49 protein-coding genes, 1 tRNA gene and 5 pseudogenes (1 of these 55 only partly in view) are annotated in these 56,688 nt (G+C 66.4%); 28 read left to right on the forward strand and 27 right to left on the reverse strand.

What is annotated here, in order from left to right; all coding sequences use genetic code 11:
* Positions 1–33 precede the first annotated feature (33 nt).
* The 4 genes and pseudogenes from NKF06_RS03350 to NKF06_RS03365 form a co-directional block, all read right to left on the reverse strand.
* A pseudogene (locus NKF06_RS03350) lies at positions 34–668 on the reverse strand (HAD family hydrolase).
* A gap of 85 nt (positions 669–753) precedes the next feature.
* Positions 754–1,467 (reverse strand): hypothetical protein, encoded by a 714-nt coding sequence (locus NKF06_RS03355; protein ID WP_253244518.1) that lies wholly within the window; start codon positions 1,465–1,467, stop codon positions 754–756.
* 273 nt (positions 1,468–1,740) lie between these two features.
* Positions 1,741–2,723 (reverse strand): annotated as a pseudogene (locus NKF06_RS03360) (aldo/keto reductase).
* Positions 2,724–2,924: 201 nt separating this feature from the next.
* Positions 2,925–2,998 (reverse strand) — tRNA-Tyr (locus NKF06_RS03365).
* A 112-nt stretch (positions 2,999–3,110) separates the two neighbouring features.
* On the opposite strand from NKF06_RS03365, the gene NKF06_RS03370 reads away from it, so the two are divergent.
* From NKF06_RS03370 to ftsZ, 3 genes are all read left to right on the forward strand, one after another.
* Positions 3,111–3,707 carry a zinc ribbon domain-containing protein gene (locus NKF06_RS03370; protein ID WP_253244519.1) on the forward strand — a complete coding sequence of 199 codons (597 nt, stop codon included), beginning with the start codon at positions 3,111–3,113 and terminating at the stop codon, positions 3,705–3,707.
* Positions 3,708–3,919: 212 nt separating this feature from the next.
* A complete protein-coding gene (locus NKF06_RS03375) occupies positions 3,920–4,105 on the forward strand; it encodes a ribbon-helix-helix domain-containing protein (RefSeq protein ID WP_004973176.1) in 186 nt (61 codons plus the stop codon).
* 2 nt (positions 4,106–4,107) lie between these two features.
* A complete protein-coding gene (gene ftsZ, locus NKF06_RS03380; RefSeq protein WP_058826391.1) occupies positions 4,108–5,319 on the forward strand; it encodes a cell division protein FtsZ in 1,212 nt (403 codons plus the stop codon).
* Between the two features lie 169 nt (positions 5,320–5,488).
* Here ftsZ and NKF06_RS03385 read toward each other — a convergent pair whose 3' ends face one another.
* Positions 5,489–6,454, reverse strand: a complete 966-nt coding sequence (locus NKF06_RS03385; protein WP_004973180.1) for a TIGR00269 family protein — start codon at positions 6,452–6,454, stop codon at positions 5,489–5,491.
* A 125-nt stretch (positions 6,455–6,579) separates the two neighbouring features.
* Here NKF06_RS03385 and NKF06_RS03390 point away from each other — a divergent pair, with 125 nt between their 5' ends.
* On the forward strand, positions 6,580–7,227 hold the full coding sequence (locus NKF06_RS03390) for a hypothetical protein (protein ID WP_253244520.1): 648 nt from the start codon (positions 6,580–6,582) through the stop codon (positions 7,225–7,227).
* A 25-nt stretch (positions 7,228–7,252) separates the two neighbouring features.
* On the opposite strand, the gene NKF06_RS03395 is transcribed toward NKF06_RS03390, so the two are convergent.
* The gene (locus tag NKF06_RS03395; RefSeq protein WP_253244521.1) at positions 7,253–7,528 is read right to left on the reverse strand and encodes a hypothetical protein; all 276 of its coding nucleotides are present in this window, start codon (positions 7,526–7,528) and stop codon (positions 7,253–7,255) included.
* Positions 7,529–7,604: 76 nt separating this feature from the next.
* Between NKF06_RS03395 and NKF06_RS03400 the strand changes: the two genes are divergently transcribed.
* Positions 7,605–7,820, forward strand: a complete 216-nt coding sequence (locus NKF06_RS03400; RefSeq protein WP_115879526.1) for a zinc ribbon domain-containing protein — start codon at positions 7,605–7,607, stop codon at positions 7,818–7,820.
* Between the two features lie 18 nt (positions 7,821–7,838).
* On the opposite strand, the gene NKF06_RS03405 is transcribed toward NKF06_RS03400, so the two are convergent.
* Positions 7,839–8,186, reverse strand: a complete 348-nt coding sequence (locus NKF06_RS03405; protein WP_058826395.1) for a helix-turn-helix domain-containing protein — start codon at positions 8,184–8,186, stop codon at positions 7,839–7,841.
* Positions 8,187–8,329: 143 nt separating this feature from the next.
* Here NKF06_RS03405 and NKF06_RS03410 point away from each other — a divergent pair, with 143 nt between their 5' ends.
* The gene (locus tag NKF06_RS03410) at positions 8,330–8,968 is read left to right on the forward strand and encodes an NAD(P)H-binding protein (RefSeq protein ID WP_253244522.1); all 639 of its coding nucleotides are present in this window, start codon (positions 8,330–8,332) and stop codon (positions 8,966–8,968) included.
* Positions 8,969–9,028: 60 nt separating this feature from the next.
* On the opposite strand, the pseudogene NKF06_RS03415 reads toward NKF06_RS03410, so the two are convergent.
* The 3 genes and pseudogenes from NKF06_RS03415 to NKF06_RS03425 form a co-directional block, all read right to left on the reverse strand.
* Positions 9,029–9,827: pseudogene (locus NKF06_RS03415) on the reverse strand (class I SAM-dependent methyltransferase).
* Positions 9,828–9,926: 99 nt separating this feature from the next.
* Positions 9,927–10,808 carry a deoxyribonuclease IV gene (locus tag NKF06_RS03420; RefSeq protein WP_058826397.1) on the reverse strand — a complete coding sequence of 294 codons (882 nt, stop codon included), beginning with the start codon at positions 10,806–10,808 and terminating at the stop codon, positions 9,927–9,929.
* An 84-nt stretch (positions 10,809–10,892) separates the two neighbouring features.
* Positions 10,893–11,720 carry a biotin/lipoate A/B protein ligase family protein gene (locus NKF06_RS03425; protein WP_253244523.1) on the reverse strand — a complete coding sequence of 276 codons (828 nt, stop codon included), beginning with the start codon at positions 11,718–11,720 and terminating at the stop codon, positions 10,893–10,895.
* A 164-nt stretch (positions 11,721–11,884) separates the two neighbouring features.
* Here NKF06_RS03425 and NKF06_RS03430 point away from each other — a divergent pair, with 164 nt between their 5' ends.
* From NKF06_RS03430 to NKF06_RS03445, 4 genes are all read left to right on the forward strand, one after another.
* Positions 11,885–12,535 carry a VOC family protein gene (locus tag NKF06_RS03430; RefSeq protein WP_253244524.1) on the forward strand — a complete coding sequence of 217 codons (651 nt, stop codon included), beginning with the start codon at positions 11,885–11,887 and terminating at the stop codon, positions 12,533–12,535.
* Between the two features lie 48 nt (positions 12,536–12,583).
* The gene (locus NKF06_RS21120; protein ID WP_253244525.1) at positions 12,584–13,639 is read left to right on the forward strand and encodes a HAMP domain-containing sensor histidine kinase; all 1,056 of its coding nucleotides are present in this window, start codon (positions 12,584–12,586) and stop codon (positions 13,637–13,639) included.
* Between the two features lie 260 nt (positions 13,640–13,899).
* A complete protein-coding gene (locus NKF06_RS03440; protein WP_216635670.1) occupies positions 13,900–14,337 on the forward strand; it encodes a hypothetical protein in 438 nt (145 codons plus the stop codon).
* A 201-nt stretch (positions 14,338–14,538) separates the two neighbouring features.
* On the forward strand, positions 14,539–15,447 hold the full coding sequence (locus NKF06_RS03445) for a serine/threonine-protein kinase RIO2 (protein WP_058826402.1): 909 nt from the start codon (positions 14,539–14,541) through the stop codon (positions 15,445–15,447).
* A gap of 139 nt (positions 15,448–15,586) precedes the next feature.
* Here the strand turns inward: NKF06_RS03445 and NKF06_RS03450 are convergent, their stop codons facing one another.
* Complete coding sequence (locus NKF06_RS03450) at positions 15,587–16,255, reverse strand: helix-turn-helix domain-containing protein (RefSeq protein ID WP_058826403.1); 669 nt, start codon at positions 16,253–16,255, stop codon at positions 15,587–15,589.
* A gap of 525 nt (positions 16,256–16,780) precedes the next feature.
* Here NKF06_RS03450 and NKF06_RS03455 point away from each other — a divergent pair.
* Positions 16,781–16,984, forward strand: a complete 204-nt coding sequence (locus NKF06_RS03455; RefSeq protein WP_253244552.1) for a DUF1328 domain-containing protein — start codon at positions 16,781–16,783, stop codon at positions 16,982–16,984.
* A 44-nt stretch (positions 16,985–17,028) separates the two neighbouring features.
* On the opposite strand, the gene NKF06_RS03460 is transcribed toward NKF06_RS03455, so the two are convergent.
* On the reverse strand, positions 17,029–17,856 hold the full coding sequence (locus tag NKF06_RS03460; RefSeq protein WP_253244526.1) for a YihY/virulence factor BrkB family protein: 828 nt from the start codon (positions 17,854–17,856) through the stop codon (positions 17,029–17,031).
* A 171-nt stretch (positions 17,857–18,027) separates the two neighbouring features.
* Positions 18,028–19,296, reverse strand: a complete 1,269-nt coding sequence (locus tag NKF06_RS03465) for a transposase (protein WP_253244527.1) — start codon at positions 19,294–19,296, stop codon at positions 18,028–18,030.
* Positions 19,297–19,503: 207 nt separating this feature from the next.
* Between NKF06_RS03465 and NKF06_RS03470 the strand changes: the two genes are divergently transcribed.
* Complete coding sequence (locus NKF06_RS03470; RefSeq protein WP_253244528.1) at positions 19,504–20,760, forward strand: MFS transporter; 1,257 nt, start codon at positions 19,504–19,506, stop codon at positions 20,758–20,760.
* A gap of 45 nt (positions 20,761–20,805) precedes the next feature.
* Here the strand turns inward: NKF06_RS03470 and NKF06_RS03475 are convergent, their stop codons facing one another.
* The 3 genes from NKF06_RS03475 to NKF06_RS03485 form a co-directional block, all read right to left on the reverse strand.
* Positions 20,806–21,663 (reverse strand): methyltransferase domain-containing protein, encoded by an 858-nt coding sequence (locus NKF06_RS03475; RefSeq protein WP_253244529.1) that lies wholly within the window; start codon positions 21,661–21,663, stop codon positions 20,806–20,808.
* 150 nt (positions 21,664–21,813) lie between these two features.
* On the reverse strand, positions 21,814–22,884 hold the full coding sequence (locus NKF06_RS03480; RefSeq protein WP_253244530.1) for a TrmB family transcriptional regulator sugar-binding domain-containing protein: 1,071 nt from the start codon (positions 22,882–22,884) through the stop codon (positions 21,814–21,816).
* A gap of 5 nt (positions 22,885–22,889) precedes the next feature.
* Positions 22,890–25,094, reverse strand: a complete 2,205-nt coding sequence (locus NKF06_RS03485) for an alpha-amylase family glycosyl hydrolase (protein WP_253244531.1) — start codon at positions 25,092–25,094, stop codon at positions 22,890–22,892.
* A gap of 104 nt (positions 25,095–25,198) precedes the next feature.
* Between NKF06_RS03485 and NKF06_RS03490 the strand changes: the two are divergent.
* Positions 25,199–27,206: pseudogene (locus NKF06_RS03490) on the forward strand (glucan 1,4-alpha-glucosidase).
* 69 nt (positions 27,207–27,275) lie between these two features.
* Here NKF06_RS03490 and NKF06_RS03495 read toward each other — a convergent pair.
* Entirely contained in the window at positions 27,276–28,409 is a 1,134-nt protein-coding gene (locus NKF06_RS03495) for an ABC transporter ATP-binding protein (RefSeq protein WP_253244532.1), read from the reverse strand.
* A gap of 230 nt (positions 28,410–28,639) precedes the next feature.
* Here NKF06_RS03495 and NKF06_RS03500 point away from each other — a divergent pair, with 230 nt between their 5' ends.
* The 5 genes from NKF06_RS03500 (at position 28,640) to NKF06_RS03520 (ending at position 33,118) form a co-directional block, all read left to right on the forward strand.
* Positions 28,640–29,932, forward strand: a complete 1,293-nt coding sequence (locus NKF06_RS03500) for a substrate-binding domain-containing protein (RefSeq protein ID WP_253244533.1) — start codon at positions 28,640–28,642, stop codon at positions 29,930–29,932.
* A gap of 5 nt (positions 29,933–29,937) precedes the next feature.
* Positions 29,938–30,873 (forward strand): sugar ABC transporter permease, encoded by a 936-nt coding sequence (locus tag NKF06_RS03505; RefSeq protein ID WP_058826583.1) that lies wholly within the window; start codon positions 29,938–29,940, stop codon positions 30,871–30,873.
* The gene (locus NKF06_RS03510; protein WP_253244534.1) at positions 30,870–31,946 is read left to right on the forward strand and encodes an ABC transporter permease subunit; all 1,077 of its coding nucleotides are present in this window, start codon (positions 30,870–30,872) and stop codon (positions 31,944–31,946) included. Before NKF06_RS03505 ends, NKF06_RS03510 begins: the two co-directional genes overlap by 4 nt.
* A 228-nt stretch (positions 31,947–32,174) precedes the next feature.
* Positions 32,175–32,765, forward strand: a complete 591-nt coding sequence (locus NKF06_RS03515; protein WP_058826585.1) for a 50S ribosomal protein L15e — start codon at positions 32,175–32,177, stop codon at positions 32,763–32,765.
* A gap of 119 nt (positions 32,766–32,884) precedes the next feature.
* Positions 32,885–33,118, forward strand: a complete 234-nt coding sequence (locus tag NKF06_RS03520) for a hypothetical protein (RefSeq protein WP_058826586.1) — start codon at positions 32,885–32,887, stop codon at positions 33,116–33,118.
* Positions 33,119–33,172: 54 nt separating this feature from the next.
* On the opposite strand, the gene NKF06_RS03525 is transcribed toward NKF06_RS03520, so the two are convergent.
* Positions 33,173–33,526, reverse strand: coding sequence for a rhodanese-like domain-containing protein (locus tag NKF06_RS03525; RefSeq protein ID WP_253244535.1), 354 nt, complete (start codon positions 33,524–33,526; stop codon positions 33,173–33,175).
* 141 nt (positions 33,527–33,667) lie between these two features.
* On the opposite strand from NKF06_RS03525, the gene moeB reads away from it, so the two are divergent.
* Positions 33,668–34,480 carry a molybdopterin-synthase adenylyltransferase MoeB gene (moeB, locus tag NKF06_RS03530; RefSeq protein ID WP_253244536.1) on the forward strand — a complete coding sequence of 271 codons (813 nt, stop codon included), beginning with the start codon at positions 33,668–33,670 and terminating at the stop codon, positions 34,478–34,480.
* Positions 34,481–34,620: 140 nt separating this feature from the next.
* Here moeB and NKF06_RS03535 read toward each other — a convergent pair whose 3' ends face one another.
* The 4 genes from NKF06_RS03535 to NKF06_RS03550 form a co-directional block, all read right to left on the reverse strand.
* The gene (locus NKF06_RS03535; protein WP_253244537.1) at positions 34,621–34,992 is read right to left on the reverse strand and encodes a hypothetical protein; all 372 of its coding nucleotides are present in this window, start codon (positions 34,990–34,992) and stop codon (positions 34,621–34,623) included.
* A gap of 181 nt (positions 34,993–35,173) precedes the next feature.
* Positions 35,174–36,844 (reverse strand): methyl-accepting chemotaxis protein, encoded by a 1,671-nt coding sequence (locus tag NKF06_RS03540; RefSeq protein ID WP_253244538.1) that lies wholly within the window; start codon positions 36,842–36,844, stop codon positions 35,174–35,176.
* 256 nt (positions 36,845–37,100) lie between these two features.
* Complete coding sequence (locus tag NKF06_RS03545) at positions 37,101–39,569, reverse strand: methyl-accepting chemotaxis protein (protein WP_253244539.1); 2,469 nt, start codon at positions 39,567–39,569, stop codon at positions 37,101–37,103.
* Positions 39,566–40,732 carry an ABC transporter substrate-binding protein gene (locus NKF06_RS03550; protein ID WP_309142102.1) on the reverse strand — a complete coding sequence of 389 codons (1,167 nt, stop codon included), beginning with the start codon at positions 40,730–40,732 and terminating at the stop codon, positions 39,566–39,568. The genes NKF06_RS03545 and NKF06_RS03550 overlap by 4 nt, the downstream gene beginning before the upstream one ends.
* Positions 40,733–41,027: 295 nt before the next feature.
* Between NKF06_RS03550 and mutS the strand changes: the two genes are divergently transcribed.
* The 5 genes from mutS (at position 41,028) to NKF06_RS03575 (ending at position 48,135) form a co-directional block, all read left to right on the forward strand.
* Positions 41,028–43,751, forward strand: coding sequence for a DNA mismatch repair protein MutS (gene mutS, locus NKF06_RS03555; RefSeq protein ID WP_253244540.1), 2,724 nt, complete (start codon positions 41,028–41,030; stop codon positions 43,749–43,751).
* On the forward strand, positions 43,748–45,985 hold the full coding sequence (mutL, locus tag NKF06_RS03560; protein ID WP_253244541.1) for a DNA mismatch repair endonuclease MutL: 2,238 nt from the start codon (positions 43,748–43,750) through the stop codon (positions 45,983–45,985). The genes mutS and mutL overlap by 4 nt, the downstream gene beginning before the upstream one ends.
* Before the next feature lie 110 nt (positions 45,986–46,095).
* Positions 46,096–46,398 (forward strand): hypothetical protein, encoded by a 303-nt coding sequence (locus NKF06_RS03565; protein ID WP_058826595.1) that lies wholly within the window; start codon positions 46,096–46,098, stop codon positions 46,396–46,398.
* An 84-nt stretch (positions 46,399–46,482) separates the two neighbouring features.
* Positions 46,483–47,439 carry a bifunctional 2-dehydro-3-deoxygluconokinase/2-dehydro-3-deoxygalactonokinase gene (gene kdgK1 / locus NKF06_RS03570; protein WP_253244542.1) on the forward strand — a complete coding sequence of 319 codons (957 nt, stop codon included), beginning with the start codon at positions 46,483–46,485 and terminating at the stop codon, positions 47,437–47,439.
* Between the two features lie 51 nt (positions 47,440–47,490).
* The gene (locus NKF06_RS03575; RefSeq protein WP_253244543.1) at positions 47,491–48,135 is read left to right on the forward strand and encodes a DUF6663 family protein; all 645 of its coding nucleotides are present in this window, start codon (positions 47,491–47,493) and stop codon (positions 48,133–48,135) included.
* 49 nt (positions 48,136–48,184) lie between these two features.
* Here the strand turns inward: NKF06_RS03575 and NKF06_RS03580 are convergent, their stop codons facing one another.
* The 4 genes from NKF06_RS03580 to NKF06_RS03595 all read right to left on the reverse strand — a co-directional run bounded on the left by NKF06_RS03580 (position 48,185) and on the right by NKF06_RS03595 (position 51,040).
* Entirely contained in the window at positions 48,185–48,349 is a 165-nt protein-coding gene (locus tag NKF06_RS03580; RefSeq protein ID WP_253244544.1) for a hypothetical protein, read from the reverse strand.
* A gap of 112 nt (positions 48,350–48,461) precedes the next feature.
* Positions 48,462–48,959 carry a hypothetical protein gene (locus NKF06_RS03585; RefSeq protein ID WP_058826598.1) on the reverse strand — a complete coding sequence of 166 codons (498 nt, stop codon included), beginning with the start codon at positions 48,957–48,959 and terminating at the stop codon, positions 48,462–48,464.
* A 224-nt stretch (positions 48,960–49,183) separates the two neighbouring features.
* Positions 49,184–49,471, reverse strand: a complete 288-nt coding sequence (locus NKF06_RS03590; RefSeq protein ID WP_253244545.1) for a hypothetical protein — start codon at positions 49,469–49,471, stop codon at positions 49,184–49,186.
* 153 nt (positions 49,472–49,624) lie between these two features.
* Positions 49,625–51,040 carry a sugar porter family MFS transporter gene (locus NKF06_RS03595; protein WP_253244546.1) on the reverse strand — a complete coding sequence of 472 codons (1,416 nt, stop codon included), beginning with the start codon at positions 51,038–51,040 and terminating at the stop codon, positions 49,625–49,627.
* Between the two features lie 254 nt (positions 51,041–51,294).
* Here NKF06_RS03595 and NKF06_RS03600 point away from each other — a divergent pair, with 254 nt between their 5' ends.
* Positions 51,295–51,555, forward strand: coding sequence for a glutaredoxin family protein (locus NKF06_RS03600; RefSeq protein WP_253244547.1), 261 nt, complete (start codon positions 51,295–51,297; stop codon positions 51,553–51,555).
* A gap of 6 nt (positions 51,556–51,561) precedes the next feature.
* On the opposite strand, the gene NKF06_RS03605 is transcribed toward NKF06_RS03600, so the two are convergent.
* On the reverse strand, positions 51,562–53,655 hold the full coding sequence (locus NKF06_RS03605) for an ATP-binding protein (protein ID WP_253244548.1): 2,094 nt from the start codon (positions 53,653–53,655) through the stop codon (positions 51,562–51,564).
* A 155-nt stretch (positions 53,656–53,810) separates the two neighbouring features.
* Here NKF06_RS03605 and NKF06_RS03610 point away from each other — a divergent pair, with 155 nt between their 5' ends.
* The 3 genes and pseudogenes from NKF06_RS03610 to NKF06_RS03620 all read left to right on the forward strand — a co-directional run.
* Positions 53,811–54,230 carry a hypothetical protein gene (locus NKF06_RS03610; protein WP_058826601.1) on the forward strand — a complete coding sequence of 140 codons (420 nt, stop codon included), beginning with the start codon at positions 53,811–53,813 and terminating at the stop codon, positions 54,228–54,230.
* Between the two features lie 10 nt (positions 54,231–54,240).
* Entirely contained in the window at positions 54,241–54,423 is a 183-nt protein-coding gene (locus NKF06_RS03615; protein ID WP_058826602.1) for a hypothetical protein, read from the forward strand.
* 118 nt (positions 54,424–54,541) lie between these two features.
* Positions 54,542–56,688: pseudogene (locus NKF06_RS03620) on the forward strand (aconitate hydratase) (it continues 672 nt past the right edge of the window).

The raw sequence follows: 56,688 nt of genomic DNA on the forward strand, positions 1-56,688 counted from the left end.
AGCGCCGCGGCGGCGACGACGGCGCCGCGGCGGTCACGGGCACGGGTCCTCCCCGGCGCGCAGTCTCGCCGCGACCGATTCGAGCGTCGTCTCCCGGAGGTTCACGAATCGGCCGCCGACCGCCTCGATGCCGCCGTCGGAGTCCGGGTCGTCGCCGACGTGGACCAGTTCGGTCGCGTCGACGCCGAGGCCGCGGGCGGCCGCCTCGAACGCCTGTGCGTGGGGTTTCCGCCAGCCGCAGGCGACGCTCGTCGTGATGTCGTCGAAGCCGCGTCTGTCGAGGTCCGACCGGATGAGCGTCCGAGCGACGAGTTCGGGAACGGAACAGTTCGAGAGGAGGCCGACCGGGCCGGCCTCGCGGGCAGCAGCGACCGCTTCGACCGCGCCGGGACGGGTGGTCACCTCGGGGTCGAACGCCGTGATGACCGCGCGTCGGGCGGCGTTATCCGGCGAATCGACGCCCCGAGAGCGGAGCGCCGCGGCGACGTGGGCCGGAAGCGGGACTCCGCGCCTTCGGGCGCGTCGATGTGGACCTCGCGGTAGGCGTCGTCCCAGTCGTCGGGGACGGCGACGCCGTACTCGCGGAGCGCGTCTGCGACCGCCGCGCCGGGGTCTGACGGGTACTCGGCGTCGACGAGCGTGCCGAAGAGGTCGAACGTGACTGCCACTAGAATTTCATTGGCGAAACTGTACTTGAATATAGCGAAGCGGGGGGGGTCGGTTGTGGTGACGTAGCAAGCGTCTCGCTGGCCGTCAGCGACGAACCTCCGTGCCGTCGCCCCAGACGTACAGCCCCCAGCGTTCGAGGACGTACCATCCCCCCGCAAGGAGCGCAATTCCACTCCCGAGCAGGTACCCCGCATCGTGGAGGTCAGTGCCCACGCCCGCGTATCGGGTTGACAGCGGGGGTTGGGTCACGTGGTAGTACCGCCCGTCGTGTTCGATGAGAACGGCGGTCAGGCGTTCGTGGGTCGTGAGTTCCCCCGTTCGAACGAGTTCGCGTAATCGAGGGGTGGCGGCGGAAACCGCGAGTTCGTCGTAGAACGCGTGTAGCGTGACTCGCTCGGCGGTGACTCGTACTGTCCCGTCTTCCTTGTAGTCGTGGAGGCGGTAGACCTCACTCACGTCTGAGATGGTACCACCAGTCCCGACGACGGCATACCGGTGGTCGACGAGCGACCCGGGGAACGCCGCCTTCGTTCGGGACCCGTTTGCCGCCTCACGGAGTGCCGTCCGTTCCGGTCGGTCACCGGGTCCGTCGCTGGCGATGAACACCGCCGACGGCCCCGCCGGGTCGACCGTGGTGTCGTCCACGACTACCGCTGCGGCACCCTCCGGAGAGGCGGACAGTTCTCTCACCTCGTAGGTGTACATCCTGTCGGGAGTCGTCGCGTCGAGCGCAGCAGACCCGCCGATGAGCGCGACTCCAACAGCGACTGCGAGGAGGAGCATCTTGCGGGAGGGCACTACTGGGACCGAACGTGTTGGCGGATAAGTATCTTCTGCGGGAGGGCGTCAGAGACGCCCGCCGCTGTCGAACTGCAGATGCAGACGAACGATATCGCCGGGTGAGGAGTCCAACGACACCGCCGGCGACGACGTCGCTCTCTCCGAGACGCTGGAGACCGGGACGACCGGACCGACGGAAATTGGGCCCGGTACTTCATCCGCAACGACTGCGAGGACGTCTTCGAGAGCTAATCGGCTGTCACGCACCGATAGCCGCTACTGGGGAGCACCTCACCAGCGATGGTGAACGTGTTCGCGCGCGTACGCGTCGTACGCCTCTTCGACGCGCTCGAACTGCTCGGCCGACAGTGGCGGGAGCGACGCCGCGGCGACGTTGTCGCGGATGTGTTCCGGCGTCTTCGACCCGGGGATGATGGTGCTCACGGCGTCGAACGAGAGAATCCAGCGGAGCGTGAACTGCGCGAGCGACACTCCCTCGGGGACGACCTCCTGTATCGCGTCCGCGGCGGCGAGGCCGTCTTCGAACGGGATTCCCGCGAACGTCTCGCCCACGTCGAACGCCTCGCCGTTTCGGTTGTAGTTCCGGTGGTCGTCCTCGCCGAACTCGGCGTCCTCGGAGAGGGCACCGGTGAGCAGCCCCGACGCGAGCGGGACGCGGACGATAACGCCGACGTTCCGGCGCTGTGCCTCCCGGAAGAACAGCTCAGCGGGTCGCTGTCGAAGCGGGTTGAAGATTATCTGTACCGTCTCGACGCCGTCGTACTCGATGGCCTTGAGGCCGTCTTCGACCTTCTCGACGCTCACGCCGTAGTGGTCTATCTTCCCGGCGTCGCGGAGGTCCGAAAGCGCGTCGAACACCTCGGGCTGGTAGTACACGTCTCGCGGTGGGCAGTGGAGTTGAACGAGGTCGAGGGTGTCCATCCCGAGGTTGTCCCGGCTTCGGTCCACGAACCGTTCGAGGTTCTCGCGGTTGTAACCGTCCGCCTCGTGCGGGTCGAGTCGTCGCCCCGCCTTGGTGGCGACGGTGACGTCGTCGTCGCGGTCGCGAGCACGTCGCCGATTCGGCGTTCGCTGTCGCCGTCGCCGTACACGTCGGCGGTGTCGAGGAAGTCGATGCCCGCGTCGAGTGCCGTCTCGATGGCGTCGTACGCTTCCTCGTCGGTTACCGGGCCCCAGCTACCGCCGAGCTGCCACGTCCCCAGCGCGACCTCAGAGACATCGAATCCAGTCGTACCGAGCGGTCGAGAATCCATAGCGTCCGGTTTCGAACAGACGGGGGTAAATGACGGGGTCCCGGCGAGATATTCGCCGATTGTTCGTGAGGGTTCGGGGTGACGGAACAGGGACGCTACAGGTCAGAATCGATGACGGTCCGCGCTCCCCGATTTGAACTCACTCGCAACGCTTCGCGTTGCTCGCTGCTCAAACGGCTCGACCGGATTTTGCAAGCAAAATCCGCTCTCCCCGATTTGAACGGGGGACAAGCCGATCTACAGTCGGCTGCTCTGCCAGGCTGAGCTAAGAGCGGTCACCGATTGCTATCCGGTCGATGCGTTTAACCATTATCATTCTCGCCGCCGCGTGTGCTGTGTGTCAGACACGTGCGAACATTGATATGCCGCCGAGATAATCCCGGAGTAATGAGTAAGATCACGTTCCGCGCCGACGACGCCCTCGTCGAGCGTCTGGACCGCCTCGACACCTCGAAGAGCGAGGTGATGCGCGAGGCGCTCCGCCAGTATCTCGACGAACTGGAACGTGACGACGCCGCGGACGACGACATGTCCGACACCGACGGCCTCGACGGCGCGCTCTCGGCGCGGGTCGAGGAACTCGTCGACGAGCGACTCGACGAACGACTCCCGACGCTCGTCGAGGAAGCGGCGACGGCCCGCGAGTCCGAGCGTCCGACGCCCTCCGAGCTGAACGTCAACATCAACGTCGATGGTTCGAGCGACGAATCCAGCGTAAACGCGGGGATAGACCGGGAATCGAGTTCGAATCCGGTTCGTAAGACACGGGGCGAACTGGACGCTCCGGAGACAGACTCCCCCGAGATGAACTGTGGCCAATGTGGTGAATCCGTGGGCGAAGACCACGTGTACTGCCCGAACTGCGGAGAGAAAACCTCCCATCGCGTGTTCTGCGAATGCGGCGACGAACTGCGCTCCGACTGGGCGTTCTGTCCCGACTGCGGTCGTCGGACGCCTGCGGCTGACGTCCTGGAACAATCATAACCGGCGATTAAAGCCCCCTATACGGGATATTCAGCCCCTGTCTTACAATCGCCGTTACATTTATATTCTATCCCTCTGTGGTGATTATCGCGTAAGACGGTTGTCTTACAGCCACCCGACGGCGGCCCGCATCCCGGCGTCGTCCGTCGGTTTTCGGGTGTAAGACACTCGCACACGAGTGCGGCGCGCCGTCTTACCGGGGGAATGTAAACATGGAGCGTGTGACACTACGAATTCCGAAGCAGCAAATCGAGGAGGTCGAGCGGATGGTCGAGACGGGAGAGTTCCCGAACCGATCCGAAGCCATCCGTTCCGCCGTTCGCGATATGCTCAACGAACAGACTACTGACAAGCGACAGCGCGAATCTACCAGCAAGCGCGGCTGGGCAAAGGTGTAACTATGCAGGATATCGTTCGCGAGGCGATGGAACGGGACGAGGCCGAGCGCAAGACGCAGTCGTCGCTCGAAGACAGCGACGACCAGTTCGGTGACCCGCGAATCGTCATCGTCGGCGCCGGTGGTGCTGGCAACAACACCATCAACCGCCTGTACAACATCGGTGTCGAGGGGGCCGACACGGTCGCCATCAACACCGACAAGCAGCACCTGAAGATGATCGAAGCGGACACGAAAATCCTCGTCGGGAAGTCCCTGACGCAGGGTCTCGGTGCCGGTGGTGACCCGTCGATGGGTGAACGTGCGACCGAGATGGCACAGGGCACGATCAAAGACGTGCTCGGCGACGCCGACCTCGTGTTCGTCACCGCGGGGATGGGCGGCGGCACCGGTACCGGTGCGGCCCCCGTCGTCGCGAAGATCGCAAAGGAGCAGGGCGCAATCGTCGTGGGCATGGTCTCGACTCCGTTCAACGTCGAGCGCGCCCGCACGGTCAAGGCCGAGGAGGGACTCGAAAACCTCCGCAACGAGGCCGACTCCATCATCGTGCTGGACAACAACCGCCTCCTCGATTACGTCCCGAACCTGCCCATCGGCAAGGCGTTCTCGGTCATGGACCAGATTATCGCCGAGACGGTCAAGGGCATCTCGGAGACCATCACCCAACCGTCGCTCATCAACCTCGACTACGCCGACATGTCGACCATCATGAACCAAGGCGGCGTCGCGGTGATGCTCGTCGGCGAGACCCAAGACAAGAACAAGACCCAAGAGGTGGTCAACGACGCGATGAACCACCCGCTACTCGACGTGGACTACCGCGGTGCGTCCGGTGGTCTCGTCCACATCACGGGCGGCCCCGACCTCACCCTGAAGGAGGCCGAGGGAATCGCGAGCAACATCACCGAACGACTGGAAGCCGCCGCGAACGTCATCTGGGGCGCTCGCATTCAGGACGAGTACAAGGGGAAAGTCCGCGTCATGGCCATCATGACGGGCGTCCAGTCCGCACAGGTCCTCGGCCCGACGACGCAGAAGCAGGCCGACAAGTCGCGTCAGAGCATCCAATCGCGCGAGTCGCAGCAACAGCAGCGCTCGGGTTCGAATTCGGAATTCGATAGCTCGGAACGAGCCCAGACGGCACAGAGCGGCACGTGGTCCGACGGCGGCCGCGACGAAGTCGAGAAGAACAACGGTCTCGACGTCATCCGGTAACGCCCTGTCAGACCCGCGCGGACGCCGCCGCGCCCGTCGGGTGACTCGTGGGTTCTTTTTCGCTGACGTAGTTTTTCGACAGTGAGCGTTGCCGCCGACTCGGTCGATTCGCCGTCACCCGGTGCTGTCTGACTCGTAAGACACGACGAAAAACGGAGTTCCGTACCGCTCAGACCGCTTCTATCGACTCGATGAGCCGGCACTTCCGACAGACGTCGCCGGCGGTCTTCGACCCGCAGCGCTCGCAGTCGTTGAGGTCGACGCGACCCTCGCCGCGGTACTCGCGGGCGGTCAGTTCGGCCAACTCCTCGTAGCCCGCCATGATGGAGTGGCGGGTTCCGGGGTGGTTCTCTTCGAGTTTCAACAGCAACTGTTGAATCTCGCCGCGGTAGGCCTCCGAGGAGTGGGGGCACTCGGTGATGTGCGCCGGGAGGTCCTTCAGGTGGGCGTAGAGCGCGACTTCCTTTTCGGGCACGTCGCGAAGCGGCTTGGCCCGCGGGATGAACTCACCGGCGTCGCGGCGCTTCTCGAAGTCGCCGATGCTGGCGTCGAAGTGCTTTGCGACCTGCTTGAGGTCGCCCTCGAAGAAGTTCATGAGCGCCGTCTGCGCCTCGTCGTCGAGGTTGTGGCCCGTGAGCAGTTTGTCCGCCCCGAGCTCGTCGGCGAAGCGTTCGAGCAGGTCGCGGCGGAACACGCCGCAGTAGGCGCAGGCGGCCATGTTCTCGGGGTCTTTCTCGACCACGTCGTCCATCTGGACGCCGAACTCGTCCTCGTAGGTGACCAGTTCGTGGTGGATATCGAGGTCCTCGGCGAGTTCGACGCAGGCGTCGACGGACTTGTCGCGGTAGCCCTCGATACCCTCGTGGATGGTGAGGGCGACGAGTTCGATGCGCGGGTCGCGCCCGAACGTGTCGTCGAGGATGTGTGTGAGGACGACGCTGTCCTTGCCGCCGGAGAGTCCGATGACCCACGTCTGTGGGTTCTCGGGGCTGGCGTCGCGGGGGAGCATGTTGTCCTCGCGGATGCGGCGGCGCACGCGTTTCTCGACCGAGGCGCAAAAGTGGTCTTCGCAGAGATGGGCCCCGGAGTAAGCCGCGTGCATCACCGCGTCGCGGCCGCACTTGTCGCACTCCATTGCCGGTCGCTTGCCCGGCGGGAGGGATACGGGTTTCGCCTCGGGGCGGGCGGCGCTCGCTCGACCGGCGTCTCCGTCGGACGCGGTCGCAACCGGTTTGACCCTCCGAACCCCACGGACAGTCGATGGACAGAGACGCCGCCCTCGACCGAGTCGACGCCGTCGTCGACGCCGTCGAGTCCGAGACGCTCCCCGTCCCGGTCCGCGAGGTGTGGGTCTACGGCGACGTGGCGCTCGGCCTCGACCCCCTCGACCGACTCGACGTGTACGTGACGAAAGACATCCTCCTCCGCGGCGACCCCGACGCGGCCGAGGCGTTCGAGCAGTCCCACGGCGTGAAGGGCGTCGGCAAGAGCGTCCGCGCCGAGTGGGCGCGCGAGCACCCCGACCTACTACGAGCCAACGCGAACGGCTACGCGGCCCCCGAGAAGTGTCTCGCCGCCCACCTGCTCCCCGACGACGACGAACCGGTTCACCTCGAAGTGTGCAACGCCTCGTTCGAGGACAACGTCACCCAGCGGCTGAAGGGCGCGGTCGCCCGCGAGGCCTACGAGCAAATTCTCGACCCCCGCGGCGTCTGCCTCTACGCCGACGGCCAGCGCTCGCCCGACGCGATGTCGAAACTCCGGAACAGCGAGTTCGCCTTCCCGACGCTCTCGGGCGCGCTGGAGATGCTCGGACTGGAAGGCGACGAGGCCGAGACGGCCGTCGAGGCGATGCGAGCCTATCGGGCCGAACAGACCGGTACGTCGGTCCGCGGCGACGTGGTCTGAGGCCGGAACCGAATCGGAGGCGACGCTACCAGTCGCGGGCGTCGTCGCGGTCGCGGTCGTCACTGCGGTCGGAGCCCCAACCAGCGCCCTCACTCCGGTCGTTCTCGTTCGGGCGGCGGTCGGTCCCCCGACCGTGCTGTTCGTTGTAGCGCATCCCCTCGTCGCGGGCGCGGCGCTCCGCCTCCTCGCGACTCATCGTCGGCGGGTCGCGCGTCTCGGCTTGAATCCCGGCGTAGAGGGCGATTGCGGCACCGATGCTGAGGAGGACGAAGAGGAAGAACACGAGGCCACCGGCGGACATGTGCGTACTCGCGGGCGGGAGGCAGGAAATCGTTTTGGGGGGTGGTTTTTTCACGGGAGTAGTTCAACTACTCAACATGAGCCCTCCACCAAGTGCCGACCGCGACGGCTGTCCGAAGTGCGGCCACTCCGAGACCGAAATCGACTCCATCGCAACCACGGGAAGCGGCCTCTCGAAGATGTTCGACATCCAGAACCGCCAGTTCACCGTCGTCTCGTGTGCGAACTGCGGCTACTCGGAACTCTACCGCGGCCAGTCGAACGGCAACTTCGTCGACCTGTTCCTCGGCTGAGCGCCCGCGCTCCGCCGTTTACGACTCCGCACCGCCGTCCGCAGACATCCATTTTTCGCCCCACTCGGAGATGTCGTCGAACGCCGGGAGCAGTTCCTCGCCCTTCTGGGTGAGCGAGTAGTAGACCGCGATTGGACTGCCGTCTTCGACCTCCCGCTCGACGTATCCCAACTCCTGGAGGTCGTCCAGCACGCGCGAGAGCGTCTGAGAGTTCGCGCCGCTCGCGCGCTTGAGTTCGTTGAACCGGAGGTCGCCCTCGCGCAGCACGTGGATGACCGTCATCCGCCACCGCGAGCCGATCTCTTCGAGCGTCTTGATGACCGGACACTGTTCGTACTTCGTTTCGAGGTTCTGGTGCGGTGACATCGACGTGACCTACTCACACCGAGGTTCGCTTAGGTATATTAAACTCACTCCCCTTGACCAAGTATGACGATGTGACCGCATCGTCGCGGCGAACCGGACGACGAAACGACGCACGACTCACTACACACCCACACCATCTCATCATGAATGTACTCCTCCTCGGTGCGAGCGGCCGAATCGGCACGCGAATCGCCAACGAACTCCTGAACCGCGGACACGCGGTCACCGGCGTCTCCCGAAGCGGCGAAATCGACAGCATCGACGACCCCGACTTCTCGGCGGTCGCCGGCGACGCGACCGACGCCGACCAACTCGCGCGACTCGCCGCGGGGCACGACGCGGTCGCCTCCGCGCTCGGCCCGAGCGACGACGAGTCGCCGGAGGTTCTCGTCGAGATGCTCGACGCCGTGGTCGACGGGATGCGCCGCGCCTCGGTCGACCGCCTCGTCTGGACCGGTGGCGCGGGCATCCTGAACGTCGCCCCCGACACGCGACTCATCGACTCGCCGGAGTTCCCCGACGAGTGGAAGCCGGTCGCCAGCGCCGCCATCGAGGCGTACGGCCTGCTCGAAGACGCCGACGACCTGCAGTGGACCTACGTCGCGCCCGCGGCGTTCATCGAACCCGGTGAGCGGACCGGCGAGTTCCGGACCGCGCTCGGCGAACTCGTCGCCGACGAGGACGGCGAGAGCCGTATCTCCATGGAGGACTTCGCCATCGCGTTCGCTGACGAACTGGAGCGCGGCGACGCCGTCCACGAACAACTCGCGGTCGGCTACTAAACAGACGGACTCGTTTTTCGGCCGCCGATTCGGCCATCTCGGCCCGTCGAGCGGCCCCGACTACACCCGGCCAGTCGTCACGTCGAACGGGACGACCTCGGCCCGGCGGTACTCCCCGTCTCGAATCTGCTGGACGACCTCGCGGCCCATCTTCCGCCACTCCCGTCGGACGGACTCGTAGGAGTCGTCGTCGAGTCCCCGGCGGAGGTCGGCCTCGTGGCGGTCCAACCCCTCGCCGGTCGCCTTCTTGGCCGCGCTCCGCACGTCGTGGTCGTCGTACGGCGGCTCGGTCAGCTTGCGGTGGTGGTACCGGCGGGTTCCGACGACCGACAGGCCGGCGTCGACGAACAGTCCACGAACGCGGTCGCCGAGCGCCACGTCGGTCGCCACGCCGTCGCGGAAGGCGTCTCTGACCCGGCGGTCGAAGCGCGGCCTCGGACTCGACGGTCGAGTCGACGCCGACGGCGGCGTTGTCGGGTTCGACCGTCGCCACGAGGTCAGACGAGACGCGGGCGAACTCGCTGAGCGCGGCCGTCGGGTCGGGGAGGTTCACGAGGAGCGCCTGACAGACGACCAAATCGAAACTGTCGACGGCGAAGGGGAGTCGCGTCGCGTCGCCTGCGACCGTCTCGATTCCGGCGCGGTCGGCGGCGACTGAAAGCAGGTCGGTGTCGGCGTCGACGCCGACGACGCGGGCGTCCGAGGCCTCCGCGAGGACGCGCGTGAACTCGCCGGTCCCACAGCCCACGTCGAGAATGCGGGCTCGACCGTCGAGGTCGAGGTCGGCGAGGGCCGCGCGAGAGTCGTCCCACATGCCTTCTCGCGTCCGCCGAAGATACGATTCGGAGAAACGTCGCACACGCGGTGTCGGGCGCGGCGACCCAAAAAACAGTCGAATCAGTCGATGCGGGGACGCAGCGGCAGCCGATAGCGGCCTCGACAGCCCCCGTTCGGCGTCTTACTCCGCGTCGGCGCGGAGTTCGCGGACGCGGTCGATGTTCCACGCGAAGCCCTTGCCGTCCTCGGTGGGCGTCTCCAAGACGAGCGGCACGTCGTTGTCGACGATGGCGTCGTGGTTGATGAACGCGCGCATGCCCTCCTCGCCGATGAGGCCCTCGCCGATGAGGGCGTGTTCGTCCTTGTTCGTCCCGCACTCGTGTTTCGAGTCGTTGAGGTGGACGCACTTGAGGTGCTCTAGGCCGACCTCGGCGTCGAGTTCCTCGAACGTCTCGTCGACGCCCGCGGCCGTCGAGAGGTCGTAGCCCGCGGCGAACGCGTGGGCGGTGTCGAGACAGACGTCGAGGTCCTGTTCGGACTCTTCGAGGACGTAGCCGAGGTGGGCGAAGTCGTCGCCCATCTTCGTGCCCGACCCCGCGTCGGACTCGATGAGGACGGTGACGCCGTCGGGGATGTCGAGGTCGTCGAGGACGGAGACGGCGTTGTCGAGGCCCTGCTGTTCGCCCGCGCCGGTGTGGGCCCCGAGGTGGACGTTCACGTACTCGATGCCGAGTTTGTCGGCCATGTCGACCTCCGTCTGCATCGAGTCCAGCGACTTCTGCCGGAGGCCGTCTTTGGGCGTACAGAGGTTGACGAGGTACGACGAGTGGATGACCCACGGGCCCGCCAGTTTGTCGGCGGTCTGCTCGCGGAACAGTTCGGCCTCCTCGTCGGAGATGTCGGGGTCGCGCCACACCTGCGGCGAGGTGGTGAAAATCTGCCCGCAGTTGCCGCCGAAGGCGACCTGCCGGAAGACGGCGTTGGCGACGTTACCGTGCGGTGGCGTCTCGTCGTCGGACGAGACCTTCGAACTGGACATCGAGACGTGTGCGCCGACTTGCATGCAGAGTCCGACGGCGTACCCGAACAAAGGGACTTCGGAGTCGGCGGCGACGGCGACGACGATGTTAATGGCGATGGCGGCCGGTCAGTCGGACCGCGACCCCGGACGACGGCGCACCCAGTCTTCGGCGCGGTACTTCTCGTCGACCTTCGCGCGCGCCCGGTCGAGTTCGTCGTCGGTCCACGACCCCTCGTCGGCGTCGACGAATCCCGAGAGCGATTCGGTGAGCGCCGCGACGAACTCCTCGCGGGAGGCGTCTGCGAGTTCGTCGATGCCGACGACGCGCTCCCGAAACGCTTCGGGCGTCACGTCGTGACCGTCGAACACGTCGAGGTGAGTCTCGGCGTCCACCGAGTAGGTGAGCGACCCATGCTGGACGACACCGTCGCGGCGGCGGTACTGGGCGTTGCCCGCGACTTTCCGGCCCGCGGCGACCATGTCGTGGGCGGGGTGGAGCGCCCGCAGATAGCAGGCGGGGTGCCAGATGACGGGCATGTCGTCGTCGACGAAATCCACGTCCACGCCGACCGCGCGAATCGCGTCGAGAATCGGTTCGCACAGGAGGTGGTAGCAGTCCATGAGGTCGCCCGGCAGCTCCGATTTCGGCGCGGCGATGGAGTAGGCCACGTCGCCGTGGCGGTCGTGGTAGATGCCGCCGCCGCCGGTCTGCCGGCGAGTCACGTCGATTCCCTCGCGGTCGCAGTAGTCCCAATCGACGGTCTCGGGGTCCTGTCCGTAGCCCAGCGAGAGGCAACTCGGCTCCCACGAGTAGACGCGGACGGTCCGGGGGCCGCCCGCGGCGGCCGTCTCGCCCGCAACCTCGTCGAGCGCCATCTGCATCGGTCCCGGTCGGACCTCCTCGCGAATCACCCGCCACTCGCGGTCGGCAATCGACCCCTGCGAGTCGTTCATACGTCGGCTTCGTCCATCCGGGAGAAAGCGATTTCGACGCTCGGCCACCGCCGCGGCGCCCGGCCTCGTCGCGACGGGTACCAGTCGGGCGACCGGCGCCGACCGCCGACCGATGCGGCCGACGCGAGCGATTCCGTTAAACCGCGTCGCGGTGACGTGAACCCATGAAGTTCAACCGCGTCGCCCTCGCCGCGACAGACCCCATCTCGCTGTGTGAGTTCTACGTCGAGACGCTCGGGTTCGCGCCGGTCACCGGGTCACAACGCTCGGCGACCGCCGGGGAGACGACCCTGTGGTTCGAACTCGGCGACACCGACCCCGGCCACCTCGCGTTCACCGTCGCCGCCGCAGTGGACTCCGTGGTCGCGTGGCTGGACGAGCGCACGGACGTGGACGTGCTCGATACCGACGAGGGGCCGAGCGTCCGGTTCGACTTCCTCGGCTGTGACTCCGTCTACTTCGAGGACCCCGAGGGCAACGTCATCGAGTACGTCTGCTACGACGGCGACGCGACGGGCGAGTTCGACCCGGCGACGGACCTCCGCGGCGCGACCGAGGTGGGCATGGCCGTCCCCGACGTGGAGTCGTTCGTGGCGGCGCTGACCGAGGCGCTCGGCATCGAGCCGATGGAGTCGTTCGAGGGCGGCGACCTCGTGTTCGTCGGCGATCGAGACGCCCGCTTCGTCGTCTCGCCGGTCGGCCGCCCGTGGTATCCGACCGACAGCGAGGCGACCGTCGGCCCGGTGTCGGCGCAGTGCGACGCCGACGGCGTCTTCGACCCCGAGGGGCTCCCGTACCGCGTCAACGTCGAGTGACAACTCGTTTCAAAGAAGCGTTATTACTTCTACGAGAGTCAACGAACTGTGAACGTCTCTCGTCTCGTTAGTGCGGGGTCCCTCAGTCTCACCGGGGTGGCCCTGTTCGTCATCGTCTCGAACAGCGTCGCCTCGGTCGCATCCGACCTCGCCGGCCTCGTCGCCGCGGCCTTCGGCCTCCTCATCTCGGTGCTCTTCGTCGCCGTCGGCCCCGTCGTCTACCGAAGCGACCTCAAGACCATCCACATCGCCCGCGTCGCCGGCTGGAACCTTCTCGGCGTCGTCGTCACCGTGTTCGTCCTCGCGCTCATCGGGAGCTACCAGCAGGCCGCGGGCGGAACGGTCAGCGAGCCGCTTTTCAGCGCGGCCGTGGTCGTCGGCGTGAGCGCCGTCGCGCACGTCCTCATCGGCCTCAACGACGTGCGCCGGATTCGGACCCGCGAGCTATCGGAACAGTACAAGCGGTCGGCGGTCATCAACCGACTCGTCCGCCACAACCTCCGGCACACCGCGCAGTTGCTCCTCGGCTGGGGCGACCAACTCGCGACCGACGGCGGCGACGACGAGACCGTCCGCATCGGCGAGCGCCTGAAAGCGACCGGCGACGACCTCGGGACGATGAGCGACCAGGTCAAGACCGTCACCCAACTCGTCGACAGCGAACCCGAGGGTGAGACGGTCGACCTCCGGGCGCTTCTCGACCCGCTCGTCGACGACCGCTCGGCGGCCAACCCGGAGGCGACCATCACCGTCCGCGGCGACGGTCCAGCGACGGTCGTCGGCGGGAAGAAGCTGAAAATCGCGTTCCGCGAGGTCGTCGAGAACGCGCTCGAACACGCCGGTCCGGCTCCGACGGTCGAAATCGAGTACGAACGCGTCGGGAGTCAAGTCGTCGTCCGCGTGGCCGACGACGGGCCGGGCATCCCCGACCACCAGCGCGAACTCATCGAGCAGAACGTCGAAGAGAGCGACCTCGCCCACGGCAACGGGCTGGGGCTCTGGCTCTCGAAGTGGATTGTGGAGGCCTACGGCGGCGAGCTCCGCCTCCCGAAGACCGAAGACGGCGAGGGCGCAGTCGTCGAGTTCCACCTCGACGCGGCGTGAGTCCACAGCCTCGAAGACGGCTGATACGAGAGCTATTTGCTCGATTTTACTGCTTGAATCAGCCGCTCAGTAGATGATCGTATGAACTACAGTGTGGATGCTGTCACGGCTACCCGACTTTCGAGAACAGGGCCACAGACCTCATTCAACCGAGGTGTGAGGAACTGGATGGAATGAACCAACCAACTCACGACAACTCCAAACAATCAGCCACGGAACCAGAAGACACATCGTCGGTCTCTCGTCGCGGCTTTCTGCGCGTGAGCACGGTCACTGCAGCGACCGCAGTGGGAGTCGGTGCGTTTAGTGGCCACGCAGCCGCCCACTTCCCAGCGGACCTGACCATCGATATCAAGCCGGGAAGTGAAGACAACTCGATTAACCCGAACAGCCGTGGCGTCGTTCCGGTGGCCGTCCTTCAGACGGACGACTTCGACCCGACGAGTGAGGATGTCAGGTATCGGTTCGGCGCCCCCGATGTTGTTGGCGAGGGGGGCGGCGCCCGACCAGCACACGGCGGTCATATCGAGGATGTGAACGGGGACGGACTGGATGACCTCGTCCTGCAGTTCCCCACTGAAGAGACCGGCTTCGATGGCGATGAATCAGAAGGGCGGCTCGAATGGGAACGAACTGAGGACGGTCATCACGGGCTATCGGGAACCGGCTCCGTCTCGATAGTGAGACGACACTCCTGACGACTCTCTCCGTCTTGCACGCTGCTCGTGACAGAAAATGGAGAGAGTATCAGTCGACGCGAGACGCCTATCTTCCAGACTCCCCCGCCGAAACTGTGGGTCAGTCGTTCAAAACCACATTTCGTATCGTCGCATATGATTTATCGCGGCGACGTTCGCCGACTCGCGGGCCTTTTACGCCTCGCCGACGGACGGACGTGCATGGTACGGAACGTCGCCGGCGTCATGGCCGAACTCGAGCCCGAGGACTTCTACCTCCTCTCGGGCGTCGAGCAGGGCATGCGCTTCAGCGAGTGGGTCAACCGCGAGAAGCTCCCGAAGAACTCGGGGCTGACCGCCGAGGAGGTCGACTACCGAATCGACCGCTGTATGACCCGCGAGCTCATCGAGCGCAAAACCATCCAGTACGAGGGGTACAAGCTCACGGTCGAGGGGTACGACGCGCTCGCCCTCCGGACCTTCGCCCAGCGAGACACCATCCAAGGGTTCGGCGCGCCCCTCGGCGTCGGCAAGGAAAGCGACGTGTTCGAGGTGCAGTCGTTCAAGCCGCTCGCGCTCAAGTTCCACCGCGAGGGGTACACCAACTTCCGCGAGGTCCGCCGCGAGCGCGACTACACCTCCGAGAACCACCACGTCTCGTGGCTTTACACCGCCCGCAAGGCGGCCGAGCGAGAGTACGAGGCGCTCGAAACCCTGTTCCCGCAGGTGTCGGTGCCGCGCCCAGTCGACCACAATCGCCACGCCATCATCATGGCGAAACTCGACGGCGTCGAACTCGCCAAGGCGAAACTCGAATCCGAGCAGGTGACGGGCGTCCTCGACCTGATTCTCTCGGAGATGGCCGACGCCTACGAAGCCGGCTACGTCCACGCCGACATGTCCGAGTACAACGTCGCAGTCGGCGAGCGCGGCATCACGGTCTTCGACTGGCCGCAGGCCGTCCCGACCGACCACGACAACGCCCGCGAACTCCTCGCGCGCGACGCGAAGAACATCGTCGGCTACTTCCGCCGCAAGTACCCCGGCGAGATGCCCGACGACGTGGACATCGACGCGCTCTCGGCCGCCATCGCCGAAAACGAGTTCGAGAGCGTCGCAACCTACGCCTGACGGCCGCTCGCTCGGCGACACCGCTTTTCAGCGACTCCGCGCCCGTGACGAGCGTCAGCTACCGGTCTCCCTCGCTGGGACACCGCTCGATGGAACCGATAAACGATATATTGCGATATGAAATCTCGAGTCCGGCGTCTCAGTCCCGGAAATCGTCCGGGACCGACCCGATGAGCAGAGAGTCTTCGACGAGCGCATCCGTTCCCCGCCTGATTCGCTCGGAGAGCGACTGATGCGAAATACCCATCTTGTCGGCCAGTTCGGAGAGCGAGATTCGCCGGGGCACTTCGAAGTAGCCCTCTCGCGCCGCCGTCACGAGCGCCTCGAACTGGCTTTCGGTGAGACCGTACCGTCCGGCCGGTTCGGCGTCCATCTCTCGAATCGACTCGATTTCGAATCTCAGCCCGTGTTCCGCCGCGAAGTCGTGCGTCCGCGCGAAGTCGTCGCGAGCCGGGTAGAGTATGCGGAACTGCCACTCGTCGCCCCAGCCGTACGCGTCGAGAATCGTCGCGTGAGAGTTCGTTATCATCTGCAGGAGCAGGTGGACGTGGTCGACCCACGCCATCCGGTAGAGGAATTCGTCGTCGAACTCCGAGAGACAGGTAACCTCGTCGACCGACGGGTCTTCTCGCAGGGCGTCGTCGATGTCCGAGCGGTCGGCGTGACGAATCCACACGAGGGGCATCACGGAGTGTTCTCCGCTCTCGATGATACGCTCGCACTCGATTTCGACGCCCGGAAGCGCGGAGAGCGTGTGGCCTAACGCGAATTCTTCGGACGGAATCGCTCCCCGTACGATAGTTGCCATGGCGGTGGGTAGGCGAGCGTGGTACATTTGTCTGCGGGCGGCCATCGCCCGGCGGGCGGCCCGGGGCACACGCAAGCCCGCCTGTTACACTGCTCCGGATACACGTTCAGAACGTGATTGGACGCCAACTGCTGGACTCGAAGTGGACGAGAACGCTGAGCGCGGTAACCTCGGTCGTCGCGGGAGCCAGAGCGCTGGTGAAGGGGCGAACCAAACGGGGAGTGCTATTGATGGCTGCCGGAGCGTTCTCGCTTCGGTGGAGCAGCGCCGGGTTCGCGGCGCAACTCGCCGCCGAAGCGGTGAACCGTCGCTAAGTCGGGGGCGGGTCGGCGAAGCAGCCCCACAATGGATCGAACCTTGCCAATGCAGGGACCGGCCTCATTGTGTGTGAGAGGCAATCACGACCGCGATGAGAGACACAGTTCACGCCGATGAGACCGGAGACGCTCGCGCTCCGAAGCCGCCGAAAGCCGTCGCACACGTCCGGGAGGTGAAACGCGGGGGCACGTGGCCCACCGCCGAACGATGACGCTCTCGGCGCTCGGGGTCGCCTTGCTCACGCCGCTGCAGGGTGGCGGCGGGTTCCTGTACTACGCGGTCGTGTTCCTCGTCTTGGCCCTCGTCACCGGGCTCGCCGGCTTCCGTGGAATCGCGGGGCTCTCGATGAAAGTCGCGCGTATCCTCGTCGTCATCTTCCTCGTACTGGCCGTCGTCACGTTCCTCCTGTAGGAGGCGGCTGAACGCTTTTTTCGGACTCCGCGCCACCGTTAGTGTCACTCGTCGTCCGTCGCCTCGTCGCCGGGATACCAGTCGGCGTCGGCATCGACCCGGTTCGCCAGCACCGCGTTGACGACGACGCCGACGAGCAGGGACAGCGAGCCGACGTACAGCCACGTCAGGATAAGCAAGACTCCGCCCGCAGCACCGTAGAGTTCGATGCTCTGCGAGACCCCGAAGTAGAGGCGGAGCGCCTGCAGCGACGCCGTCCACCCGAGCGCCGCGAGCGCGGCCCCCGGAACCGGTTCGAGCGGGGAGACGTCGACGCCCGGGAACAGCGCGTACATCGGAACGAAAAGCACGGTGAGCAACGCCCACAGGAGAATCGGTGCGGCGACCGACCACAGCAGTTGCGTCACCCGGAAGGAGACGACGAGACCAGCGGCAGCGATGACGCCGACGCCGGTCGCGACCGTCGCCATGACGAGGGCGCTGTTGAGGAGTCGCCTGAACGTCGAGACCGCTTTCCGCGTGCCGTACACCTCGCTGAAGACGCTATCCATCCCGCGAAACAGCCGGAACGAACTCCAGAGGAAGATGCCGAAGGCGAGCGCCGCGGCACGTAATCGCCCGGCTGACTGCCCGCTCACCGCTCTGAGCGTCGGTTCGAACTGTGAGAGGTCGATGCCGACGAGCAGTTCGAACGTGGGGAGCAGGGCTTCGACCCGACCGGACGTCGTGACGAGGACGAACAGCAGCAGCGTCAGCGGGACGAGCGAGTTGAACGCGTAGTACGCGAGACTCGCGGCCGTCACCGTGACGTTCTTCTCGCGGATGACGGCGAGCGTCCGTACGGCGAGGCGACGGGCTCCGTCGCGGTCCATGGGCGTCCAACGAGAGGCCCACGTAATAGTTCGGTGGCGGGCCTGCGAGCGCATCACGCGGTCGGCGATGCGGCGGTCCGGGAGGAACAGGAACGGGCTCGAGACGGCTACTCGGCCGCTGTTTGACATCCTCCCCGCGCTAAAGGGCGAGGATTCCCGAACGTTGGGATATTAGGGTTCGCAACTCACCTGTTCGCTCGGTGCGAAACGCCCCGAGGTTTGGTTGAACAGGTGGACTGCTGGCCGTGCCAAACGACCGTTACTCATATCCTCCGTCGGAGGACTCTGAGTTATCTTTCTGCGAATATTCACCGCGCCATTCACATCTGCGTTCATCGTCACACCGCACGACCCACAGACGTACAACCCACGCTCCACACGGTTCGCATCACGCTTTCGACCACAACACGAACACGTCTTACTCGTGTCTCGCTCTGAAACACGGTCAACGAGGATGCCGTGTTCTTCGGCCTTGTATCCGAGCAACGTAGTGAAGCGGTCGAATTCCCATCCGTGGAGTTTCTTGTTTCCACGCTTCCCCCAGTTTCGAGCATCACCGTTCTCGTCTTCACGAATCTTGCTCAAGTCACCGATGGCGATGCGACCAACCTCGTGGTCGATACACTGCTCAACGATGTGCTTGGCGAGGGCGTGCAGGAAGTGGTCTTTCCGACGCGAGAGTTTCTGCCGGGCACGGAGCGCACGGCGCGACGGGCCGTTCTCGCCCTCAGTGTCGTACTCGTCACGGGTGAAGTAGTGCTTGTCCTGTTTGAGAACGTTCCCCGGATACAACTCAGCGTCACCGTCGTCGTAGGCGATAGCGAGGTAGTTCTTGATGCCGAGGTCGATTCCAGCCGTGTTGTCGCCGGGTGCGTCCTCGACAGGAATCTCGACTTTGCAGACGAGGTGGAGTTCCCATCGGTCGCCGTTCCACACGGCTCGAACCTGCTGGATGTTCTCCACGGTCACGTCCGGGCGCGTCTCGTACTCTGTGAGGATGAAGTCCGAGCGGTGGTTCTTGAGATTGAAGCCTTTGCTCAGACGGAGTTGGTTGTGCTTGGAATCGTGCTTGATACCCACCTGTTTCCACGTCACGGTGGAGCGTGGATGATTGTCGCCTCGCTTTCGGTAGCCGGGGGGATTCGCGTCTGTGTCGCCGTTCTTGCGCTTTTTGAACCAGCCGGTGAACGATTCAGCGAGTTCTTCGAGAACGCGCTGACTTGACTGAGAATGCAGGTCACTGTATCGTTCGTGGTCTTTTAATTCGCGCTTGAGGTCGGCTTCGGACGGAATCTCGCCAGTGTCATCCCATTCTTGCTGGATGTGGTAGCGGGCGACGTTCCACAGTTTGGATGCTGAGTGTCCGCAGTCATCGAGGTCGTCACTCACCTGAGAGTGGTTGACGATTTTTGCTCGATAGGTGCGGGTTGTTTCCAGCATCGGACTGTGTTCATAAGCACTTATGAGAAATAATATATTAAAAGTAACGACCGAGACGTAGAATAACCGGTCTGCAATCGAACGTGGTTAGTGGAGGAGTTGTCGGCTGTATCCCCGCCCTGAAGGGCGAGGTTTTAGCCTTGAAACTTCCATAAACCGCGACAGAGAAAGGAATAAATTTAAATATCGGTCAACTGGTTGTCATTTATGGGTGTCATCGACAGGCGAATCCTCGTCCTCGCACTCGCGCGGTTTGCCGACACCATCGGAAACGGCATCCTCGTCGTCTTGATACCGGCATATCTGACGAGTGGATTCGTCTCACTATCGTTCAATATCTTCGAATTCGGGTTTACTGAAGCAACTCTTGTCGGCGTCGGCGTCTCGACGTACGCACTCGTAAGCGCCGGAACCCAACGGTACGCCGGTCGGCTCTCGGACTGGTTCGCCTACCGGAAGGGGTTCGTCGCACTCGGGTTAGCGCTAATCGGCGGTGCCGACTTCCTCTATCCGTTCGTCGGTGGGTTCCCCGGTATCGTCCTACTCCGGGCGGTTCAGGGGCTCGGTGCTGCGCTCTCGCTCCCGGCGTCGATGGCTATCGTCAACGAGTTCACCAAGGCGGGCGACCGCGGCGGCGACATCGGCCTGTTCAACGCGGTTCGGCTCTCCGGGTACGTCGTCGGCCCGCTCGTCGCGGGAGGCATCCTCTCCGGCGGGCCATACGCCGTCCCGCTCTCCGATGGAGCGACTTCGGTGTCTCGATTCGCGCTCGCGTTCGTCGTTGCTGGGTCGGTAGTGGCGGTGAGCATCCTGCTCGTCGCTCTTTTCGTTCCCGAGCCGGACGAACAGATGTCGAGAGAGCGGAGTTCGCTCTCGCTGCGCGTGTTCGGAAACCAGCAGTTGTTCCACCCGATTTTTGCGCTTGGTGCGACTACGTTCCTACTCTCTGTCACTGTCGACCTGTTCGTTCCGATTCAACGGCTGGTCAACCAGCGACTCGGGCAGAGTCAAGCGATGTTCAGCGCGGAGTACGCGGCGCTCATGATCGCGGTCATCGTCCTTTTGATTCCCGCTGGAAAAGCGAGTGACCGCTTCGGACGGCGTGTGTTTATTCTCGCGGGCGCGGCGGCGCTCACCCCTGCCGTGTTCGTTCAGGCGTACATCACCTCACCGGTGCTGATGGTCGCCGCGAGGGTCCTTCAGGGAGGCGCGCTTGCGATCGCATTCTCACCGTCGCTGGCGTTCGCGGGGGACCTCGCGAACGCGGGCGAGTCGGGCAGTTGGCTCGCGATTATCACCACGACGTACGGGCTCGGGCGGGCGTGCGGCCCGCTCGTTGGGGGAGTACTCGGCGACATCTCGTATCAGCTCCCCTTCTTCGTCGGGAGCGTGTTAGCGCTCGTGGCGCTCGGCCTCGTCGTCACGCAAGTCAAGAAACCGGCCAACTCGGCCGACACCGTCTAATCCACCATCGAAGTGAGAGACAGCGAAATCCGCACGACCGCTCGCTCAGACTTTACCGTGGACGATGTTGTACGACCAGAGGCCCTGACGCAGCGTCCGGTATTGGTAGTGGCAGGCGATGACGTGAGCTACCTCCGTCGGGGTTCCGCGACCCAACTGTTCGCGGAGTTTCACGAGCACGTACCGCGGAAAACTCGACATGAACGTGCCCCTCGAAAACGGGAGGACGTGCTCGTCGATATTGTCTGCAGTGACCTCCTCAAATCCGATGTCCTCCATGTGCGCCCGGAAGTCGTCGACGTGAGCGAGATCTGGGACCTTCCACCCGTCGAGCCACTTACGCATGAGCTGTTCGTCCCGTTCGCGAAGGTCACGTTCGCTCCGATACCCGTCGGCGACGACGATTCGACCGTCGTCGTCGAGGACGCGGTACGCCTCTTCCAAGAAGTCCCGTTTATTCTCGGCGTAGCAGATGGCTTCGAGCCCCCAGACGACATCGAACGCGCTGTCGTCGACCGTTTCCATCGCGGTGAAGTCGTCGTACCGGAACGCCGCGCGGTCGGAGACGCCCCGCGTCTCCGCGAGCGACCGGGCGTGTCCGAGTTGGCTTTCGGTGATGTTGAGTCCGACCACCTCCGCACCGCGATGTTTCGCGATCCACGTGGCCGGACCGCCGATGCCGCAACCGCAGTGGAGAACCCGGTCGTCGGCGTCGATATCGACCGTTTCGGCGAGCACTCTCGTCATGTTCTCGACCGCCGAATCGCGACTCGTGTGCTCGGCGTCGAAGTATCCGTAGTGAATAGACCGGTGGTCGTACTCGTCCATCGACTCCTGATACAGTTCGTGGACGGTCGAGTAGTACTGGCTGACTGCCTTGTTCGTGTCAACTGATTGTGGCATAAATCTGCCATATTATGACTATTTACTAAATGTTACGATATGTTCAACTCAATAGACAGTCTTGGAATTTTGAACTAATTGTTTTCATATATATCTCTGTTCGGAACGTCGGTCAGTGGAGCACGCGAAAGACCGGCCGAACGTGCGGGCCTACTCGACGGCCGTGAACTCCACCGCGTCGGCCTCGAAGTCCTCGACGAACGCGCCCTGGCCGCCGATACTGTAGGTTCCCTCGTCAGTTTCGACGACGAAGGCGTTCTCGACCGGGAAGGAGTTGTTCGCGGGTTCGAGGAGGCCCTGCCGGATATCGACCACGCGGCCGTGAAGTTCGGTCGGGCCGTCGGTGTGGACCATCCGCCCGCTGACGGTCACGTCGAGGTCGATGCCCGCGCGCTCGCAGAGCGCCGCCTGCAGGACGGCGTGGCGGAAGTTGTGGTACGTCGCCGGGAGCGGGTCGGGGTCTGTCGTGTACGCCTCGGCGGCCATCGGCCAGTAGTTCCCGAAGAAGGAGCCGACGATGACCGGGCCGAGGTGCGGTTGGGCGAAGACGATGGCCTGCGATTCGGAGTTCGACCGGGCGACCATCTCGCCGGGGGAGATGAGCCCCGTTCGCGAGTCGACGGTGAGCATCGTGGGCATGAGTTCGTGCCAGACGCGCACCAGCGAGGCCACGCCGTCGAGCGCGAGGTCGTCGTGCGGTTCGACGCCGCTGACGACGAGCGAGACGAGCACGCCGCGCTCGCGGGCCGCCCGGAGTTCGTCTTCGACCTCGTCGAGCACGTCGTAGGGGAGCGACAGCGTGATTTCGGACTCGGCGCGACCGACGAGTTCGGCGATGCGCTTGAGCACCGTCACGCGGGACTTGATGACCTCGAAGCGCTCTTGGTCCCGTGCGGTGGCCGTGTAGCGCTCCTCCAGCGCGGGGCGCATGGACTCGACGCTCTCGGAGAGCGATTCGATGACCTCCATCGGCGGCAGCGGCCGAATCGTGGTCGGCACGACGTGGTCGTTGACCTCCACGAAGCCGCGCGATTCTAGTTCCTTGCTCACGCTGTAGACGTAGCGCTTGGAGACGCCCGCCGCGTCGGCGATCTGGCTCGCCTTCGCCTCCCCGAGTTCGAGAAGCGTCAGATACGTGTCGACGACCTTCTCTGAGAGCCCGAACTGCTCCAGGAGGTCGGCGAGTTCCCGGTCGTCCATGGTCGGACTGTCATCGACCATGATACTTAATGGCTCGAATCGCCGACGGCGCGGAGCACGACCGCGTCGGCGACGGTGACGCGGACGCCTCCATCGCCCGTGGCCGCGCCGCTCGCGCCGACTCGCTCGCCCGTCAGCAGGTCGGTCTCCGCCGTCTCCGCGCCGAGTTCGACGGTCGTCGGCTCCCCGTCGAAGTTCAGGACGACGACGAGCCGGTCGGTGCCGTCGTCGCGGGCGAACGCGACCACGCGGTCGGACTCGACACCATCGTCTCCGGTGGGGGCAACGCTGGCAGAGACGGGTTCGACATTGCCGACTCGGAGTACCTTGTGCGCGTCACGGAGGCGGGAGAGTCGCCGGTGGAAATCCACGAGGTCGGTGTCGGCGTCGTGCCAGCGCATCGTCCCGCGCTGGTCCGCGACGCCGGTCTCCTGGCCGTAGTATATCATCGGCGCGCCGGGGAGCGTGAACGTCGCGGCCGCGGCCGCCCGAAGCGCGTCGTCGCCGACTGCGCTCCGGTAGCGCTCCTCGTCGTGGTTCTCGATGTAGCGAAGTTGCACGGCGTCGTCGGGAAAGCCGTGCCAGCGGGCGTCGGCGACCGCGTCGAGGACGGCCGTCGCCGGTTTCTCGCCAGCGCCGACGTCGCGGAGCGCCCCGTACAGCGTCGTGTCGTAGTGGGCGTCGAACTCGGTCTCGTGGTACGCGGGGTCCCGCGGGATGGTCTCGTCGAGGAGCAGGAAGTTGGGGTCGTCGGCCTTCACTCGCTCGCGGACCTCCTTCCAAAAGCCGTGGGGGACACCCCACGCCACGTCGCACCGGAAGCCGTCAACGACAGTCGCCCACTCGGTGACCACGTCGAGCATCCACGACCGGACCGCCGGCGAGTCGTAGTTGAGGTTCGGGATACGCGTCCAGTTGAAGTAGTATTCCGCCGCGCCGGGGCCACCCCAGTCCACGTCGGAGGGGTCCTCGCGCTCGGGAACGCGGGCGTAGTGGTCCTCGTAGCCGGGGACGCCGGTCGAGTGGAACTGGAAGGCCGGGTGGTCCCGCGACGTGTGGTTGATGACGAGGTCGAAGACGACGCGGATGCCGGCGTCGTGACATCGGTCGACGAGCGCCTCGAAGTCCTCGCGCGAACCGAGGTCCGAGGCGGTCTCGAAGTAGTCGGTGACGTGGTAGCCGTGGGTCGTGTGGCTCTCCAGTATCGGCGTGAGCCACAGGCAGTCGACGCCGAGCGATTCGAGGTAGGGGACGCGCCGGGCGAGTTCGTCGAACGTCGGGTCGGGCGTCTCGCCGACGAACGACCGGACGAACACCTCGTAGATGGTCGCGTGGTGCGCCCACTCGGGTGCGTCGCCGGGGCGCGAGATGGCAAGACCAGAACCGGACTCGTCGCCGACGATACCAGGGTCCACGACCAGCGTGTCGAGAACCGAGTGCCGGACGTGCGGTTCGCTCGACCCGGTCGTCGTCTGGACCGCGACGGCGTGGAACCGAACCGGCTCCGACGAATCGAATCCGCGGAGCGTTTCGACCGGGACGCGCAGATGGTCGTCGCCGACCTCGCAGTCGCCCGGTTCGAGCGCGTCACGGCCGTCGAACAGGAACTCGACGGCGATCGTCGCCTCCTCAGCGTCGGGCGCGGGCTCCGCGTCCGCGACGACGACGAGTTCGGTTCGGTCGGAGTTCTCGCCTCCGTCGGCGTCGCCGTCAGTCACCTCGGTTCGCCCGTCGAGTCGAACCCGCGGGCGGCCCGGTCCGGGGACTTCGACGTCGCCGCGGACCTGTTCCGCGAGGTCGTCGTGCGGGGCAAACCCGAACGGGTGCGTGCCCGGCGGGAGGGCCACGTCGAGGACGTAGTCGTCACCGACGCGGCGCGGTCGGTCGCGGCCGACGAGACGGTCGTTGAACGGGCCGATGACGGACACCTCGTCCGGCGATGCGGGTTCGAGGTCGGCCGCGGGAACCGCCATCGTCGCCGGGCGGCGGTCGTCGGGGAAGGCGCGAACGGTCTGTTCGTGGTGGTCGTCGGGCGCGTCGAGTTCGAGACGGTAGGTACCGGGAACGTCGGGGGAGAGGTGGACGACCGGCCCGGAGCCGACCGTCGCGGCGCTCTCCGCGGGCGCGTCGAGAACGTTCCAGCGGTACGTTGCGTCCCGTTCGGGGGCTCTCGGGGCAAGTTCGACGGGGCGGCCGACCGTCGTGACTCGCGGCGGACCGAGGTGATGCATACCCCACCTCGGGTGAGCGGGGTCCTTACCGTTTCGAAACTGCATGAAAGTTTGAAGGAACATTACACCAAGATTATTATCTGCGGGGGTCCCACGACTCAGCAATGCAACTACGCGACGCGCTGGCCGACTACAAGCGGCACGCAGACCACCCGACTCGGTTTCCGGGCGAGCGACGGACGACGAGCGGCCTGTTTTCGGGGCTCGGTGACCGACTGGTCCACGTCGAGACCGACGGCTCGCTCCGCGACTTCGGCTACCCCCTGTCCGGGCTCTGGGGCGTCGAGCGGTCCCGATTCGGCGTCCGCCCCGTCGGCGACGAGGCCGGCGTCTACTGGTTCGACGAGGGCGCGGACCAGTCGTACGCGGGCGACGGCGCGCTCGTCGTCACCGACCACGAGACGCCCCACGGCGGCGTGACCCAGTACGACCTCGCGGTCGGCGACGGCCACGTCAGCCGGTTCGAGACCGACGCCGACGTGGAACTCGTCGCCTTCGTCCACTTCCAGCCGGACGGCCGCGACACGCTCGTCGGGCAACTGACCCACGGCGACGCGGTGGAAGCGTACCACGCCGAGGAACACGACTTCCTCGCGTCGTCGCCGGCGTTCGAACACGTCGAGGGACGCGTACCCGAGGGCTTCGACGAACTGCTCTCGGAGGGCGAGGTCGAACTGCCGCGCCCCCGCACCGACGACTGCTACGAGGAGGGCCAACTGAGCGGCGCGGTCGTCGGGACGGTCCCGTTCGAGTCGGGCGCGGCCGCGGTCGGCCACCTGCTCACCGACGACACCGAGACCGGCCGCGAGGACGCGCTCGAAACCGTCCGCGACCTCGTCGCCCGCGACCTCGACGACCTCCGCGAGCGCGCCGCGACGGAAGTCGAAGGCGCGGTGCCCGACCACGCCGAGTCGGCGGCGATGCGCGACGACATCCGCGTGCTGCTCGCTGCTTTCGGGGGCGCTCGGCCTCCGCATCGCCGGCCCCGACTTCGACCCCTACTACGCCTACTCCGGCGGCTACGGCTACACGTGGTTCCGCGACGACGCCGAAATCTCGACGTTCCTCTTCGAGTCCGACGAGCGACTCGACCTCGGCCTCGACGCGTGGCACGAGCGGAGCGCCCGCGCCTACTGCCGCACCCAGCGCGAGGACGGCTCGTGGCCCCACCGCGTCTGGCCCTTCGACGGCTCGCTCGCGCCCGGCTGGGCGAACGCGCGTCTCGAATCCGGCGACGACGCGGACTATCAGGCCGACCAGACGGGGAGCGTCATCGCCTTCCTCGCGGCCTATCACGACCGCTGTACTGACGACGACCTCCGCGCCGACATCGAGGAGACGCTCTCGCGCGCCCTCGACAGCCTCGACGACACCCTCGGCGACGACGGCCTTCCCGTGGACTGCCAGAACGCGTGGGAGAACATGACCGGCCGGTTCAGCCACACCGCCGCGACGTTCCTCGAAGCCTACGTCGAACTCGCGCTATCTGACCTCGATTCGGCGCTGACTGACCGGGCCGCGGCGCGCGCCCGCGAGGTGTACGAGGGTATCGACCACCTCTGGAGCGAGGGCCGCGGCTGTTACGCGCTCCGCGTCGCCGACGGCGAACTCGACGACCGCTACGACTCCGCCGCGCTCGCGCTCGCGTCGGCCCACCGGACCTACGACCGACTCGAACCCGTCGACGACGACCGACTGGACCGACTCGTCCGCCACGTCGAGTCCGTCTTCGACGGCCTCTGGCACGACCCCGACGACAGCGACGTAAAGGGACTGGTCCGCTTCGAGGGCGACGACTGGCGGATGCGCGAGCAGTCCTCCGAGAAGATTTGGACCGTCTCGACCGCGTGGGGCGCGAACGCCGGCGTCGAACTCGCTGCCCTGCTGGCCGCCCACGACGACGACCGGGCCGGAGCGTTCGCCGACGAGGGTCGGGCACTCCTCGACCTCGTCCTCCCCGACGGCCCGCTGTGCACCGACGAGGGCTACCTCGCGGAGCAGTTCTTCGACGACGGCACGCCCGACAGCGCGACGCCGCTCGGCTGGCCGCACGCGCTCCGGCTGGCGACGCTGGCGACGCTCGACGCCGACGACGCCTTCGACGGAGAGTAAGTCGGCGGCGACGCGGCTGTCGAACAACGAGGAACCGCCGCGAGAAAACAGCGAACTACTTCTTCACGGTTACTGCGTCGGGGCCGCGCGTCGCTTGGACTCGCGGTAGAGGAGCGACTCGCCGGTTCGCGGGTGGAAGACGTGGAGGTCCGACTCGTCGAAGGTGACGCCGACCGTCTCGCCCGTCTCGGGTTCGATGTCCGAGTCGACGCGGGCGATGAAGTCGGGGCCGATGTCGAGGTGGAGGTAGTTGTCCGAGCCGATGGGTTCGACGACACCGACGGTCGAATCGACGACGTTCTCGCCGGACGAGGTCGTCACCACGTCCTCCGGGCGGACGCCGACGCGGAGTTCGGTTGCGTCGGTCGACTCGCGGAGCGTCGCCGAGAACGATTCGGACAGGCGGTAGGAGAAGGGACCGTCGCCGACGAGGACGAGGCGGTCGCCCTCGCGTTCGACCGACACGTCGAGGAAGTTCATCGACGGCGAGCCGACGAAGCCGCCGACGAACTCGTTGGCGGGGTTCTCGTACACGTCCTTCGGGCGGCCGACCTGCTGGAGTTTGCCGTCGTTGAGGATGACGATTTTGTCGCCCATCGTCATCGCCTCCGCCTGGTCGTGGGTGACGTACAGCGAGGTGATACCGAGTTCGTTCTGGAGGCGCTGAATCTCGGTCCGCATCGTGGTGCGGAGCTTCGCGTCGAGGTTCGAAAGCGGCTCGTCGAACAGGAACACGTCGGGTTCGCGGACGATGGCGCGGCCGAGCGCGACGCGCTGTTTCTGCCCGCCGGAAAGCTCGTCGGGCTTGTCGTCGAGGAGGTCCTCGATGCCCATCATCGCCGCCGTCTCGCGGACGCGCTCGCGGCGCTCGTCCTTCGAGAGGTCGGTGCTCATCCGCAGGCCGAACGCCATGTTCTGCATGACGGTCTTGTGCGGGTACAGCGCGTAGTTCTGGAACACCATCGCCACGTCGCGCTTGCGGGCGTGCTGGTCCGTGACGTCCTCGCCGCCGATTCGAATCGTGCCGCCGGAGGGTGATTCCAACCCCGCGACCATGCGGAGTGTGGTCGATTTCCCGCACCCTGAGGGACCGACGACGGTGATGAACTCGCCGTCCTCGACGTCGAGCGAGAGGTCCTCGACGGCGACGACGCGACCCCGGTCGTACTCCTTGCGAAGCGCTTCGAGCGTGAGACGTGCCATTACTCCCTGTCTGTCCCCATCGTCCATAATCGTTTTCCTATTTTCTGAATTTGTGATGCAATAGTTCGTATCGAATTTCAGACGCTTGATTTTGGAATCTATAGCTCTCCTATCGCCAGACTAGGGAACTAGACTGAGCCACCGAATTGGCAATTTTCTCCGCGAATGCGGCCGTCATTCCGAACTATTAAATATATGAACACATAGTTCATCATAGATTCGTTATGCCAATGAACCGCCGCACAATCCTGAAGCAACTGGCAGGCACGACGGCCGTCGGCGCACTCGCAGGGTGCGTGGGCGTGTCGGAGACCGATTCGACGCAGACACCCGAACAGAGCGGTGCGGAGGGCGACGACGGTGGCGAGGAGACCACCGCGGGAGGGGAATCTGAGTCCGCGGGTCCGAGCGGGACGTTCACGCTCTGGCACCAGCGCGCGGAAGCCGAGAAGAAGTCGCTCGAAGCCAACGCCGAGACGTTCACCTCGGAGACGGCCCACACGGCGAAGCCCGCCGAAATCGCTGACCTCCGGAAGAAGACGACCTCCGCCATCCCGGCCGGGCAGGGCGCGGCAATGTTCGACTGGGCCCACGACTGGACCGGCGAGTACTACCAGAACGGCTTCCTCTCGGACCAGAGCGACCAGCTGGACGTGGACCTCTCGGTCTACACCCGCCCCGCACAGGAGGCGGTCCAGTTCGACGGCGCGACCGTCGCGCTCCCCTACGCGGCCGAGACCGTCGGCCTCATCTACAACAAGGAGCTGGTGGACGAAGCGCCCGAGACCATCGCCGACATGACGGCCATCATGGAGGAGTACCACGACCCCGAAAACGGGATGTACGGCCTCAGCTACCCGCTGGACGCCTACTTCATGAGCGCGTGGGCCCACGCCTTCGGCGGCTACTACTTCGACGAGTCGAACGTCGAACTTGGCCTGTCGAACGAAGCGACCCTCGAAGGGTTCCAGTTCATCCTCGACAACTTCGTCCCGTACCAGCCGAAGGACACGGGCTACGACCCGCAGGCGGCCGTCTTCCTCGAAGGCAACGCCCCGTTCGCCATCAACGGACCGTGGTTCCTCGGCGACGTTCGCTCCAACGACATCGACGCCGGCATCGCCCGGCTCCCCTCGCCCGAGGGCGACGCCGAGCCCAAGCCGTACACGACGGTCAAGCAGCTCTACTTCACCTCGACGCTGGAGGGCGACGAGGCGACGGCGGCCGCGTCCCGCGCGTTCGCCGAGTGGTACACCACGAACACCGACGTGCTCTCGGCGAACGCCGAGGAGTTCGGCTACATCCCGGTCCACAAGGAACTCGCTTCGAGCAGCGACCTCCCCGAGGCCGTCCAAGGCTTCTCGGAGTCCGTCTCGCTCGGCACTCCCATCCCGACCCACCCGAACATGGGCGACGTGTGGGGGCCGCTCGAAGACGCCTTCAACAGCGTGAAAAACGGCGACGCGGAGCTCGAACCCGCGTTCACGAAGGCCGAAGAGAACATCCGGTCTAATTGGGAGTAAGGACGATGAGCGTCGTCGACAGCGCCGTCGAGCGCGTCGCGGACAGCCCGGTGGTGAGCAAGGACGACCTACCCTTGCTGTTGGTACTGCCGGGGCTGTTCGTCTTCCTCGCGTTCATGCTGTTTCCCGTCCTGTACCTGGTGTATCTCTCGTTCACCAACGCGGAGCCGGCCACGCTGTTCCAGGGCAAAGAGCAGTGGGTCGGCCTCGCCAACTACGTGACGGTCCTCTCGGACGGCCAGTTCTGGAACTCGATGGGCGTGACGTGGCTGTTCGTCGCCACGTCGGTCGCGCTCAAGGTGCTCGTCGGCCTCGGCATCGGGCTCGTGGTGACGGGCGAGCGCGTCCGCGGCAAGCGGTTCATGCGAGCGCTCATCATCATCCCGCTCGGCCTGCCGGGTATCTTCACCATCACCATCTGGCGCGGTATCTTCAGTTCGGCCGAGTTCGGCCTCGCCAACCAGTTCCTCCGGATGGCCGGCCTCGACTCGGTCGCCTGGCTCTCCGAGCGCTGGATGGCCTTCCTCGCCTACAACGTCACCGAGGCGTGGCTGGCGTACCCGTTCATGGTCATCATCACCGTGAGTGCCCTGCAGGACGTGTCCGAGGAGCTCCACGAGGCGGCGATGATAGACGGCGCGGGCTTCTTCGCCCGCTTCCTGCACGTGACGCTTCCCTCTATCAAGCGCCCCGTGCTGTTCGCCTCGATTCTCACGGCCGCGGCGTCGTTCCAGCAGTTCCTCATCCCGTACGTGTTCAACCAGGGCGGGCCGTCGCGGACGAACGAACTCCTCATCGTCTACGGCTACCGCGAGGCGTTCCGCTTCCAGAAGTACGGTGAGGGCGCGGCCATCATGCTCGTCGCCGTGGCCGTCATCGGCGTCTTCATGATGCTGAACGTCAAGAAGGGACAGCTCGCCGACGGGGTGGACGACGCATGAGCGTCATCTCAGATATCGCGTCCGAACTCGCCGACGACGCGCGGGCCGCCGCGATGGCTCCCGTCGAGTCGGTCAAGGACGCCAAGTACACCCTCGAAGGCATCCGCGAGGGGCACGTCAGCCCCGCGACGGTGCTGAAGACCGCCGGCATCACTCTCGGTGCCGCGGTCGTCGTCGCGCTCCTGTTGTTCCCGCTGTACTGGGTCGCCGTCGGGGCCTTCTCGGGTACCGGCGCGTCGCTGTACTCGTCGAGCGGGATTCGTCTGTGGCCGGCCGACCCGACAATCGAGCCGTTCCTGTGGGTCATCGGCGACCTCATCGTCCCGAGCTACCGCATCAGCCTCGGCCTCGGCGGCTACGAGGTGTTCCTGCAGACGCCCGAACTGGCGTTCCTCGACGTGTCGCAGTACGGCGTCACGGAGACTTCCGAGTTCAAGCGGTTCTTCGCGAACAGCCTCACCGTGGCGATTCCGACGGTGCTGCTCGCAATGTGTCTCATCGTCCCCAGCGCGTACGCGCTGTCGCGCCGGCAGTTCATCGGCCGTTCGAAGGTGCTGTACGGCTACGTGCTGTTCACGCAGATTGGCGGCGGGCTGGGTGTCGCGCTCCTCATCGCGCTGTACGCCCTGTTCGTCCAGTTCGGGTTCAACGACAGCAAACTCGCGCTGTCGGCGTACTACGCCGCGACCGCGGTCCCGTTCAACACGTGGCTCCTGAAGACGTACATGGACGGGATTCCCGTCTCCTACGAGGAGGCCGCGATGATGGACGGCGCGCCGTCGTGGAAAATCGTCACCGAAATCATCCTGCCGCTGTCGAAGGCGGGACTGGCGACGGTGTTCATCTTCACCTTCCTCACCGGGTGGACCGAGTTCGTCGTCGCCCAGACGCTGCTTTCGACGGACAACTACACGCTGCCCGTCGGGCTGTACTCGCTCGTCGGCCGGTACTCCATCCCGTGGGCCCGGTTCTCGGCGTTCGCGCTGACGTTCGCCGCGCCGATTATGCTCATCTACCTGTTCGCACAGCGCTACATCGAAGGTGGTCTGTCGTTCGGCGGGATGGAAGGCTGAGCCGCGTCGGGCGCATCCTCGATACCGTCTTTTTCGACCGCCTCACCGCGTGAGTCGGTGGCACGCGCGCCGTGAGAATCCGAAGTCCTTAACCCTCCCCTGCCGGTAGTTCCGCCAACTCGCTGGCAATGCGGGCACGCCAGAGGGCACCCGTCACGCACGGGACGAAATGTGGTCTCAGGGGGATTCCCCGACGGACTGAATCGCAAGCGCCCGCGGTGATATACAATGGCACGAAGCTTCTATTCCCACATCAAGGAAGCGTGGAAGACCCCGAAGGAAGGCAAGCTGGCCGAACTCCAGTGGCAGCGAAAACAGGAGTGGCGCGAGCAGGGCGCTATCGAGCGCATCGAGCGCCCCACCCGCCTCGACAAGGCCCGTGAGCTCGGCTACAAGGCCAAGCAGGGCATCGTCGTGGTCCGCGTCTCCGTCCGCAAGGGCGGCGCGCGCAAACAGCGCCACAAGGCCGGCCGCCGCACGAAGCGCCAGGGCGTCAACCGCATCGGCCGCCGGAAGTCCATCCCGCGCATCGCGGAGGAGCGCGCCTCGCGCAAGCACCCCAATCTGCGCGTGCTGAACTCCTACGGCGTCGGACAGGACGGCTCCCAGAAGTGGCAGGAAGTCATCCTCATCGACCCCGAGCACCCGGCCATCCAGAACGACGACGACCTCAACTGGATCTGCGACGACACCCACGACGGCCGCGCCTTCCGCGGTCTCACCAACGCGGGCAAGAAGAACCGCGGTCTCCAGAACCGCGGCAAGGGTACGGAGCACATCCGTCCCTCCATCCGCGCCGGCAACGGCCGCGGCAAGTAACGTCCCGCGCACCGCGCCAATCTTCTCTCTTTATCGACCGCCGAGCCGTGGCTTCGTCTCCGTCGGAATCGACGGCCCGTACGCTTATTCCGGCCGGTCAGAACTACTGACACGACTGCATGGTCAGTATCGAACTCGGCGGGCCGCTGCTCCTCGCCGCCGCGGTCCTCGGAGCGGCGTGGCTATATCGGGACGCGAAGCGTCGGGCGATGGACACGGCGGACATGTGGGCGGTGGGATTCTTCGTCGCGTTCGTCCTCCTGCCGGTGCTCGGCGGCCTCGCAGTCTTCGTCTTCTATCTGCAGAACCGAAACCGGCGGCGCGGGTCGCCCGTCACGGTGCCCGGTGAGTAGGCACGGACGTCGCTCTGCGAGTCAAAGCGCAGTCCGAAAAGAAGCGTCGACGATTCAGAACGGCGACGTGGGACCGAGGTCCGCTTCGTCCTCGCCCTCGGTGCCGTCTTCGACCGCGCCGTCCCACGCGTCGAAGCCGCCGCGGAGGCTGGACACGTCCGCGTCGACGTTGCTGTCCAGCACCGAGGCGACCTGTTTCGAACTCTTGCCGACGTAACACGAGACGACCACCTCGGCGGGCCACTCGCGGTCGAACACCTCGGGGCCGAGCGTCGCCGCCGGGAGGTTCTCCGACCCGGGGATGTGGCCGGACGTGTACGACGAGGGGTCTCGGATATCGATGACGGCGAGGTCATCGTCGTCGGCCAGTTTCTCGCGTAGTTCGTCGGGCGTCGTCTCGGCGACCATACCCGACGTGACGGGCGGAGCGGCAAAGGCGCGTCGCTTCCGGCGATGCAGTCGTCGGAGGCGACGGCCCGGGTTCCGAGCCACGGGAGACGGTTCCGTCCGTGCCGCGGGTTTATTCGGGGCCGACGCCAACCTCGGGATATGACGCTCTCACTCGACGCCACCCAGTTGGACCGCTACTCGCGGCACATCATCATGGACGAGGTCGGCCCGGAGGGCCAAGAGCGACTGCTCTCGGCGCGGGTCGTCGTCGTCGGCGCGGGCGGGTTGGGCGCGCCGGCCATCCAGTACCTCGCGGCGGTCGGCGTCGGCGAACTCGTCGTCGTCGACGACGACGTGGTCGAGCGGAGCAACCTCCAGCGGCAGGTTATCCACCGCGACGACGACGTAGGCGTGGCCAAGGCCGAGAGCGCCGCCGCGTTCGTCCGCGGGCTCAACCCCGACGTGTCGGTCGAACCGGTCGAGGCCCGCGTGGACAAGTCGAACGTCCACGAGGTCGTCGCAGGCGCGGACGTGGTGGTCGACGCCTCGGACAACTTCCCGACGCGCTACCTGCTCAACGACGTCTGTCGCTTCGAGGGAATCCCGCTGGTCCACGGGGCGATATACAAGTTCGAGGGACAGGCGACGACGCTCGTCCCCGACGGCCCGTGCTATCGGTGTCTGTTCCCCGAAGCGCCCGAACCGGGGACGGTCCCCGACTGCGCGACGACCGGCGTCCTCGGCGTCCTCCCCGGCACGGTCGGCTGTATTCAGGCGACGGAAGCGATGAAGCTCCTCCTCGACGAGGGCGAGGTGCTCGACGGGCGGCTCCTGTTTTACGACGCCATGGACATGACGTTCGAGACGGTCCCGTACCGGAAGAACCCGGACTGTCCCGTCTGCGGCGAGGGCGGCGTCGACTCCATCGAGGACATCGACTACGTCGAGAGCTGTGCAATCAGCCTCGACTGAGGAGAGTCCGTCTCGGCTCCGTTGAACCCTCAGAAGCGGACAGAGTCGGCGTGCTGAATAGAGAGGGTGATTTCAGCGCAGAGGACTCGTTTATTCCGTCTCATCCACGCTGAACTAACCGTTGAGTAGCATCCGTATATTCATCTGAAGGAGTCAGCGTATTCATCAAACCAATCATCACCGTCGTCATTTTCTCCTTCGGATACCGAGTGAGATGAGAATTGCCAACTATCACTACTGTCTGTTTCAACACTTTCCACTTTGAATTTGTCAGCATCAACTTCGCCAATGAAAGAGAGACTACCAACATACCAATTCCACATATTTCCGGGAGAAAATTGTCCTGAAGAGTTCATTTTCGATACTATCAAATCGGACGTGAATTTCCCATCAAATATTTCTTCAAAAATGGGTTCAAATTCCACCGCCTTATTGGCGATCTTGTTAGCTCCACTTTCAGTACATCCGAACGTTTCCTGAAGTTGTTTAACAAGCTCAGTCCGCTTAACCATGTATCAATGAGGAATAGTCAATATCAAAAAGTCCTTGTTTGAGGCGGCAGTTGGCTGTTCTGAGCGATTCTCTCCTACTGGTCACTATGTCAGTTACCGACTCGCGCGCGGCATTCAGCCGGCCTCAGCAGGCTATCTGCGGTGAGGGGTTCAACAGCGCCGTCGTCTCGGGGGAGACGGGCTACCGATCGAACTGGAATCCGCCGAACTCGTCGTCCGACCCGCCGTCGGTCGCTGCGCGAATCGAGTCGGCGTCCGCGTCGTCGACCACGTCGGCATCCGCGTCGTCGAAGTCCATCGCGTCCAGTTCCTCGACCGCCGTCGCGTCGCCGCCGACGAGGGCGTCCACCCGGTCGGCGAGCGCGTCGAGGGCGACCGTCTGGTCGGCCGTCGCGTCGGTGATGTCGGTCGTCGACGCCTCGGCGGCGGTCGCGTGCTCTTGGGCCACCTGAATCGTGGTCGTGACCTCCTCGATGTTCGTCGCCTGCGAGTCGGTCGCGCGGGCGACCTCGGTGACGCCGTTGGCCGCGGAATCCGCGGCGTCCGCGATTTCGGAGAGCGAGGCGAGCACGTCCTCGATTTCGCCGGAAGCGACCTGAATCTGCTCGTGTGACTGCTCGGAGGCCAACACTGTCTCGTCGGCCTGTTCCTGAATCTCGGCGATGCTGTCGGCGATTTCCTCGGTGTGCTCGTGGGTCTGGTTCGCGAGCTGTTTGACCTCGTCGGCGACGACCGAGAAGCCCTCGCCGGCCTCGCCCGCGCGGGCGGCCTCGATGTTCGCGTTGAGCGCGAGCAGGTTCGTCCGGTCTGCGACCTCCGCGATGACCTCGACGACCTCCTCGATGACGCCCATGCGCTGTTGGAGTTCGGTCACGCTGTCGAGCAGTTCGTCGGAGATGTCGATGACCTGGTCGGTCGCGCTCCGGATGCTCTGTCCGGCCTCCTGCCCGTTTTCGGCGGCCGCGCGGGCCTGGTTCGCCGCCGACGCGACCTCGTCGGAGGTGGCCGCTATCTCCTCCATGCTGGCCGAGAGGTCCTGCATCTCCTCTGCGCCCGTCGAGAGGAGGTCCGCCTGCTCCGTGACCTGCGACTCGATGTCGGTCGCAGCGGTCGCAGCCCGCTGAATCGCGCCGCCGAGGTCGGCCGTCGTGGCGTCGACCTCGCTGGCGAGGCGGTCGAACCGGGTCGCCATCTCGTTGAGGTCCGAGACGACCGCCAGCGTCTCGTCGTTGAGGACGCCGCGGTCGTCCGTGAACGACGCGCGGGCCGAGAGGTCGCCGGCCGTGAGGCTCCCGATGGTGGTCGAGACCTCGTCGACGAGCGCCTCGGACGCCCGCTGTTTCTCCACGGCGTCGGTCCGGTCGTGGACCGCCTCGACGACGCCGACCAGTTCGTCGCCCTCGAACAGCGGTTGGGCGGTAAAGGCAATGTGGCGCTTCGCGCCGTTTCGGTCCGTCATCGTGCTGGTGTCGCGGTAGAGCCGGCGGCCCTCGTCAACCACGTCGAGCCCGTGGACCTCGTCGGCGGTCCGCGGGTCGGCGAGCACCTTGTCGGCGAGCGTCTTCGCCCGCCGACCGTCCGGGTAGAACAGTTCGCTCACGTGTTCCGACCCGAGCGCCTCCGACGCGGGGACGCCCGTGAGCTTCGAAATCGGGTCGTTCCACGCGATGATTCGGTTGTCGGCGTCGAGGACGAACACCGGCATCCCCACGCCGTCGAGCAGAGCACCCGTGTCCAGTCGCTCCGCCGCCAGCGCGACCGTCCCTCGTTCGTCCGCCTGTGCGCCACCGTCGGTCCGCGTCCGAGCCCCGACCCCCGGGACCAGCGCCGCGAGTCGCGAAAGCAGGTCCATACATTCTCCCCACGAGGATTGCCGGTATAACGCTACGCTCTAAGCTATCATATCTGATATTGGGTGGTACTGAATCGGTATCTTTGGCGAGCGGATGCGGAACACGAACGGTCGAGAAACGCGGTCGTCGGGTGGGAGAGCCGAGTAGGGGACCGGGGAGGGCCGGAGAGGGCCGAATAGGGGACCCGAGAAGACCGAATGGGTGACGAGCCATTCGGAGGGGTGCGGGGCCGCCCTGCGACGGGCGAGCGCGGCGTCAGTCGAGTCTGTCGGAACGATCGTCGTCGATGCGGTCGGAACGGCCGTCTGCGTCGAGACCACCGTCGGTCGCCGGGGCGTCGAGTTCGACGGTCGACGCAGCGTCGGAGTCGACGAGCGCGCCGTCGCGGCCCGCGGCGTCGTGGTCGACGGTGAACTCGGAGACGAGCGACATCAGCCGCTCGGACTGGGTGGCGAGACGGTCCGCGCCGTCGGAGACCTCGCTGAGCGAGGCGGTCTGTTCTTCGGCCGCGGCCGCGACCGACTCGGCGCGCTCGGCGGTCTCGTCACTGATATCGGACACGCGGTCCATCATCGACGCGACCTCCTCGGTCGAGGCGGCCTGTTCGTCCGTGGTCCGGCTGATTTCGTCGACGCCGTCGGTCGTCTCGCGGACGTTCTCGACGATGGTGTCCAGCGAGTCGCGGGCGGTTTGGACCGCGTCGACGCCGGAGTCGACAGCGTCGCGCGTCTCGCGCATCTCGGAGACGGACGCCGCGGACTTCGCTTGGACCTCCTCGATGGTCGCCTCGATTTCCTCGGCGGAGGCCTTGGTCTCGCCGGCGAGTTCCTTGACTTCGTTGGCGACGACCGAGAAGCCCTCGCCGGCCTCGCCCGCGCGGGCGGCCTCGATGTTCGCGTTGAGCGCGAGGATGTTCGTCTGCTCCGCGATGTCGGTGATGAGTTCGACGATGTCGCCGATTTCGGCCATGTCGCCTTCGAGGTCCTCGATGCGGTCGACCGTTCGGCGGGTCTGCGTCTCGACGGTCTCGATGGTGTCGATAGCGTTAGCGGCCGCCTCGTGGCCGTCCTCGCTCGCTTCGAGGGTGTGCTGGGCTGTGCGTTCGAGTTCGCTCGCCGAGGAGGCGACCTCCTCGATGGTCGCAGAGAGGTTGCTCGTCTCGCTCGTCGTCTGCCGGAGGTTCTCGCGCTGTTCGTGCGCGCCCTCGGCCATGACCTGCGTGGATTCGCTGACCTGCCGGCTCGCGCGCTCTATCTCTTGGGAACTCGCGGTGACCTCCTGACTGGCCGCGGCGACGGTCTCGGCGAACTCGACGACCTCCGCGACGGTCGCTTCGAGTTCGTCGGCCATGTCGTTGAACGACCGCGCCATCTCGTTCATCGCGTCGTTGTCGGCGTCCTCGGACATCCGGCGCGTGAGGTCGCCGTCGGCGGCGTCCGCCATCGTCTCGCTGAACTCGGCCGCCTTCGCTTCGAGTTCGGTGATGAGGGCTTCGAGTTCCGTGTGCGTCTGGCCCATCGACTCGCCGAACGACCCCGGAATGTCTTCGTCGAGGACGGGGTCATCGAAGCGCTTGTCCGCGAGCGCCTCGGCCTGCCCGGCGACGGTTGTCAGATACGCCTGCATCGACTCGAAGGAGTCGTACAGCCGACCCATCTCGTCGATGCGGGCGGTGTTCGGGAGGTCGCCGTCGACCTCACCGTTGGCGATATCGTCGGCGTTGCGGGCGACGACCGAGAGCGACCGCGCGGTGCCGCGGCCGATGGTCGCACCGACGAGGAACAGCGCGCCGACGGCGAAGGCGACGAGGAGCATCACGTTCGTCGTCACCTGTGACTGGAGCGCGAACGCCCGGTCGGCCGGGACGTGGTAGGTGAGCACCCAGTCGGTGCCGGTGATAGGCGCGTACGCCATTGCGTACTCGCCGGACTCCATGCCCGTGCGGGCGGAGACGACATCGTAGCCGGTCTGCCCGGACAGCGCGGCATCGATGGCCTCGATGGACGAGCCGTCGGCGGCCGCGTACTGGTCGAGGATGGACGCCTTGCGGTTGTCGAAGAGGATGGTTCCCGACTCGGAGACGACCTTGGTGTCGCCGGTCGCATAGGGCGATTCGAACTGGTGGGAGCCGGCTTCCAGCGACGCCGTCAGGACGATTGCCCCGTTGGCGCCGGAGACGGGGGCGGCGAACGCGACGACCGGTTCGCCGCCGGACTCGTACGGCTCGGTGACGGTCACGGACTGGCCGGACGCCAGCGCCGCGGCGTCGTCGGCCCACGGCGCGGACAGCGAGTCGAGCGACTGCCCGGTCGCGCTGTCGGTCGTGCTGGCGACGACCGCGCCGGTGTCGGCGTCCACGTAGTGGAGCGAGCGAACGTCACCGGAGAGCTGGATGAGTTTCCCTTCGAGCCATCGCTGGTGGTCGGCCGCCGGGGTGCCCGCCGGCTGGTCGGCAAGCGACTCGGCGAGGAACGAGACGGTCGACTCCTTCGAGGACACCCAGTCGGAGACCGACTTGGCCTCCGTCGCCGCCGCGCCGCGAATCTGGGATTCGGTCTGCGACTCCACGACGGATTTGGTGTCGAAGTGGATGTACGCGCCCGCGCCGCCCATGACGACCACGATGAGGAGGAGCACGACGCCGAACTTCGCCGCGTAGCGGCGGCGAATCACGTTCGGAAGCGCCCGTTCGAGGAGGCTCGTCAGCCGCGAGAACGGGTTCATTGCGAACCCCCGGACTCGAAGAACTGGCGCTGGAGGAGTTCGACCTGTTCGACCGAGCCGTTGTGGACACGCTCGACGAGGTACGAACTCAGCGGTTCGAGCGCGGCCGTGAGGTCGACCCCGCTCGACGCGCCCTGATAGTTCAGTTCGCGGCCGGCGTCGACGAGGGTCCGAACCCGGTCGAACTCGCCGACTGAGACGGTGTGTCCGGTTCCACCCGAGACCGCCTGCAGGGCGTCGGCGATGGCCGGTCCGGACGCCTCGCCAGCGTACTCCGCGGCCGTCGCCATGAGGAACAAGGCGTCGTAGGCGTTCGCCGCATAGGGTTGCAGGGGCGCGATGTCGGAGAGCCGCTGGGAGAGGTGGAAGTAGCCGTCAGTCCGAACCGACGACAGCGAGGCGCTGTAGAAGCCCTCGTAATAGGACGGTATCTCGCCGTCGAAGAGGCCCGCCGAGAAGACCCACGGGGCCTCGTAGTCGGATGCGCCGTAGGCGTCGAGGACGCCTCCTTCCTGTCCGGGGACGCTGACGAAGCCGACCGCGTCGGGCGAGTCGGCGAACACCTCGTCGACGACGCCGCCGAAGTCGTCCGCGGCCGGGTCGTAGCTGACCTCGGTGACGACCTCCGCGTCGAGTTGGTCGCCGAGCGCGGTGCCGAGATCCGAGCCGAACGCCCCGTCGACGGTGAGGAGGGCGACCCGGTCGGCGTCGGCGTACTGCGGCGCGTCGAGAATCTTCGCCATCGCGGTCGCTTGCAGGCTGTCGCTCGGGACGGTCCGGCCGAAGAACTTCCGCCCGTCGGCGCGCCCGGCGTCCGAGAGCCGCGGGTTCGTGCTCGCCGGGCTCATCTCCATGACGGCGTCGTCGGCCGCCTTCGGAGCGAGCGCGAGCGACACGTCGCTGACGAGGCCGCCGACGAAGCCGACGACGCCCGCGTCGACCAGCGAGGCGTAGCCGTCAGTCGCGACCGACGCGGACCCCTCCGTGTCCACGGTGGTCAGTTCGACCGGCCGCCCGAGCACGCCGCCCGCGCGGTTGATGTCTTCGACCGCCTGCTCGGCGGCACGCTTGCCGTGCGTTCCAACCTGCTCCAGCGACCCGCTGACGGGCAACATCGCCCCGAATCGAACGGGCTCCCCGGACTCCGTTCCGAACGTCCCCACGCACCCGGACAGCGAGCCGAGCCCCACCGCGCCGGCGGCGGTGCGAAGAAACGTTCGTCTGTCGTACCTTGCTGTCACAGATTGCCCGAGACAACTCCCCCATATAATTTTGGGCCGCCAATTATCATACGCTGTATTTTTGGGAGGATTGTCCAACATCGAACACGAAATATGGACATGCTACCATTCGACATACAACCGGGTCGTCGCAGCGGGCGGGTTTGGCTCGGGTCGCGCGCACCCCGTCGGCCGGGGCATCGTAGCGTTTTATCCGCCGGCCCGCCCACGTGCGGACATGACTACTCAGGGAATCGTCGGACAGTTCCTCTCGTTGAAAGAGGAGACCGACGCCGACCTGCTCGCCATGCAGTGCGGCGACTTCTACGAGTTCTTCGCCGACGACGCCGAGACGGTCGGCCGCGAACTCGACCTCAAGGTCTCCCAGAAGTCCTCGCACGGGTCGTCGTATCCGATGGCGGGCGTGCCGCTGAACGACCTGACGCCCTACCTCAAGGCGCTCGTCGAGCGCGGCTACCGGGTCGCCGTCGCCGACCAGTACGAGACCGAGTCCGGCGACCTCCGCCGCGAAATCAAGCGCGTCGTCACCCCGGGGACGCTCCTCGAAACGTCCCGTGCCGACGCGCAGTTCCTCGCGGCCGTCGTGACCGACGGCGACGGCGTCGGCCTCGCGTTCGCCGACATCACGACCGGCCAGTTCCTCGTGACCGAGGCCGAGACCGTCGACGACGCCGCGGCCGAACTCTACCGTTTCGCTCCCGTCGAAGTCCTCCCCGGCCCGGACCTGCGGAGCGACGACGAGACGCTCTCGCGGCTGCGCGAGGCCACCGACGCCTCTTTCTCACTTTTCTCCGCCGAGGCGTTCGCGCCGGGTCGCGCCCGCCACGCCGTCCGCGAGCAGTTCGGCGCGTCAACGGTCGATAGCGTCGGCCTCGATTCCGACCTCGCGACCCGCGCCGCCGGCGGTGTCCTCGCCTACGTCGAGGAGACGGGCGCGGGCGTCCTCCGGTCGATGACGCGCCTGCAGGTCTACCACCCCTCGGACCTGCTCGAACTCGACGCGACCACCCAGCGCAACCTCGAACTCACGGAGACGATGCACGGCGACCGCTTGGGGTCGCTGTTCGACACGATAGACCACACCGTCACCTCGCCCGGCGGCCGCCTCCTCCGCGAGTGGTTGACCCGGCCGCGGCGCGACCGCGACGAACTCGCTCGCCGCCTCGACGCGGTGCAGTCGCTCGCCTCGGCTGCCCTCGCCCGCGAGCGCGTCCGAGAGGTGCTCGACGGGGCGTACGACCTCGAACGACTCGCCTCCCGGTCGGCGTCCGGAAGCGCCGGCGCGTCCGACCTGCTGTCGGTTCGGGACACGCTCTCGGTGCTTCCCGCCCTCGCCGACGCCATCGAGGGGACCGAACTCGCGGACTCCCCGCTCGCGGAAGTCGTCTCGCGGCCCGACCGGGACGCCGCGGCCGACCTCCGAACCGACCTCGCCGACGCGCTCGCTGAGGACCCGCCGAAGACGGTCACGCAGGGCGGCCTGTTCCAGACGGGCTACGACGACGAACTCGACGACCTCATCGAGCGCCACGAGTCGGCGAAGTCGTGGCTCGACACGCTCGCCGACCGCGAGAAGCGGGACCACGGCCTCTCGCACGTCACCGTCGACCGCAACAAGACCGACGGCTACTACATCCAAGTCGGCAAGTCGGTCGCCGACCAGGTGCCCGACCACTACCGGCAGATAAAGACGCTCAAGAACTCCAAGCGCTTCGTCACCGAGGAGTTAGAGGAGAAAGAACGCGAGATTCTCCGGCTCGAAGAGGCCCGCGGCGACCTCGAATACGAACTGTTCGAGGACCTCCGCGAGCGCGTGGCCCAGCACGCCGAACTCCTACAGGACGTGGGTCGGACCATCGCCGAGGTGGACGCGCTGGCGTCGCTCGCGACCCACGCCGCCGGCAACGGGTGGACGCGCCCCGAACTCACCGAGGCCGGAGCGCTCGACATCGAGGCCGGGCGCCACCCGGTCGTGGAGACGACGACCGACTTCGTCCCGAACGACCTCCGCATGGACGACGAGCGCGGCTTCCTCATCGTCACCGGGCCGAACATGTCCGGCAAATCGACGTACATGCGGCAGGCGGCGCTCATCACGCTCCTCGCGCAGGTCGGCAGTTTCGTCCCCGCACGCTCGGCGACCGTCGGCGTCGTCGACGGCATCTACACCCGCGTCGGCGCGCTGGACGAACTCGCGCAGGGTCGCTCGACGTTCATGGTCGAGATGCAGGAGCTCTCGAACATCCTCCACTCGGCCACCGAGGACTCGCTCGTCATCTTAGACGAGGTGGGCCGCGGGACCGCGACCTACGACGGCATCTCCATCGCGTGGGCGGCCACCGAGTACCTCCACAATGAGATACGCGCGAAGACGCTGTTCGCCACGCACTACCACGAACTGACGAGCCTCGCGGACCACCTCGACCGCGTCGCCAACGTCCACGTCGCGGCCGACGAGCGCGACGGCGACGTGACGTTCCTCAGAACCGTCGTCGACGGCCCGACCGACCGGAGCTACGGGATTCACGTCGCCGATTTGGCGGGCGTCCCGCGCCCGGTGGTCGACCGCGCCGCCGACGTGCTCGACCGGCTCCGCGAGGAGAAGGCCATCGAGGCGAAGGGGTCCGGAACCTCGGAGCCCGTACAGGCCGTCTTCGACGTGGGAAGTGGGCAGATGAACGTCGCGGAGGGCCGCGACGACACGGGCGGCTCAGCGGGCTCCGGCGCGGCCGCGAACGGCGCGGCGGGCAACGGGTCGGTCGGTGCGGTCGCCGACGCGAGTATCGAGACGGACGCGGACGCCGAGCCCGCGCTGGACTCGGAGACCGAAGCCGTCCTCGACGAACTCCGGGCGACCGACGTGAACGACACGTCGCCGCTGGACCTGATGTCGAAGGTGCAGGCGTGGCAGTCGAAACTGGACGGCGGTGACGGCGAATGAGCGACATCAAACAGCTCGACGAGAAGACCATCCAGCGCATCGCCGCCGGCGAGGTGGTCGAGCGACCGGCCTCGGTCGTCAAGGAGCTGTTCGAAAACAGCCTCGACGCGGACGCGACGCGCATCTCCGTGGCCGTCGACGCCGGCGGCGTGGAGGGCGTCCGCATCCGTGACGACGGCGTCGGCATGAGCGAAGAAGACCTCGAACTCGCCGTCCGCGAGCACACGACGAGCAAAATCGGCGACATCGAGGACCTCGAAGCCGGCGTCGGCACCCTCGGCTTCCGCGGCGAGGCGCTCCACACCATCGGCGCGGTGTCGCGGCTGACCATCCGGTCGAAGCCCCGCGGCGGCGATGTGGGCACCGAGTTGAAATACGAGGGCGGCGAGGTCGAGTCGATTCGACCCGCCGGTTGTCCCGAGGGGACCGTCGTCGAGGTCGACGACCTGTTCTACAACACGCCCGCCCGCCGGAAGTTCCTCAAGACGACGGCGACCGAGTTCGACCACGTCAACGCGGTCGTCACGCACTACGCCCTCGCCAACCCCGACGTGGCCGTCTCGCTCGAACACGACGACCGCGAGGTGTTCGCTACCGAGGGCCGCGGCGACCTCCAGTCGACCGTGCTCTCGGTGTACGGCCGCGAGGTCGCGGAGTCGATGGTCCCTGTCGACCACGACGCCTCCGGCGTCTCCGTCTCGGGTCTCGTGAGCCACCCCGAGACCACCCGGAGCACCCGCGACTACCTCTCGACGTTCGTCAACGACCGTTACGTCACGGACCGCGTGCTCCGCGAGGCCGTCCTCAACGCCTACGGCGGCCAACTCGACGCCGACCGCTATCCCTTCGCGGTGCTGTTCGTCGAAGTCGCCCCCGACGCCGTGGACGTGAACGTCCACCCGCGGAAGATGGAGGTCCGCTGGGACGACGAGTCTGGCGTCAAGCGCGACGTGACCGACGCGGTCGAAGACGCACTCTTGAGCAACGGCCTCGTCCGGTCGTCGGCTCCGCGTGGTCGGTCGAAAGCCGACGAGGCGGCTATCGAACCCGGCTCGCCCGACGGCAACGACGCGACCTCGATGGACCCCCACGAGGTCCGGGAAGCGGAGCCGGACGGCGAAACAGACGACGACGCGAATCCCCCGTCCGTACGAGACGTGCAGTCGGCGCGGGAGGCCCGCGAGTCGGGCGCTCGGTCGAACTCGGACCCGGATGCGGCCGCGACCGACGACGCCACCCCGGACACCACGCCTGCAACTGAACGGAGGGCGGGGGTCGACGCCGAGAATCCGGCTGACGGCGATGCATCCGGCTCGGCCGCCGAAACGCCGACCGACTCGGCCGGTTCCACTTCGACGCCAGCGTCCACGCCGCCGACGCCGCCCCGCGAGTACGACCTCGCGCCGGGTCCGGAGACGACCGAGCAGTCGTCGCTTTCGACCGACGACGGGTCCGAAGCGGGGGCGACACGGGAGGCGGGGTCGTCCGGCGACCACGAATCGGAGACCGAGCCGGGCAGCGGAACCCCTCCGCGTCGTCCCTCGCGCATCGCCGCACCGACGACCCAGCGCGACCTCTCCGGTGAGGAGGCGGACCTCTCGCCCGAGTTCGACTCGCTTCCGTCGATGCGAATCATCGGTCAACTCGCGGACACCTACATCGTCGCCGAGACCGACGAGGGGTTGGTCCTCGTCGACCAGCACGCCGCCGACGAGCGCGTGAACTACGAGCGCCTGAAGGGCGAGGTCGAAGGCGACACCCCGACGCAGGCGCTGGCCGACCCGGTCGAACTCGAACTCACGGCGCGCGAGGCGGCGCTGTTCGAGGAGTACCGCGAGGCGCTGGCGCAGGTGGGCTTCCACGCCGGGCGGACCGGCGAGCGGACCGTCTCGGTGCGGACCGTGCCGGCGGTGTTCGACGCCGCGCTTGACCCCGGTCTACTCCGGGACGCGCTGACGGCGTTCGTCCGCGAGGAGGCCGACGGCGGCCGGAAGACCGTCGACGCCGTCGCCGACGAACTGCTGTCGGACCTCGCGTGTTACCCCTCGATTACGGGCAACACGTCGCTCCGGGAAGGCACCGTGCTCGACCTGCTCGCGGCGCTCGACGACTGCGAGAACCCCTACGCCTGCCCACACGGCCGCCCGGTCATCGTCGAGTTCGACCGCGACGAAATCGCCTCGCGCTTCGAGCGTGACTACCCCGGCCACGGCGGGCGGCGACGCGAGGAGTAGCCGGCGCGGGTCGGTCGCGTCACCCGCCGCTATCTGCGACCCGACCGCCGATTCTCGGAACCGATAGCATCGGCGAGGATTCAAGTCGGGGCACCGAGACGGTGGAGGCGATGAACCCGCTGGTCTTTCTGGGCATCTGCTTCGGGCCGCTGGCGCTCGTCGTCTCGTATCTCTTCACGGCGGCGACGGGACCGAGCGTACCGCCGTGGGCCGACGCGGCCGGGCAGGCGATTCGCCTCTACGGGACGGCGGCCGCCGTGGTCGTCGGCCCGCTGGCACTCCACGCCGACCGACTGGACCTCGCCCGCGAGAGCGACTGGGTTCCCTCGCCCGCCTACTACCTCGTGGCGATTCCGTTTCTGAGCATCCCAATCGCGTTCATCTACCTCGTCCGGCGATTGACGGCCGCGTGAGCAGGCGCGGGGACCAGATCGGCCGCAGGCGCTGCATTCGACGGCAACGCCGGACGTTTATATCGCGCCCGCGAACGGCCGTCCATGACAGCACTCGTGACCTTCGGCGAGACGATGCTTCGGCTGTCGCCGCCGCGTGGCGAGCGACTCGAAACCGCCCGTGAACTCGAAGTGCAGGCGGGCGGCGCGGAGTCGAACGTCGCCGTCGCCGCCACCCGACTCGGAGGGGACGCAGCGTGGTTCTCGAAGCTCCCGGACTCGCCGCTCGGTCGGCGAATCGTCGGCGAACTCCGGAGCCACGGCGTCGACACCGACGGCGTCGTCTGGGCCGAAGACTCCCGACAGGGGCTCTACTACCTCGAACACGGGGCGTCGCCGCGCCCGACGAACGTCGTCTACGACCGCGCCGACGCGGCTGTGACGACGCTGGAGACGAGCGAAACCGACCTCGACGCCGTCCGAAACGCCGAGGTGTGCTACACGAGCGGCATCACGCCCGCGCTCTCCGAGACGCTCCGCGAGACCACGGCCGACGTGCTCGAAGCGGCGCAGGACGCCGGGACGACGACCGCCTTCGACCTGAACTACCGGACGAAGCTCTGGTCACCCGACGAGGCGGCCGAAGTCTACCGCGACCTGCTCGGTTCCATCGACCTGCTGTTCGCCGCCGAGCGCGACGCGGCGACCGTCCTCGGGCGCGACGGCGACGCCGAGTCGGTCGCTCGCGGCCTCGCCGAGGACTACGACATCGAAACCGTCGTGGTCACTCGCGGCGAGGAGGGATCGCTCGCCGTCTCCGGCGGAACGGTGTCCGAACAGGGCGTCTACGAGGCGGAGACGTTCGACGCCATCGGGACCGGCGACGCCTTCGTCGGCGGCTACCTCGCCAAGCACCTCGACGGCGGGAGCGTGGCCGAGTCGCTGCAGTGGGCGTCGGCGACGGCGTCGCTCAAGCGGACTATCGAAGGGGACATCGCCATCGTCAATCCCGAAGACGTCGAGCGCGTCGTCGCCGACGAGGGCGACGGCATCTCGCGGTAGGGCCGCCGGGCGACCGGCAGGCGTATTTCCGTCCGTCCAGTAGCCGCCGATATGGAGGTCACGACGACCGGCCGGTTTCGGGTCTATCGCAGTCCGCGCGACGGAGACGAACTCCTCTTGCTCGAACTCCCCGAGGAGCGCGTCGACTGGACCGACCCGGCCGTCGAGACCGACGTCGACGACATCTACTCGCCGACCTACGTGCCACAGACCGGCTACAACGGCGACCTCGCAGAGCGCGTCTCGGCGCTCGAACCCGGCAACGAAATCGAGGCCACGCTGACGTGGGACGACGGCGACCCGCGCTTTGCGGACGTGTCGGTCCGCGACCGGACCCGCTTCCGGTTCGTCGGTGCCGCCACGGGACTGTTCGAGGCCGCCCGCGAGACGTGGCGCGCGACCGGTGACGGCGAAGCTATCGGCTCGCGCGTCACCTACGGCACTGACGGCGACCCGAACGCCGTGCTCTACGTTTTCGCAAAACAGCCCGGCGCGCGCGACCTGTTCGACGAGTTCGGCGACGGCGTCGTCCCCGTGGACCCGCTTTTAGACCGCCTCGACGACGAGGCCGACGTCCCCGACGCACCCCGCGAGGTGTTCGTCCTGCGCCCCCTCGACGAGGAGTTCGTCCTCGTCGCCATCGCGCTTGACCGAGACGGACTGTTCGCGCGGACGATGCGCGACACCTACTGCTGACGCGTCTCAGCGGACTGTTCGGGTCGGCGTCGGCCCCGCGGCCCCGCTGTCACTCGTCGGCGTCGCCGTCGCTCGGCGCGCGTGAGCCGCATTCAGAACACCGATAGACGGCCCGCCAGCCGCCGCCGGTGACGTACCGCCGCCGAAACGAGTGTCTCGCGCCGCACTCGTCGCAAACCGCCGGCGGTCCGTTCGGGTCGGACGGGTCGCGCATACGCCGAGTAGTGGTGGAGTGGACTAAATGCCACCGTCGCCAGTCGTCGCCGACCAGAGAGCGTCCGGTCGAGTCCGAGCGACTCGGCAGAAAAGCGGGGCGACGGAGCGCGTCAGTTCTCTTGGGTCCAGCGCTGGTAGACCGCGGAGCCGCCGAGGGCGGCGAAGACGAGCGAGGCGAGACCGGGTGCGCCGACGCCGGAGATGACGGGGACGCCGACGACGACGGCTATCATGAGGACGATACCGAGCGCGGCGAGCGCGGCGTAGTACTCGCTCCACGAGAGTTCGCCCTCGGGGACGACCTCCATGTAGACCGTCACGTCGCCCGCCTCGGCCAGCGAGACGACCTTCGACTCATCGTCGTAGTTCACGATGTCCAGTTCGTCGAGTTTGGGGATGTGGGTCTGTTGCAGCGAAACGTAGGCGCTCTGGCGGATGTTCCGCGGCGGCGGCGACTCCCCGGTCTCCGCTTCCGCGATGCGCTCCGAGAGTTCGCGGAGGGTCAGGTCGCCGTCTTGGAGGAACTCGATGGCCATCCGACGGCGGTCATTACTCAGTACCTCGTGGATTCGCGTCTCGGAGAGTCCGGGTTCGGATGTTGTCGCCATACGAGGATTCGATCGATTTGTGACTGGTCGCTTCTCCTATATCAACAGTTCGCCTCCGGAATCACCGTCAAAAACCACGGTGTCAGGCGGAAAACGTGGTGTCCCAGCGCTCTCGATGGCGAATCGGCTATCGGTTTCGACCGACGAACGGCCAAAAGATACTTCAATGACACGTTCGGTGTTCGACGCGAGTCCGGTGGGAACCGGGGTTCGATACGAATTCTTCATAAAATGACAGGTAGTGTTACTATGAGACCAGCGTCAGCGTCTCCAAGCCGGAGGGGCTTCCGGAACGCATTGACTCGCTCGCGGGTGAGCACGGCGACACCGGGCGAAAGGAGGTCGTCAGGGAGGCTGCCCGGAACCTCCTCGGCGAGTTCAACGACAAGAAGCTCGAAGACTGCGAGCTGATAGTCGTCGTGACCGTCAGTTTCGACTGCGAGACGACCGCCGTCGAAGAGCGGATGACGGGCCTGCGCCACGAGTACGAAGGTCCTCGGGAAGTCGAACATCCACAACCAGTCGGGGAGATTCGCGCGACGCGCTGAGCGTCGACTACTCGGTGATGCCGGTCGACGAGTTCACGGGTGTCATTGAGGAGTGAGTTCGGGCTGCGGCGCGCCGGCCATCGCGCCAAAAAAACCGGGTCGCGCGGTCGGGGCCAGTCAGTCGTCGTCTCCGACGACGCCGGTCGACGACCCGTCCGACGGACCGCCGAGCATGTTCTCGCGAAGGTCCGACTCGATAGCCTCCAGCGACCGCCCTTTCGTCTCGGGGACGAACCGATAAGTGAACGCGAGCGCGACGGCGCTCAGCCCCGCGAACACCCAGAACGTCCCCGCGGTCGTGATTTCGGCGACCATGACGGGGAACGCGAGCGACACCGCGAGATTCGCCACCCAGTTGAACACCGTGACGACGCCCATTGCGGTCCCGCGAACCTTCAACGGGTAAATCTCAGAGATGAGGAGCCAGAACACCGGGCCGAGGCCGATAGCGAAGAACGCCACGTAGAGCATGAGGCTCCCGGTAGCGACCGTACCGATGAACCCCGAAAAGCCCGGCAGGTAGAACGCCGCGCCGAGCGCGACGAGCGTGAGCGTCATCCCCGCGAGGCCGACCGAGAGGAGCGGGCGACGGCCCTTGCGGTCGATGAGGACGACCGCGACGACGGTCATGACGACGTTGACGACGCCGATGCCGACCGTGGCGAGGATGGACGCCGAAGACTCGAAGCCGGTCGATTCGAGAATCGTCGGTGCGTAGTAGATGACCGTGTTGATACCGGTGACCTGCTGGAGGACGGCGAGGCCGACGCCGACGACGAGCGCCGGCCGCATCCACGGTTCAAGGAGGTCGAGCAGGCCGCCGTCCTCCGTCTCGATAGTCTCGTTAATCTCGGCGAGTTCGGCCCGGATCTGGTCGTCGGTACGGGTCCGAGAGAGCACCTCTCGGGCCTTCGACTCTCGGTCGTGTTCGACCAGCCAGCGCGGGCTCTCGGGCATGAACACCATCCCTGCCGCGAGGATAACGGCGGGAACCATGCCGGTGCCAAGCATCCATCGCCACTGGCCGCCGTCGGCGAAGGCGTAGTTGACGAAGTACGACGAGAGGATGCCGACCGTGACCGCGAGTTGGTTCAGCGAGACGAGCGAGCCGCGAATCTTCGGTGGTGCGATTTCGGAGAGATACAGCGGCCCGACGATGGAGGCGAAACCGATGGCGACGCCGTCGATGAGTCGCCCGATGACGAGCACCTCGACGGTCGGCGCGATAGCCATCACTAGCGAGCCGACGAAGAAGACCCCGGCGCTGACCAGGATGAGTTGGCGGCGACCCCATCGGTCGGCGAGGTAGCCGCCGAGGGCCGCCCCGAGTGCCGCACCGGCCAGCGCGCCGCTGACGACGATGCCCTCGACCAGCGGCGTCATCGTGAACGCGTCTCTGATGTAGAGGAACGCGCCGGAGATGATGCCCGTATCGAAGCCGAACAGGAGTCCGTTAAGGGCGGCGAGCGCGGCCGTCACGTAGACGAACCGGTTTCGACCGTCCGCCCCAGGTGCGTCAGTATCGACTGTCATAAATTGTCCTTATTCATTACATATTCGACACCGAGTTAGAAATTCTTCGACATATTATCAACAGTCGAATATTAACATACTTAGTTTAAAATTAAGATTCGAAGCAGTAGGTGGCCCAAATCAACAAATAACTACATATCTACCCATACACATGTCAATGAATCCAATTACTTTCCGGAATCGCGTATCGATTCCCTCTCTATGACACGTCGCCGACGAGAAGACTCAACAGGTCGCGGCGACGACGTGGGACGATGAGCGACCCCGTCCCCATCGTCGTCTACACGCGCACGGAGTGTCACCTCTGCGACGAGGCCGAGGCGACCGTCCGCGAGGTCGCAGACGAGGCGGACGTCCCGGTCGATATCGACCTCGTGAACGTCGACACCGACGAGGAACTCCGCGAGAAGTACGGAGAGCGGGTCCCCTACGTCTACGTCGACGGCCGGCCGGCGTTCAAGTTCCGCGTCGACGCCGACCGGCTCAGAGAGAAACTGACCGCGGCGCGGGAGTGACTGCCGTCACTCGGCGCCGTGGGGGTCGACCCACTCGACGCCGCGGAACTCGAAGCGCGCGCCGCCGTCGGTGCCGTCGGTAAGCGTGACCGACCAGCCGTGGGCTTCGGCGATGTTTTCGACGATAGCCAACCCGAACCCCGTCCCGCTTCGGTCGGTCGTGTACCCGTGTTCGAACACCCGCTCGCGGAGCGACTCGGGGATGCCGTCGCCGTCGTCTTCGACGTAGAAGCCCGCGTCGTCGGCGAGTCGGCCGACGGTCACGGTCGTGGCCGCGCCGCCGTGCTCGACGGCGTCACCGGACACAGTCCGGTTGCCTGTGGAACCATGTTCTACAGCGTTGCGAAACAGGTTCTCGAACAGTTGGAGCAGCCTGCCCGTGTCGGCGCGGACCACGCCGAGGTCGAGCGGTTCGAGGCGGGCGTCCTCGGTGGCGACGAAGCTCCACGCGTGGGTGACCTTCGACCGGAGGTCGACCGCCTCGAACTCCGTGACCGGCGAGCCCTGTCGGGCGAGCGTGAGCAGGTCGCTGATGAGCGCGTTCATCCGTTCGAGCGCCGTCTCTATCTTTTCGAAGTGCTCCGGGTCGCCGGTGTCGGCCGCGATTTCGAGGTAGCCCTTGGCGACCGAAAGCGGGTTTCTGAGGTCGTGTGCCACCACGGAGACGAACTCATCGAGGCGCTCGTTCGCCGCCGCGAGTTCGGCCTCGCGGTCGCGGAGCGTCTGTTCGCGCTTCGCCCGCTCGATGGCCGACGAGACGGTTGACGCGAGCAGTTGGAGGAGCTCGACGTCGACATCGGTGAACGACCCCCGACGGGTGTCGCCGGTGAGGAGGATGCCGTACTCGCCGAGCGGGACGTGGACCTCCGACTCGATGGACGAGTCGGGGTGCTGCACCTCCGACCCGTCGACAGTTCGCTCGTACACCCGCACCTCGTTGGCGTCGAACGCCTCCCAGATGAGCGTCTCCTCGCCGTCTCGGTGAAGGGTGGGCGACTCGCCGAACACCTGCCGGGCGGCGTCGGACTGCGCGACCGGGACGAGCGCGTCGTCGTCGGGGTCGTGAAACCACACGCCCGAGATGGGCCAGCCGACCACGTCGCGGACGGCGTCGACGGCGACGGCCGCGACCGCCTCGCTCGTCTCGACGCGGAGGAGTTCGCGGGCGACCGACTGGAGGTCGCGAAGCGCCCGTTCGAGCCGCTCGCGCTCGGCGGCGTCTCTGCCCGGGAGACGCGTCCCCGCGTTCGGTCCGGCCCCGCAGTCGCTCTGGTCCGCGACTCCCCCGGCGTCGGGACTTGCAGCGTCGGTATCGGGTCTGTCCGCCGCGGCTGCGGAATCGGAGGCGACCTCGCGGATGAAGACGCTCACCCCGCTGTCGTCGGGATAGATTCGCGCCGAGACGCGAACGTCGAAGGCGTCGAGTCGGGTGTCGAGTCGGGTCGTGGCTCCCGACGCCATCGCGGCTTCGAGCGCCCCGTGAATCTCGGAGCCGACCTCGGGAAAGAGCTCGCGGAAGTCCCGGTTGAGGGTCTCCGCGGCCGGAACGCCGGTGCGCTCGGCCATGGCGTCGTTCCAGTAGCTGACGGCCCAGTCATCGTCTAACGCGAAGATGCCGTCGGTGACGCGGCCGTAGACGGTCTCGAGGTGCGCGTCGGACTCGGTGAGTCGCTCTTGGACGCGGTGCTGCGACACCGCGTTGAACACGCGGCTCGCGAGGAGATGGAAGTCCTCGTCGCCGGCGGTCCGCCGGACGTAGTCGCTGACGCCGAGCGAAATCGCGCGGCTCGCCACCGCCTCGTCGCCGTGGGCGGTGTAGAGGATGAACGGCAGGTCGGACGAGCGGGCGCGAACGGCGGTGAGGAGGTCGAGGCCGTCGCCATCCCGGAGGTGGTACTCCGAGACGACGCAGTCGACGCCGTCGTCCTCGACGACAGAGATACCGTCGATGACGGCGGTCTCGCCCCGGACGTCGAGCCGGTCGGACTCGCGTTCGAGCGCCGTCGCGACGAGGGCGACGAACTCCGGGTCCCGGCCGACGTAGAGGACGGAGATGGGGTCGTCACCGCCGTTCCCGGTGCTGTCGTCGGGGGTGGACATACTCGTTCGAGAGCCGTGAGTTCAATAGATGTTTCGTCAGCAACAGCGGCCGACGGCGGCGGGTCGAGCGGCGGGGGCGAACCGTACGGTTCGCGCTCCGGTCGCTCGGACGAGGCGGGCGTACGCCTATGACCTCGGCGCCCCTTTGGATACTCATGGAAGCTGACAGACGACTCCTCCGACAGGCGCGCGAGCGACTCGACGGGTGGACCTACACGGCCCGCGACCGAGCCTACCGCGAGCTGTTCGCCGGCGACGCCGCCGCCGTCACCACCGAGGAGCGACAGCTTCTCGACGAGGTGGACGCGGAGCTCGCGGGCGACGGCGGTGACGGGCTCTGGGGGACAGACGAGTACGCCGTCGTCATGGGGCACCCGAAGAATCACCCGATTTCGGTCGTCTGCACTCGCCACCCGGAGATCCCATCGTCGTGGTCGCGGGGCGGTGAGAGCCTGACCGAACCGGAGCGCGAGCAGTTCAACGACCTCCTGTGGGACTACTGCGAGCGCGTCCGCCGGTACGTCCAAGACGAGGTCAACGAGTTCGTCGGGGTCGCGGGCGTCCCCGAGGAGTAATTCGAAGCCGATGCGCGTCATCCATCCGGCGGACCACCGAACCTGTTATCGCTGCGGCGAGCGCGCCGACGTGGTCGTCGCCCGCGGCCACGACCTGCGGTACTGCTGCTGGGACTGTTCGTACTCGCTTCTCGAACACGGCGGCGTCATCGTCGCGGGCGAACTGGGGAAGTCCCGCCCCAGACCCCCGTGAGTCGGGGGATAAACCCTGAGGTCCCGGCCATCGCCGCTCTGGAGCACCGTTCGCCCCGATTCCGACCGTGTGAGAACGAGTCCCGCATTCAAGCCCGCGGAGACCCTATCGGTCGACCATGAGCGATGGAGACACGCTGGACGCCGTCCGTGAGTTCGAACACGACGGAACCACGTACAAGATGGCGGACCTGACCGTCTTAGAAGAACAGGGCCTCTGCGAACTCGACCGACTGCCGGTGAGCATCCGAATCCTCCTGGAGTCGGTGCTGCGAAACGTCGACGGCGACATCGTCACCGAAGAGACGTGCGAAACGCCGCTTCGTGGGAGCCGGACGTGCCGAACGTCGAAGTCCCGTTCACGCCGTCTCGCGTGGTGCTACAGGACCTGACGGGCGTGCCCGCGGTCGTCGACCTCGCGGCGCTTCGCTCCGCGGCCGACCGCGCCGGGGAGGACCCGAGAATCGTCGAGCCGGAGGTGCCGTGTGACCTCGTCATCGACCACAGCGTGCAGGTCGATTTCTTCGGCTCGCCCGACGCCTACGAGAAGAACGTCGAGTTGGAGTACGAGCGCAACGCCGAGCGCTACAAGGCGCTCAAGTGGGCGCAGAACGCCTTCGACAACTTCAGCGTCGTCCCGCCGGGGACGGGCATCGTCCACCAGGTGAACCTCGAACACCTCGGGCGCGTCGTCCACGACCGCGAGTGGCGCGGCGACCGCTGGCTCCTCCCCGACACGCTCGTCGGCACCGACAGCCACACGCCGATGATCGGCGGCATCGGCGTCGTCGGCTGGGGCGTCGGCGGCATCGAGGCCGAGGCCGCGATGCTCGGCCAACCCATCACGATGAAACTCCCCGAGGTCGTCGGCGTCAGACTCGACGGCGAACTGCCGGAGGGCGCGACCGCGACCGACCTCGTGTTGCACGTCACCGAACAGCTCCGCGAGGTCGGCGTCGTCGATCGGTTCGTCGAGTTCTTCGGCCCCGGCGTGGGGAACCTCTCGGTCCCCGACCGGGCGACCATCTCCAACATGGCCCCCGAACAGGGGTCGACCATCAGCGTCTTCCCGGTCGACGAGGCGACGCTGGACTACCTCGAACTCACGGGCCGCGAGTCCGAACACATCGAACTCGTCCGCGAGTACCTCGAATCGCAGGGCCTCTTCGGCGAGCAACACCCCGAGTACACGGAGACGGTCGACGTCGACCTCTCCTCCGTCGAGCCGAGTCTCGCCGGGCCGAAGCGCCCGCAGGACCGCGTCGCCATGGGCGACATGAAGACGCACTTCCGGAACCTCCTCTACGGCGAGTTCGAAGACGCCGTCGACGACGTGGACGAGGAGGCCATCGTCCGCTGGCTCGGCGAGGGCGGGGGCGGAGTGGGCGACGACGGCGAACTCGCCGGCGACGGCGGGGCGCTGACGGAGACGCCCGAGGCGGCCCCCGAGGAACCCGACCTCGGCGAGTTGACCAAGCGCGTCGAAGTCGACCTCGGCGGCGAGACGGTCGAAATCGGCCACGGGAGCGTCGTCGTCAGCGCCATCACGTCCTGTACGAACACCTCGAACCCCTCGGTCATGGTCGCCGCGGGGCTCCTCGCGCGCAACGCGCTGGAGAAGGGGCTCGACGTGCCCGACTACGTCAAAACGAGCCTCGCGCCGGGCAGCCGCGTCGTCACGGAGTACCTGAAGAAGGCAGACCTGCTCCCGCACCTCGAAGCGCTCGGCTACGACGTGGTCGGCTACGGCTGTACGACCTGCATCGGCAATGCCGGGCCGCTGCCCGAACCCATCGAGAACGCCATCGACGAACACGGCCTGTGGACGACGAGCGTCCTCAGCGGCAACCGCAACTTCGAGGCGCGCATCCACCCGAAGATTCGCGCGAACTACCTCGCAAGCCCGCCGCTCGTCGTCGCTTACGGCCTCGCCGGGCGGATGGACATCGACCTCGAAACCGACCCGCTCGGCACCGACGACGACGGCAACGCCGTCTACCTCGCCGACATCTGGCCGGACGCCGACGAGGTTCGAGAAACGATTCACGACAGCGTCGATCCGTCGATGTTCCGCGAGAAGTACGCCGAGGTGTTCGAGGGCGACGAGCGCTGGGAGGCGCTCGAAGCGCCGACCGGCGACGTGTACGACTGGGACGACGAGTCGACCTACATCCGCGAGCCGCCGTTCTTCACGGACTTCCCGCTGGAGAAACCCGGCGTCTCCGACATCGAGGACGCCCGCTGTCTCCTGACGCTCGGCGACACG

It is taken from the genome of Haloferax sp. AB510 (assembly GCF_024136985.1).
GTDB lineage: Archaea > Halobacteriota > Halobacteria > Halobacteriales > Haloferacaceae > Haloferax.

Bases quoted from the DNA above. Each gene is read 5' to 3' on its own strand.
- NKF06_RS03370 (WP_253244519.1), top strand. From the start codon at position 3,111: ATGAGTAAGATCACGTTCCGCGCCGACGACGCCCTCGTCGAGCGTCTG.
- NKF06_RS03375 (WP_004973176.1), top strand. From the start codon at position 3,920: ATGGAGCGTGTGACACTACGAATTCCGAAGCAGCAAATCGAGGAGGTC.
- ftsZ (WP_058826391.1), top strand. From the start codon at position 4,108: ATGCAGGATATCGTTCGCGAGGCGATGGAACGGGACGAGGCCGAGCGC.
- NKF06_RS03385 (WP_004973180.1), bottom strand. From the start codon at position 6,454: ATGGAGTGCGACAAGTGCGGCCGCGACGCGGTGATGCACGCGGCTTAC.
- NKF06_RS03390 (WP_253244520.1), top strand. From the start codon at position 6,580: ATGGACAGAGACGCCGCCCTCGACCGAGTCGACGCCGTCGTCGACGCC.
- NKF06_RS03395 (WP_253244521.1), bottom strand. From the start codon at position 7,528: ATGTCCGCCGGTGGCCTCGTGTTCTTCCTCTTCGTCCTCCTCAGCATC.
- NKF06_RS03400 (WP_115879526.1), top strand. From the start codon at position 7,605: ATGAGCCCTCCACCAAGTGCCGACCGCGACGGCTGTCCGAAGTGCGGC.
- NKF06_RS03405 (WP_058826395.1), bottom strand. From the start codon at position 8,186: ATGTCACCGCACCAGAACCTCGAAACGAAGTACGAACAGTGTCCGGTC.
- NKF06_RS03410 (WP_253244522.1), top strand. From the start codon at position 8,330: ATGAATGTACTCCTCCTCGGTGCGAGCGGCCGAATCGGCACGCGAATC.
- NKF06_RS03420 (WP_058826397.1), bottom strand. From the start codon at position 10,808: ATGCAAGTCGGCGCACACGTCTCGATGTCCAGTTCGAAGGTCTCGTCC.
- NKF06_RS03425 (WP_253244523.1), bottom strand. From the start codon at position 11,720: ATGAACGACTCGCAGGGGTCGATTGCCGACCGCGAGTGGCGGGTGATT.
- NKF06_RS03430 (WP_253244524.1), top strand. From the start codon at position 11,885: ATGAAGTTCAACCGCGTCGCCCTCGCCGCGACAGACCCCATCTCGCTG.
- NKF06_RS03445 (WP_058826402.1), top strand. From the start codon at position 14,539: ATGGTACGGAACGTCGCCGGCGTCATGGCCGAACTCGAGCCCGAGGAC.
- NKF06_RS03450 (WP_058826403.1), bottom strand. From the start codon at position 16,255: ATGGCAACTATCGTACGGGGAGCGATTCCGTCCGAAGAATTCGCGTTA.
- NKF06_RS03455 (WP_253244552.1), top strand. From the start codon at position 16,781: ATGACGCTCTCGGCGCTCGGGGTCGCCTTGCTCACGCCGCTGCAGGGT.
- NKF06_RS03460 (WP_253244526.1), bottom strand. From the start codon at position 17,856: ATGGACCGCGACGGAGCCCGTCGCCTCGCCGTACGGACGCTCGCCGTC.
- NKF06_RS03465 (WP_253244527.1), bottom strand. From the start codon at position 19,296: ATGCTGGAAACAACCCGCACCTATCGAGCAAAAATCGTCAACCACTCT.
- NKF06_RS03470 (WP_253244528.1), top strand. From the start codon at position 19,504: ATGGGTGTCATCGACAGGCGAATCCTCGTCCTCGCACTCGCGCGGTTT.
- NKF06_RS03475 (WP_253244529.1), bottom strand. From the start codon at position 21,663: ATGCCACAATCAGTTGACACGAACAAGGCAGTCAGCCAGTACTACTCG.
- NKF06_RS03480 (WP_253244530.1), bottom strand. From the start codon at position 22,884: ATGGTCGATGACAGTCCGACCATGGACGACCGGGAACTCGCCGACCTC.
- NKF06_RS03485 (WP_253244531.1), bottom strand. From the start codon at position 25,094: ATGCATCACCTCGGTCCGCCGCGAGTCACGACGGTCGGCCGCCCCGTC.
- NKF06_RS03495 (WP_253244532.1), bottom strand. From the start codon at position 28,409: ATGGCACGTCTCACGCTCGAAGCGCTTCGCAAGGAGTACGACCGGGGT.
- NKF06_RS03500 (WP_253244533.1), top strand. From the start codon at position 28,640: ATGAACCGCCGCACAATCCTGAAGCAACTGGCAGGCACGACGGCCGTC.
- NKF06_RS03505 (WP_058826583.1), top strand. From the start codon at position 29,938: ATGAGCGTCGTCGACAGCGCCGTCGAGCGCGTCGCGGACAGCCCGGTG.
- NKF06_RS03510 (WP_253244534.1), top strand. From the start codon at position 30,870: ATGAGCGTCATCTCAGATATCGCGTCCGAACTCGCCGACGACGCGCGG.
- NKF06_RS03515 (WP_058826585.1), top strand. From the start codon at position 32,175: ATGGCACGAAGCTTCTATTCCCACATCAAGGAAGCGTGGAAGACCCCG.
- NKF06_RS03520 (WP_058826586.1), top strand. From the start codon at position 32,885: ATGGTCAGTATCGAACTCGGCGGGCCGCTGCTCCTCGCCGCCGCGGTC.
- NKF06_RS03525 (WP_253244535.1), bottom strand. From the start codon at position 33,526: ATGGTCGCCGAGACGACGCCCGACGAACTACGCGAGAAACTGGCCGAC.
- moeB (WP_253244536.1), top strand. From the start codon at position 33,668: ATGACGCTCTCACTCGACGCCACCCAGTTGGACCGCTACTCGCGGCAC.
- NKF06_RS03535 (WP_253244537.1), bottom strand. From the start codon at position 34,992: ATGGTTAAGCGGACTGAGCTTGTTAAACAACTTCAGGAAACGTTCGGA.
- NKF06_RS03540 (WP_253244538.1), bottom strand. From the start codon at position 36,844: ATGGACCTGCTTTCGCGACTCGCGGCGCTGGTCCCGGGGGTCGGGGCT.
- NKF06_RS03545 (WP_253244539.1), bottom strand. From the start codon at position 39,569: ATGAACCCGTTCTCGCGGCTGACGAGCCTCCTCGAACGGGCGCTTCCG.
- mutS (WP_253244540.1), top strand. From the start codon at position 41,028: ATGACTACTCAGGGAATCGTCGGACAGTTCCTCTCGTTGAAAGAGGAG.
- mutL (WP_253244541.1), top strand. From the start codon at position 43,748: ATGAGCGACATCAAACAGCTCGACGAGAAGACCATCCAGCGCATCGCC.
- NKF06_RS03565 (WP_058826595.1), top strand. From the start codon at position 46,096: ATGAACCCGCTGGTCTTTCTGGGCATCTGCTTCGGGCCGCTGGCGCTC.
- kdgK1 (WP_253244542.1), top strand. From the start codon at position 46,483: ATGACAGCACTCGTGACCTTCGGCGAGACGATGCTTCGGCTGTCGCCG.
- NKF06_RS03575 (WP_253244543.1), top strand. From the start codon at position 47,491: ATGGAGGTCACGACGACCGGCCGGTTTCGGGTCTATCGCAGTCCGCGC.
- NKF06_RS03580 (WP_253244544.1), bottom strand. From the start codon at position 48,349: ATGCGCGACCCGTCCGACCCGAACGGACCGCCGGCGGTTTGCGACGAG.
- NKF06_RS03585 (WP_058826598.1), bottom strand. From the start codon at position 48,959: ATGGCGACAACATCCGAACCCGGACTCTCCGAGACGCGAATCCACGAG.
- NKF06_RS03590 (WP_253244545.1), bottom strand. From the start codon at position 49,471: ATGTTCGACTTCCCGAGGACCTTCGTACTCGTGGCGCAGGCCCGTCAT.
- NKF06_RS03595 (WP_253244546.1), bottom strand. From the start codon at position 51,040: ATGACAGTCGATACTGACGCACCTGGGGCGGACGGTCGAAACCGGTTC.
- NKF06_RS03600 (WP_253244547.1), top strand. From the start codon at position 51,295: ATGAGCGACCCCGTCCCCATCGTCGTCTACACGCGCACGGAGTGTCAC.
- NKF06_RS03605 (WP_253244548.1), bottom strand. From the start codon at position 53,655: ATGTCCACCCCCGACGACAGCACCGGGAACGGCGGTGACGACCCCATC.
- NKF06_RS03610 (WP_058826601.1), top strand. From the start codon at position 53,811: ATGGAAGCTGACAGACGACTCCTCCGACAGGCGCGCGAGCGACTCGAC.
- NKF06_RS03615 (WP_058826602.1), top strand. From the start codon at position 54,241: ATGCGCGTCATCCATCCGGCGGACCACCGAACCTGTTATCGCTGCGGC.